General features: G+C 71.1%; 59 protein-coding genes and 1 pseudogene (1 of these 60 only partly in view). 27 read left to right on the top strand and 33 right to left on the bottom strand.

All coding sequences use genetic code 11. The features are described from left to right. Positions 1-1,054, top strand: the 3' portion of a protein-coding gene (locus Aut01nite_RS23260; protein ID WP_043533891.1) for a pectate lyase family protein. It extends 512 nt beyond the left edge of the window; the window shows 1,054 of its 1,566 coding nt (coding positions 513-1,566); its start codon lies beyond the left edge, outside the window; the stop codon is at positions 1,052-1,054. A 40-nt stretch (positions 1,055-1,094) separates the two neighbouring features. On the opposite strand, the gene Aut01nite_RS23255 is transcribed toward Aut01nite_RS23260, so the two are convergent. Then, the gene (locus tag Aut01nite_RS23255) at positions 1,095-1,316 is read right to left on the bottom strand and encodes a hypothetical protein (protein ID WP_043533892.1); all 222 of its coding nucleotides are present in this window, start codon (positions 1,314-1,316) and stop codon (positions 1,095-1,097) included. Between the two features lie 159 nt (positions 1,317-1,475). On the opposite strand from Aut01nite_RS23255, the gene Aut01nite_RS23250 reads away from it, so the two are divergent. Then, a complete protein-coding gene (locus Aut01nite_RS23250) occupies positions 1,476-1,877 on the top strand; it encodes an Imm10 family immunity protein (protein WP_043533893.1) in 402 nt (133 codons plus the stop codon). A gap of 573 nt (positions 1,878-2,450) precedes the next feature. Here Aut01nite_RS23250 and Aut01nite_RS23245 read toward each other — a convergent pair. Beyond that, positions 2,451-3,143, bottom strand: a complete 693-nt coding sequence (locus Aut01nite_RS23245; protein ID WP_152629168.1) for a hypothetical protein — start codon at positions 3,141-3,143, stop codon at positions 2,451-2,453. 1,151 nt (positions 3,144-4,294) lie between these two features. Beyond that, the gene (locus Aut01nite_RS23240) at positions 4,295-4,870 is read right to left on the bottom strand and encodes a TetR/AcrR family transcriptional regulator (RefSeq protein WP_043533894.1); all 576 of its coding nucleotides are present in this window, start codon (positions 4,868-4,870) and stop codon (positions 4,295-4,297) included. Between the two features lie 84 nt (positions 4,871-4,954). Here Aut01nite_RS23240 and Aut01nite_RS23235 point away from each other — a divergent pair, with 84 nt between their 5' ends. The 3 genes from Aut01nite_RS23235 (at position 4,955) to Aut01nite_RS23225 (ending at position 7,594) form a co-directional block, all read left to right on the top strand. Next, entirely contained in the window at positions 4,955-5,530 is a 576-nt protein-coding gene (locus Aut01nite_RS23235; RefSeq protein ID WP_043533895.1) for a dihydrofolate reductase family protein, read from the top strand. 24 nt (positions 5,531-5,554) lie between these two features. Further along, positions 5,555-6,121 carry a hypothetical protein gene (locus Aut01nite_RS23230; RefSeq protein ID WP_052164700.1) on the top strand — a complete coding sequence of 189 codons (567 nt, stop codon included), beginning with the start codon at positions 5,555-5,557 and terminating at the stop codon, positions 6,119-6,121. A 249-nt stretch (positions 6,122-6,370) separates the two neighbouring features. Continuing rightward, positions 6,371-7,594 carry a flavin monoamine oxidase family protein gene (locus Aut01nite_RS23225; RefSeq protein ID WP_043533896.1) on the top strand — a complete coding sequence of 408 codons (1,224 nt, stop codon included), beginning with the start codon at positions 6,371-6,373 and terminating at the stop codon, positions 7,592-7,594. 9 nt (positions 7,595-7,603) lie between these two features. Here the strand turns inward: Aut01nite_RS23225 and Aut01nite_RS23220 are convergent, their stop codons facing one another. Further along, complete coding sequence (locus Aut01nite_RS23220) at positions 7,604-8,563, bottom strand: ABC transporter substrate-binding protein (RefSeq protein WP_043533949.1); 960 nt, start codon at positions 8,561-8,563, stop codon at positions 7,604-7,606. A gap of 159 nt (positions 8,564-8,722) precedes the next feature. Here Aut01nite_RS23220 and Aut01nite_RS23215 point away from each other — a divergent pair, with 159 nt between their 5' ends. Both Aut01nite_RS23215 and Aut01nite_RS23210 read left to right on the top strand, forming a co-directional pair. Beyond that, positions 8,723-8,935, top strand: a complete 213-nt coding sequence (locus Aut01nite_RS23215) for a glyoxalase superfamily protein (RefSeq protein ID WP_052164701.1) — start codon at positions 8,723-8,725, stop codon at positions 8,933-8,935. A gap of 40 nt (positions 8,936-8,975) precedes the next feature. Continuing rightward, a complete protein-coding gene (locus Aut01nite_RS23210; RefSeq protein ID WP_052164702.1) occupies positions 8,976-9,602 on the top strand; it encodes a uridine kinase family protein in 627 nt (208 codons plus the stop codon). Here Aut01nite_RS23210 and Aut01nite_RS23205 read toward each other — a convergent pair. Next, positions 9,547-10,434: a LysR family transcriptional regulator gene (locus tag Aut01nite_RS23205; RefSeq protein ID WP_043533897.1), complete on the bottom strand. Its 888-nt coding sequence runs from the start codon at positions 10,432-10,434 to the stop codon at positions 9,547-9,549. The two genes, Aut01nite_RS23210 and Aut01nite_RS23205, sit on opposite strands and share 56 nt — an antisense overlap. 70 nt (positions 10,435-10,504) lie before the next feature. Between Aut01nite_RS23205 and Aut01nite_RS23200 the strand changes: the two genes are divergently transcribed. Further along, positions 10,505-11,368, top strand: coding sequence for an EamA family transporter (locus tag Aut01nite_RS23200; RefSeq protein WP_084000262.1), 864 nt, complete (start codon positions 10,505-10,507; stop codon positions 11,366-11,368). 251 nt (positions 11,369-11,619) lie between these two features. Here Aut01nite_RS23200 and Aut01nite_RS23195 read toward each other — a convergent pair whose 3' ends face one another. Then, the gene (locus tag Aut01nite_RS23195; RefSeq protein WP_052164704.1) at positions 11,620-12,207 is read right to left on the bottom strand and encodes a TIGR03086 family metal-binding protein; all 588 of its coding nucleotides are present in this window, start codon (positions 12,205-12,207) and stop codon (positions 11,620-11,622) included. Between the two features lie 63 nt (positions 12,208-12,270). On the opposite strand from Aut01nite_RS23195, the gene Aut01nite_RS23190 reads away from it, so the two are divergent. Then, positions 12,271-12,693, top strand: a complete 423-nt coding sequence (locus tag Aut01nite_RS23190) for a MarR family winged helix-turn-helix transcriptional regulator (RefSeq protein WP_201775663.1) — start codon at positions 12,271-12,273, stop codon at positions 12,691-12,693. 99 nt (positions 12,694-12,792) lie between these two features. Here Aut01nite_RS23190 and Aut01nite_RS23185 read toward each other — a convergent pair whose 3' ends face one another. Further along, the gene (locus Aut01nite_RS23185; RefSeq protein WP_052164705.1) at positions 12,793-13,383 is read right to left on the bottom strand and encodes a TetR/AcrR family transcriptional regulator; all 591 of its coding nucleotides are present in this window, start codon (positions 13,381-13,383) and stop codon (positions 12,793-12,795) included. An 87-nt stretch (positions 13,384-13,470) separates the two neighbouring features. On the opposite strand from Aut01nite_RS23185, the gene Aut01nite_RS23180 reads away from it, so the two are divergent. Further along, positions 13,471-14,916 (top strand): MFS transporter, encoded by a 1,446-nt coding sequence (locus tag Aut01nite_RS23180; protein ID WP_052164706.1) that lies wholly within the window; start codon positions 13,471-13,473, stop codon positions 14,914-14,916. 153 nt (positions 14,917-15,069) lie between these two features. Here Aut01nite_RS23180 and Aut01nite_RS23175 read toward each other — a convergent pair whose 3' ends face one another. After that, positions 15,070-15,666 carry a TetR/AcrR family transcriptional regulator gene (locus tag Aut01nite_RS23175; RefSeq protein ID WP_043533956.1) on the bottom strand — a complete coding sequence of 199 codons (597 nt, stop codon included), beginning with the start codon at positions 15,664-15,666 and terminating at the stop codon, positions 15,070-15,072. Between the two features lie 90 nt (positions 15,667-15,756). Between Aut01nite_RS23175 and Aut01nite_RS23170 the strand changes: the two genes are divergently transcribed. Further along, a complete protein-coding gene (locus tag Aut01nite_RS23170; protein ID WP_043533899.1) occupies positions 15,757-16,824 on the top strand; it encodes an alkene reductase in 1,068 nt (355 codons plus the stop codon). Between the two features lie 67 nt (positions 16,825-16,891). On the opposite strand, the gene Aut01nite_RS23165 is transcribed toward Aut01nite_RS23170, so the two are convergent. Further along, on the bottom strand, positions 16,892-17,725 hold the full coding sequence (locus Aut01nite_RS23165) for a patatin-like phospholipase family protein (RefSeq protein WP_043533900.1): 834 nt from the start codon (positions 17,723-17,725) through the stop codon (positions 16,892-16,894). Positions 17,726-17,816: 91 nt separating this feature from the next. After that, positions 17,817-18,524 carry a calcium-binding protein gene (locus Aut01nite_RS23160; RefSeq protein WP_052164707.1) on the bottom strand — a complete coding sequence of 236 codons (708 nt, stop codon included), beginning with the start codon at positions 18,522-18,524 and terminating at the stop codon, positions 17,817-17,819. A gap of 200 nt (positions 18,525-18,724) precedes the next feature. On the opposite strand from Aut01nite_RS23160, the gene Aut01nite_RS23155 reads away from it, so the two are divergent. Then, complete coding sequence (locus tag Aut01nite_RS23155) at positions 18,725-20,614, top strand: vWA domain-containing protein (RefSeq protein WP_204037653.1); 1,890 nt, start codon at positions 18,725-18,727, stop codon at positions 20,612-20,614. Continuing rightward, entirely contained in the window at positions 20,611-21,930 is a 1,320-nt protein-coding gene (locus Aut01nite_RS23150; protein WP_052164708.1) for an extracellular solute-binding protein, read from the top strand. The genes Aut01nite_RS23155 and Aut01nite_RS23150 overlap by 4 nt, the downstream gene beginning before the upstream one ends. A 22-nt stretch (positions 21,931-21,952) precedes the next feature. Here Aut01nite_RS23150 and Aut01nite_RS23145 read toward each other — a convergent pair whose 3' ends face one another. Both Aut01nite_RS23145 and Aut01nite_RS23140 read right to left on the bottom strand, forming a co-directional pair. Then, positions 21,953-22,768, bottom strand: coding sequence for an SAM-dependent methyltransferase (locus tag Aut01nite_RS23145; protein ID WP_043533902.1), 816 nt, complete (start codon positions 22,766-22,768; stop codon positions 21,953-21,955). 102 nt (positions 22,769-22,870) lie between these two features. After that, entirely contained in the window at positions 22,871-23,689 is an 819-nt protein-coding gene (locus tag Aut01nite_RS23140; RefSeq protein ID WP_507762682.1) for an ABC-2 membrane transporter-related protein, read from the bottom strand. A gap of 110 nt (positions 23,690-23,799) precedes the next feature. On the opposite strand from Aut01nite_RS23140, the gene Aut01nite_RS23135 reads away from it, so the two are divergent. Next, positions 23,800-24,330 carry a hypothetical protein gene (locus tag Aut01nite_RS23135; RefSeq protein ID WP_063958913.1) on the top strand — a complete coding sequence of 177 codons (531 nt, stop codon included), beginning with the start codon at positions 23,800-23,802 and terminating at the stop codon, positions 24,328-24,330. 7 nt (positions 24,331-24,337) lie between these two features. Here the strand turns inward: Aut01nite_RS23135 and Aut01nite_RS23130 are convergent, their stop codons facing one another. After that, a complete protein-coding gene (locus tag Aut01nite_RS23130; RefSeq protein ID WP_043533903.1) occupies positions 24,338-25,114 on the bottom strand; it encodes an RNA polymerase sigma factor SigF in 777 nt (258 codons plus the stop codon). A gap of 141 nt (positions 25,115-25,255) precedes the next feature. Between Aut01nite_RS23130 and Aut01nite_RS23125 the strand changes: the two genes are divergently transcribed. Beyond that, positions 25,256-25,993, top strand: coding sequence for a hypothetical protein (locus tag Aut01nite_RS23125; RefSeq protein WP_052164710.1), 738 nt, complete (start codon positions 25,256-25,258; stop codon positions 25,991-25,993). A 9-nt stretch (positions 25,994-26,002) separates the two neighbouring features. Here the strand turns inward: Aut01nite_RS23125 and nadE are convergent, their stop codons facing one another. The 4 genes and pseudogenes from nadE to Aut01nite_RS44880 all read right to left on the bottom strand — a co-directional run. Beyond that, a complete protein-coding gene (gene nadE / locus Aut01nite_RS23120; RefSeq protein ID WP_043533906.1) occupies positions 26,003-26,827 on the bottom strand; it encodes an NAD(+) synthase in 825 nt (274 codons plus the stop codon). A 39-nt stretch (positions 26,828-26,866) separates the two neighbouring features. Beyond that, positions 26,867-28,480, bottom strand: coding sequence for a methyl-accepting chemotaxis protein (locus Aut01nite_RS23115; RefSeq protein ID WP_043533907.1), 1,614 nt, complete (start codon positions 28,478-28,480; stop codon positions 26,867-26,869). A 166-nt stretch (positions 28,481-28,646) separates the two neighbouring features. Beyond that, positions 28,647-28,940 (bottom strand): hypothetical protein, encoded by a 294-nt coding sequence (locus Aut01nite_RS23110; RefSeq protein ID WP_043533908.1) that lies wholly within the window; start codon positions 28,938-28,940, stop codon positions 28,647-28,649. A 48-nt stretch (positions 28,941-28,988) separates the two neighbouring features. Next, positions 28,989-29,202, bottom strand: a pseudogene (locus Aut01nite_RS44880) (hypothetical protein); the annotation flags it as partial. Positions 29,203-29,701: 499 nt separating this feature from the next. On the opposite strand from Aut01nite_RS44880, the gene Aut01nite_RS23105 reads away from it, so the two are divergent. Next, on the top strand, positions 29,702-29,977 hold the full coding sequence (locus Aut01nite_RS23105) for a hypothetical protein (RefSeq protein WP_152629171.1): 276 nt from the start codon (positions 29,702-29,704) through the stop codon (positions 29,975-29,977). An 849-nt stretch (positions 29,978-30,826) separates the two neighbouring features. On the opposite strand, the gene Aut01nite_RS23100 is transcribed toward Aut01nite_RS23105, so the two are convergent. The 5 genes from Aut01nite_RS23100 to Aut01nite_RS23080 form a co-directional block, all read right to left on the bottom strand. Next, positions 30,827-31,192: a hypothetical protein gene (locus tag Aut01nite_RS23100; RefSeq protein WP_152629172.1), complete on the bottom strand. Its 366-nt coding sequence runs from the start codon at positions 31,190-31,192 to the stop codon at positions 30,827-30,829. An 893-nt stretch (positions 31,193-32,085) separates the two neighbouring features. Continuing rightward, on the bottom strand, positions 32,086-32,334 hold the full coding sequence (locus Aut01nite_RS23095) for a hypothetical protein (protein ID WP_043533909.1): 249 nt from the start codon (positions 32,332-32,334) through the stop codon (positions 32,086-32,088). A 49-nt stretch (positions 32,335-32,383) separates the two neighbouring features. Continuing rightward, entirely contained in the window at positions 32,384-34,012 is a 1,629-nt protein-coding gene (locus Aut01nite_RS23090; RefSeq protein WP_043533910.1) for a methyl-accepting chemotaxis protein, read from the bottom strand. A gap of 305 nt (positions 34,013-34,317) precedes the next feature. Beyond that, complete coding sequence (locus Aut01nite_RS23085; protein WP_152629173.1) at positions 34,318-34,695, bottom strand: hypothetical protein; 378 nt, start codon at positions 34,693-34,695, stop codon at positions 34,318-34,320. 101 nt (positions 34,696-34,796) lie between these two features. Then, positions 34,797-36,695, bottom strand: a complete 1,899-nt coding sequence (locus Aut01nite_RS23080; RefSeq protein WP_043533912.1) for a HEAT repeat domain-containing protein — start codon at positions 36,693-36,695, stop codon at positions 34,797-34,799. Between the two features lie 202 nt (positions 36,696-36,897). Between Aut01nite_RS23080 and Aut01nite_RS23075 the strand changes: the two genes are divergently transcribed. Both Aut01nite_RS23075 and Aut01nite_RS23070 read left to right on the top strand, forming a co-directional pair. After that, a complete protein-coding gene (locus tag Aut01nite_RS23075; protein ID WP_052164713.1) occupies positions 36,898-37,440 on the top strand; it encodes an aminoglycoside phosphotransferase family protein in 543 nt (180 codons plus the stop codon). Positions 37,441-37,492: 52 nt separating this feature from the next. Beyond that, complete coding sequence (locus Aut01nite_RS23070; protein ID WP_043533913.1) at positions 37,493-37,918, top strand: helix-turn-helix domain-containing protein; 426 nt, start codon at positions 37,493-37,495, stop codon at positions 37,916-37,918. 197 nt (positions 37,919-38,115) lie between these two features. Here Aut01nite_RS23070 and Aut01nite_RS23065 read toward each other — a convergent pair whose 3' ends face one another. From Aut01nite_RS23065 to Aut01nite_RS23045, 5 genes are all read right to left on the bottom strand, one after another. After that, positions 38,116-38,709: a hypothetical protein gene (locus tag Aut01nite_RS23065; RefSeq protein WP_152629174.1), complete on the bottom strand. Its 594-nt coding sequence runs from the start codon at positions 38,707-38,709 to the stop codon at positions 38,116-38,118. Between the two features lie 25 nt (positions 38,710-38,734). Further along, positions 38,735-39,310, bottom strand: a complete 576-nt coding sequence (locus Aut01nite_RS23060; RefSeq protein WP_063958914.1) for an AAA family ATPase — start codon at positions 39,308-39,310, stop codon at positions 38,735-38,737. Between the two features lie 35 nt (positions 39,311-39,345). Beyond that, on the bottom strand, positions 39,346-39,912 hold the full coding sequence (locus tag Aut01nite_RS23055; protein WP_043533914.1) for a carboxymuconolactone decarboxylase family protein: 567 nt from the start codon (positions 39,910-39,912) through the stop codon (positions 39,346-39,348). Positions 39,913-40,093: 181 nt separating this feature from the next. Then, positions 40,094-40,417 carry a winged helix-turn-helix transcriptional regulator gene (locus tag Aut01nite_RS23050; RefSeq protein WP_201775664.1) on the bottom strand — a complete coding sequence of 108 codons (324 nt, stop codon included), beginning with the start codon at positions 40,415-40,417 and terminating at the stop codon, positions 40,094-40,096. Continuing rightward, a complete protein-coding gene (locus Aut01nite_RS23045; protein WP_161790767.1) occupies positions 40,414-40,566 on the bottom strand; it encodes a hypothetical protein in 153 nt (50 codons plus the stop codon). Before Aut01nite_RS23045 ends, Aut01nite_RS23050 begins: the two co-directional genes overlap by 4 nt. Before the next feature lie 73 nt (positions 40,567-40,639). On the opposite strand from Aut01nite_RS23045, the gene Aut01nite_RS23040 reads away from it, so the two are divergent. The 5 genes from Aut01nite_RS23040 to Aut01nite_RS23020 all read left to right on the top strand — a co-directional run bounded on the left by Aut01nite_RS23040 (position 40,640) and on the right by Aut01nite_RS23020 (position 45,778). Further along, positions 40,640-41,659, top strand: coding sequence for an NADPH:quinone reductase (locus tag Aut01nite_RS23040; RefSeq protein WP_043533915.1), 1,020 nt, complete (start codon positions 40,640-40,642; stop codon positions 41,657-41,659). A 195-nt stretch (positions 41,660-41,854) separates the two neighbouring features. Further along, on the top strand, positions 41,855-43,456 hold the full coding sequence (locus Aut01nite_RS23035; RefSeq protein ID WP_043533916.1) for a xylulokinase: 1,602 nt from the start codon (positions 41,855-41,857) through the stop codon (positions 43,454-43,456). A 128-nt stretch (positions 43,457-43,584) separates the two neighbouring features. After that, on the top strand, positions 43,585-43,905 hold the full coding sequence (locus Aut01nite_RS23030; RefSeq protein ID WP_043533917.1) for a hypothetical protein: 321 nt from the start codon (positions 43,585-43,587) through the stop codon (positions 43,903-43,905). Next, positions 43,902-45,461, top strand: a complete 1,560-nt coding sequence (locus Aut01nite_RS23025; RefSeq protein ID WP_043533918.1) for a hypothetical protein — start codon at positions 43,902-43,904, stop codon at positions 45,459-45,461. The genes Aut01nite_RS23030 and Aut01nite_RS23025 overlap by 4 nt, the downstream gene beginning before the upstream one ends. After that, on the top strand, positions 45,461-45,778 hold the full coding sequence (locus Aut01nite_RS23020; protein ID WP_052164715.1) for a hypothetical protein: 318 nt from the start codon (positions 45,461-45,463) through the stop codon (positions 45,776-45,778). The genes Aut01nite_RS23025 and Aut01nite_RS23020 overlap by 1 nt, the downstream gene beginning before the upstream one ends. On the opposite strand, the gene Aut01nite_RS23015 is transcribed toward Aut01nite_RS23020, so the two are convergent. Further along, positions 45,765-46,190: a hypothetical protein gene (locus tag Aut01nite_RS23015; RefSeq protein WP_043533919.1), complete on the bottom strand. Its 426-nt coding sequence runs from the start codon at positions 46,188-46,190 to the stop codon at positions 45,765-45,767. The two genes, Aut01nite_RS23020 and Aut01nite_RS23015, sit on opposite strands and share 14 nt — an antisense overlap. 201 nt (positions 46,191-46,391) lie before the next feature. Here Aut01nite_RS23015 and Aut01nite_RS23010 point away from each other — a divergent pair, with 201 nt between their 5' ends. Both Aut01nite_RS23010 and Aut01nite_RS23005 read left to right on the top strand, forming a co-directional pair. Further along, a complete protein-coding gene (locus Aut01nite_RS23010; protein WP_043533920.1) occupies positions 46,392-47,327 on the top strand; it encodes an FAD-dependent oxidoreductase in 936 nt (311 codons plus the stop codon). Continuing rightward, the gene (locus tag Aut01nite_RS23005; protein WP_043533921.1) at positions 47,324-48,115 is read left to right on the top strand and encodes a DUF7674 family protein; all 792 of its coding nucleotides are present in this window, start codon (positions 47,324-47,326) and stop codon (positions 48,113-48,115) included. Before Aut01nite_RS23010 ends, Aut01nite_RS23005 begins: the two co-directional genes overlap by 4 nt. Before the next feature lie 7 nt (positions 48,116-48,122). On the opposite strand, the gene Aut01nite_RS23000 is transcribed toward Aut01nite_RS23005, so the two are convergent. From Aut01nite_RS23000 to Aut01nite_RS22990, 3 genes are read right to left on the bottom strand one after another with little or no spacing between them, the layout of a single operon-like run. Continuing rightward, on the bottom strand, positions 48,123-48,857 hold the full coding sequence (locus Aut01nite_RS23000; RefSeq protein WP_152629175.1) for a hypothetical protein: 735 nt from the start codon (positions 48,855-48,857) through the stop codon (positions 48,123-48,125). 23 nt (positions 48,858-48,880) lie between these two features. Beyond that, entirely contained in the window at positions 48,881-50,368 is a 1,488-nt protein-coding gene (locus tag Aut01nite_RS22995; protein ID WP_043533922.1) for a PH domain-containing protein, read from the bottom strand. Beyond that, positions 50,365-50,871 (bottom strand): PH domain-containing protein, encoded by a 507-nt coding sequence (locus Aut01nite_RS22990; protein WP_043533923.1) that lies wholly within the window; start codon positions 50,869-50,871, stop codon positions 50,365-50,367. The genes Aut01nite_RS22995 and Aut01nite_RS22990 overlap by 4 nt, the downstream gene beginning before the upstream one ends. 394 nt (positions 50,872-51,265) lie before the next feature. On the opposite strand from Aut01nite_RS22990, the gene Aut01nite_RS22985 reads away from it, so the two are divergent. Continuing rightward, on the top strand, positions 51,266-53,389 hold the full coding sequence (locus Aut01nite_RS22985) for a HelD family protein (RefSeq protein ID WP_043533924.1): 2,124 nt from the start codon (positions 51,266-51,268) through the stop codon (positions 53,387-53,389). A gap of 18 nt (positions 53,390-53,407) precedes the next feature. Here Aut01nite_RS22985 and Aut01nite_RS22980 read toward each other — a convergent pair whose 3' ends face one another. Then, on the bottom strand, positions 53,408-54,151 hold the full coding sequence (locus tag Aut01nite_RS22980) for a class I SAM-dependent methyltransferase (protein WP_043533925.1): 744 nt from the start codon (positions 54,149-54,151) through the stop codon (positions 53,408-53,410). 66 nt (positions 54,152-54,217) lie between these two features. Continuing rightward, positions 54,218-54,919, bottom strand: coding sequence for a hypothetical protein (locus tag Aut01nite_RS22975; protein ID WP_204037651.1), 702 nt, complete (start codon positions 54,917-54,919; stop codon positions 54,218-54,220). A gap of 112 nt (positions 54,920-55,031) precedes the next feature. On the opposite strand from Aut01nite_RS22975, the gene Aut01nite_RS22970 reads away from it, so the two are divergent. Then, on the top strand, positions 55,032-55,266 hold a 235-nt coding region (locus tag Aut01nite_RS22970), incomplete at its 3' end, for a hypothetical protein (RefSeq protein ID WP_204037649.1).

The following is a 55,266-nucleotide window of genomic DNA, read 5'->3' as shown; positions in this document are numbered from 1 at the left end:
CGTGTGGGTCGACCACACCACACTGATCGCCTCGGGCGGCGAGTCGGAGGGCTTCGACGGACTGTTCGACATGAAGAACGACACCCAGTACGTCACCCTCTCCTACAGCATTCTGCGCAACTCCGGCCGGGGTGGCCTGATCGGCTCCAGTGAGAGCGACACCGGGAACGGCTTCATCACGTTCCACCACAACAAGTACGAGAACATCGACTCCCGTACGCCGCTGCTGCGTGGCGGCATCGCGCACATTTACAACAACCACTACTTCGACCTCCACGAGTCCGGCATCAACTCGCGGGCCGGCGCGAAGGCGAAGGTGGACAACAACTACTTCGAGGACTCGAAGGACGTGCTGGGCACGTTCTACACCGACGCGGCCGGCTACTGGCAGGTCTCCGGCAACATCTTCGACAACGTGACCTGGTCCGCGCCCGGCACCGACAACAAACCGGCCGGCCCGAACGTCACGTCGAACACCAGCGTCTCGATCCCGTACGCGTTCACCCCGGACAACGCGTCCTGCGTGCCCTCGATCGTGGCCTCGACCGCGGGCGCCGGCACCGGCCTGAAGGTCTCCACCGGCAGCTGCTCGGTGACCACCTCACCGACCGCTAGCGTCTCGCCGACCGTGTCCCCGACGACCTCGCCGAGCACCACCGTCTCCCCGACCGTCTCCCCGACGCCGACCGCGCCCAGCGGCACCAACCTGAGCATCGGCGCCGGCGCGGACGGTTCGAGCAAGGCCGGCGGAACCAGTTACGGCAACGTCAAGGACGGCAACCTGTCCACCATCTGGTCCCCGAACGGCGCCACCGGCGACATCTCGATCAAGTGGAGCGCCGCCACCAAGGTCTCCCGCATCAACATCGTCGAGGCCTCCGGTTCCGCCATCGGCGCCTACCAGGTGCTGAACGGCGCCACCGGCGCGGTCCTCGCCTCCGGCACCGGCGGCGGCTCGATCAGCATCCCCGCCACCACGACGACCAAGCTCACCTTCAAGATCACCAGTTCGTCCGGCACCCCGAAGATCGCCGAATTCCAGACCTTCGCCTGATCCCCGCCCGCCCGGTCCAGTCCTCTGGACCGGGCGGTCCCTATTCCCCCCAGGCGATCCGCCACTCGGCATCCGCGGCGAATCTCTCCAGCTCCGCCCGATCCGCCACCCAGTAATCCGCCCCATCGGTAGGCGCCACGAGATCGTTCACGATCAGCACCAGATAGCCTCCGGTCTGCTCCGCGTCATCCCGAAAACGCACGAAAGACCCTTCATGGAGCCCCGCCAGAATCCGCCCGTCAACCCCGATCCTCAATGACATCGCCGCAGCTTACGGTTCAAGATCTTGATTTTGTACGGGCCGGCAAGGAACCGTGACAGTCCACGCGAGAGAGCCGAAACACCGGACCGAAACGCGGCCACCGGGCTGAGGCGGTGGTCACCGGACGGCCCGTCCCCGCCACCCACCAGAATGCATTCCATGCCGATCGAGTTCGTTGCGCACGTGACAGGCGTCGATGACGAGGACTGCCTCGTCGCGGGCATCGCCGAGCGAGCCGACGGCACCGGGCGCGCGCTCATCTTCCAGGCCGGCCAGGAACCTCCGGACGATCAGGACGTGCGGCTGGGCCTGGACACCTACTGCCTGGTCACCGAAAACCACGGCACCGCCTACGGATGCGTCCGTGAACTGACCATCGACGGTGACCGCCTGCATCTCGAGGTCAGCGCCGACGCCCTCGACGACCTCGGCCTGACCGACACCGCCATCCGGGTCCGTCTGGCCGTGCCGCCCGCTTCCATCGAAGTCCTGCGCGACCACCTGGGCCGCATCCTGATCTACGGCCGCGCCGACGCCCGGCCAGCCGTTCTCCGCCTCTGACCGCGGGCCACCGGACTGCCCGTACCAGTTCCTCGGACCGATTCGCCGGCTTACGTCACGATCATGGGCGAGTCCGTGGCGGCGGCCTCGGCTCCCCGCTCCCTCCAATGTGCCGGCTTCCTGCAGGCCCTGCCGACGCACTCGGCTCCCCGGCCCATCCGACGCTGCGGGCTCTCGCAGGCCCTACCGACGCACTCGGCTCCCCCGGCCCCTCCGATGCGCTGGCCTCCTGCAGACCGTGCCGACGCACTCGGCTTCCCCGGCCCATCCGACGCCGCGGGCTCCACTGCCGCCGCGCTCGACTCGGCGTCACGGACCAGCGCCTCACGCACCCACGACCGAAAGGATCGTGGATCCGAGCCGTGGCGCAGCCCTTCCCCCTTTTGACGTAGGGAGCATGGATGGCCCTTCGAGAGCAATGCCGAAAATAAGATTATCGCGGGTATGCCGAGGACTTGACATGACATCAGATAGAGCCCCAATCGTCTCGTCCCGAAATAATTGGAATGATCAACTTCTTACTCTTTCGGGTTGGGGTTTGGGACAATATTCGTATGGGGCAGCTGTCATTGTTCAGCCGGGCGGAAACTGCGGCTTTGCGGGATCGGACGAAGGCGCGGAATTACGATCCCGAGCGTGACGAGTTTCGGCGTCAGCACAAGATTCGCCGTGACTGGGGCCTGAAGCGGCGCCATGCCGAGAAACTTCGGCGGTTGCGCGAAAGCGGTGCCGTGTCGCCGCCCACCGCCACGAACCCGCCGGAATGCCGCACGGCAAGCACTTCACCGCCCGCAGCCCCGCCAACCCGAGCGACACCAAGCCCAGAACCGGCACGGCGGCTCGCGACATCAGCCACGCCGCCACCGGCGACCCGCAGCTGCAGCAGTACCGATGCAGCGAGCAGCACCGCCCCCTGCAGCAGTCCCAATGCAGCAAGTGACCCCACCACCGCCGGCAACACTGCAACGACGACTGCCGCACCGCGCCGACCGACACTCGGACCGAGACCGGCGGCAGCGCCCACACCAGTAGCAGCAGCGGCGGAAGCGGAAGGGACAACGGCAACCGAAACGGCAGCAGTACCAATGCAGCAAGTGACCCCACCACCGCCAGCAACACTGCAACGACCGACTGCCGCACCGCGCCCACCAACACCCGGGTCGAGACCGGCAGCAGCACCAAAACCAGCAACAGGAGCAGTAGCAGCGACACCGGCAGCGGCAGGCGCGGTGGTGGCGCTTGTCCCGTGGTGTCGGGCAGCGACATCGGTAGCAACCCCAGCAACGGCAGCCGGAGCAGCGAACCGATACCAGCGGCTGCAGGGGAAGCAGACTCGGTTTCGCCCGAGGACATGCACGCCGATGACGGCCCGCGGAACCCGGTCGCCTTCGCCGGCCCAGCGGCGGCAGCATCTCGCGGCGGGATACGGGCTTCAGGTAGCGCCGTGGCAGTCACCAAGTCGCGCTGGTGGTGGCTACCCCAAGCCCTCCGCCCGCACCACATCGGACGTCACATCAGGTCCTCGAACGGCACGAACGTCTCTGCAGTCGGCAGCCTTTGTGCCATCCGCGGCAAGCCCGGCGACGTCGCGACCGGCGAAAGCGGGGCGGGCCTTGATCTCAGCAGCCGAGTTGGCGGCCAATCGATCGACACGGTGTATGCCCTGGGCTGTGGCAGTTGCTGCAGAGTCCGGAACTACACCGACGGGCACGGTATCCGCCTTAGGCTACGGCCCTCTGCCTGCGAGGACACGACCGACGACGGCATGCGCCCCGGCCAGCGGCCCTCAACAGAAACGACACGAGCGAAGACGGTATGCGCTCCGGCCAACGGCCCCTACCAGGAAACAACACGACCGGAGACGGCATGCGCTGCTTCGGCTCGGGGCAGAAGCCCCAACCGGGATGACGCGATCGGTGCCGTGGCTGACGGCAGGCGGGGCACTGCCGGGGGCGAAGTGGTCGGCAGGGTGGCCACGTGCCCTGGATCGGTCGCGGAAGGACTGTGGTTGGCATCCTTCGGTGACATGGTCCGGCGTTTTGTCACGGCCGGTCGGGCCGGTTGCGGGCAGGGATCAATGAATGAATGTGGCGGCTGCGGGATTATGGTTTCGGTGAGTCTCGGTGTTTTTTCCGATCGGGTTCGCGAGGGTCACCGTGCGATGGTTGCGGTTATTTCGGTCATGGGATTTGGGTTTCACGAATCGCGAACCGGGTTTAGGTGGCGGGTAATCCGTGGGCATAACCGGGCTTGAACGGGATGGTCGTCAGAGATGACGAATATTCTCTGCGCGGGATCGAGGAGTTCAGTTCGGGTGCGCGGCTTTGTCGGGGATCGGCGGGCGGGGAGATCAGGCAGGTGACGGACCAGGCGGATGGCGGGATCAGGCAGGTGACGGGACCAGGCGGATGAGGGGATCAAGTGGATGGCGGGATCAGGCGGGTGGCGAAAGCGGTGACGGCCTCGTCGGGAGTGGTGTCGGCGGCGATGGAGGTGGTGAGCATGTCCAGGAGGAGGCCGTCGATGGCGTAGTGGAGCAGGGCGATCTCGAAGGCGCCGCCCGGCAGGCCGGTGGTGGCGTGGAAGGCGACGTCGTCGCGGTAACCGCGGCGCAGAGTGTTGCCGAGGATCTCCGAGAGGCCGGGGCGGCGGGCGGCTTCGAGGCGCAGTTCGATCAGGGCGCGGGTCAGGTCGGGTTCGCGGGTGGTGCGTTCGACGATGTAGCGCAGGTAGTCGACGAACAGGTCCGGCGTTGGTGGGCGGGCGGCGAGTTCGGCGACGATCTGCTCGTCGGGGGTGAGGCGTTCCATGATTCGTTCGCCGAGGGCGCCGAGGAGGGCGTCGCGGGTGCGGAAGTAGTTCGAGGCGGTGCCGGCGGGCACGTCGGCCTCGGTGTCGACGGCGCGGTGTGTCAGACCGCGGGCGCCCTGGGTGGCGAGCACCCGCAGGCCGGCGTCGGCGAGTGCACGGCGGCGGTCCGGGTTCTTGGCCATGACGAAAAGGCTAGCACCAACCACTACAGGTGCTGTAGTTTTCCACCACGACATCCATAGTGGTTGAGGATCGGGGAGTACACCTTGCGAAAGCTCGTCTATTTCGTTGCCAGCACCATCGACGGTTTCATCGCCGCGCCGGACGGGTCGTGGGACTTCTTGGTCCTCGAGGACGACATTCCGGCGTACATGCGTGAGCACTATCCGGAGACCCTTCCCACCCTCGGCCGGGCGGCGATGGGTGTCGACGAACCCAACAAGGTCTTCGACACCGTGCTGATGGGGCGCGGCACGTACGAGCCGGCGTTGCAGGCCGGCATCACCAGCCCGTACGCGCATCTGCACCAGATCGTCTTCTCCCGCTCGCTGCCCGCCTCCACCGATCCGGAGGTGCGGTTCGTCGCCGAGGAGCCGTTGCCGTTCGTGGAGAAGCTGAAGCAGCAGCCGGGCCGGGACATCTGGCTGGCCGGGGGCGGGGACCTGGCCGGGCAGCTGCTGCCGGCGGTCGACGAGCTGATCGTCAAGCTCAACCCGACGGTGGCCGGTTCCGGGATCCCGCTCGCCGCCACCGGCTTCCGGCCGCACCGGTTCGCCCTGACCGCCGCCACTCCCCTGCCCAGCGGGGTGGTCGTGCTGCACTACCGGACGCGTACGCCGTAGCCCCAGGTCTTCTCAAGATCGGGGGTGTCCTGCCGATCGCACGACCGTCCCGGCTTCCGGACCGGGTCGGCGGACGAGCTCGTCGCGAGGTTCGACGAGCGGCGGGTCGCTGACGGCATGCTCGGGGAACGGCTCACGGCGGTGATGATGGACCAGTTCTCGGCCCGGCTGCCGGGGGCGAAGACGTTCCCCGCGCTGCCGTGGCCGGGTGTCGTCAACGGGGACGTCGACCATGCGCTGCTGGTCGGCGACCGGGTGGCGTTCCTGGACGGCAAGCTGCGGAGAGCCGGGCACTACACGGCCGACGCGCACGGGCATCTGCTGCGCGACGGCCGGCCGTCCTCCGGCGGGACCCTGCACTTCCCGGCGGCAGTGCAGGCGTGGCGGAACCGCCTTCCGGCCGGGGTGGAGGCGGGCGGGTTCCTGGTGGTGCATCCGGCGACGCCGGGACGGGTCACCTTCGACATCCCGGCCGGCTACCCGATCGTGATCTGCGCGGCCGAGGAGTTCGCCCAGGTGGTGGGCGGGTGGCTGGCCGGTGAGGCCGGTCGCGTGAACCGGCCGGCGTTCGAGCGGCTGCTCGGCCGCTGACCGGACGCGGGTGATCCGGCTGGTTCTGCCCGGCCGCAGCCGGGCGCCGGGAGGATCCGGCTGCAGCCGGGGGCCGGGAGGATCCGGCCGCAGCCGAACGCCGGGAGGATCCGGCCGCAGCCGGGCGCCGGGAGGATCCGGCCGCGGCCGAACGCCGGGAGGATCCGGCCGCAGCCGGGCGCCGGGAGGATCCGGCCGCGGCCGTGAGAACCAGCCGGTGAAACCCGGACCACTGGTAACCTCGCACGGGTGTCGATCTTGGGATATGCCGTCTCGCATTGGGGGGACGATCCGTGGGCGCGCGGATCGTGGAGCCTGATCGGGCGGGACGGCACACCGGCCGACCGGGTCAATCTCGGGACACCGATCGGGAACCGGCTGCGGATCGCCGGGGAGGCGACACATCCGACGCGGGCGGGCATGACGCATGGCGCGTACGAGCAAGGGGTCGTGGCGGCGGCGTGGGCCGCGAACCGCAGGCATGATCGCATCGCGGTGATCGGTGCCGGCATGGCCGGTCTCGCCGCCGCCCGCACCCTCACCGACCGTGATGCCGACGTGGTCGTGTGGGAGGCGCGGGAGCGGCTCGGCGGGCGCACCGCCGGGGCCGAGGTGGGCGGCAGCGGTTTCGACCTGGGCGCCAACTGGCTGCAACAGTACGACGACAACGTCCTCGCCCGGCTCGCGGAGAGACTCGGGCTGCGGCTGGTGCCGACCGACTTCCACGATCCGGTCCTGCTCGGCGACGACACCGCCGGAAGCATCGACGGCATTGAGAAGGAGCTGCGCAAGCGGCTCGCGGCGGCACCGGTGGGGGCCGGGATCGGCGATGTCCTCGACGCCTGGCTGCGGGAGCCGGGACCGTGGACGGAACGGGACATCCGGCGGTTCGTCGACGCGGAGATCGTGATGGACTCCGGAGCTCCGTTGTCCTGGCTGAGCGCCCGGTACGGGTTCGAGCCCGGTGTCGGTCACGGCGACCGGTGGATCGTCGGCGGGTACCGGCTGCTGGTGGAGCATCTCGCGGCCGGGCTCGACGTGCGGCTGGGGCAGCCGGTGCGGCGGATCGCGGTCGACGACGACGGGGTGACGGTCAGTGGGGACGGGATGCACGAGCGGGTGGACGCGGTGATCGTGACCGTGCCGCTCGGGGTGCTCGCGGCGGGTGCCATCGCGTTCGAGCCGGGACTGCCGGACCCGCACCGGAAGGCGCTGTCACGGCTGGGTATGGGCCGGGTGGAGAAGGTGGTGCTCCGGTTCGCCGAGCGGTTCTGGCCGGAGCATCCGGGCGGGTACTACCGGGTGCACGGGCCGCGGGAGAACTGTGTCGCCGAATGGCTCGACGCGAGCGCGGCCGACGGGGCGCCGACCCTGGTCGGGTTGTTCGCCGGGCCGTGGCTCGACGAACTCTGGGCCGGTACGGACGCGGAGATCGCGGCCCGGGCGGCAGCGGTGATCAGGCCGCCGCGGTGACCGGGGCCGTCAGGGCAGCAGGACGTCCAGGTCCGGCAGTTCGGTCAGCAGCCCGTCGGTGACGGCCAGGTCGGCGAGAGTCTCGACGGAGGCGCGGTCGATCTCGGCCGGCCACTTCGGCAGGACCAGGGACTCCCGGACCTCCGGCGCGATCTTGGTGTAGGTGCCGAGGACCGCGCGGACCTCGTCGGGGTGCTCGTCGGCGTACGCCAGGGATCTCTTCATCGCCTCGGTGAAGCGCCGGACCAGGTCGGGGTTGTCGGCGATCAGCTGGTTGGAGGTGAAGTACATGGCGACGGTGAGGTTCGGGGCGGCGTCGACGTAACTCGAGGCGATCTTGCGGGCGCCGGCGGCGATCGCGGACTGCTGGAACGGCTCGACCACGAAGATCGCGTCGACCTGCCCCGCGGTCAGCGCCGGAACCTGCTCGGGGAACGCCAGCTCGGTGAACTTCACCGCGGTCGCGTCACCGCCGTCCTTGCGGACCGACGCCCGGACACTCGTCTCCACGATGTTCTTCAAGGTGTTCGCGGCGACCGTACGCCCGGCGAGGTCCTTCGGGCTCTTGATCGGACTATCCGCCTTGACGAACAGGCCGGCGAAGTCATTGCCGTCGACGCCCGTCGAGTTCGTGCCGTTGACGACGACCTCGACCGGCACCTTCTTGGCGGAGCCGAGCAGCAGCGAGACGGTGTTGCTGAATCCGAACTGGAACTGGCCGCTGGTCACCGCCGGGACGATCGCGGCGCCGCCCTGCGCGGCGGTCAGGGTCAGATCGATGTTCTGCTCGCGGAAGAAGCCCTTCTCCTTGCCCAGGTAGATGGGCGCCACGTCGACGATCGCGATCACCCCGGTGTTCACCTTGTCGAGGGCGCCGGCCGCCTGGCCGCCCTCGTCCGGGTCGTCGGCGCACGCGGTGACGAGCAGGAACGTCGCGGCCAGCGCCGCGAGCAGCCGAGATCGTCGCATGACGCCCACCTCATTCATCGATCAGCCTCAACGCAACCTAGAGCGATCATTTGCGTACGTCAATGGCCGTTCCCGCCCGTCCGAAGCCTTGCGAACGACCCTCGGGCGCGACATCCGATAACATCGGCGCGGCAGGTGCCTGATGGGCCGAGGACTGGAATGCGGCCGCTCCTGCACCTGTCCGAACATCACGGTGACGACAGCCCGCACGGTGTCGTCTGGATCCCGGTCACCGATGTGCACGCCCTGTACGAAGAGCTGCACGACCGCCCTGCGCCCCGATGCGGCGTCGACCCGGACGCCCCCGGCGGGCCGACTCTCGAGGTCATCGACCCGTACGGCGATGTTCTGCGTTTCGCCCAGACCGAGTGAGTTTCGCCCAGACCGAGTGACAGGAGCGGGAGGGTGTCCGATGAGGCTGCATCCGGGTGAGCCCGAGGCACACGACCATCAGGAGATCACGCTGCCGGACCTCGTGCGGCGGCTGGTCGGCACGTCGCCGGGACGGCTGACGGTGGTCGGCATCGACGGGCGGGGCGGCGCCGGGAAGACGACCCTGACGGAACGGCTGCGCGCGGCGGTGCCCGGGTCGGCGATCGTGCACACCGACGACGTCGCCTGGAATCACGCCTGCTTCGACTGGGGTGGGCTGCTCGCCGAGAACGTTCTGCGGCCGCTGCGCCGGGGCGCGGCGGTGGACTTCCGGCCGGATGCCTGGGTCGCGCACGGTCGGCCGGGGTCGATCACCGTGCCCGCCGGGACCGGGGTCGTCTGGGTGGAGGGCACCGGCGTCATCCGGGCGGAACTGGCGCCGTGGCTGGACTCCGCCGTGTGGATCCAGGGCGACCTCGACGAGCAGGAACGCCGGCTGACCGCCCGCGACGGCGACTCCCCCGAGCAGCGGGCGCACGTGGCGGCCTGGCTGCGGGAGGAGCTGCCGTTCCTGCTGCGGGAGCAGCCGTGGAACCGGGCGACCACGATCGTCAACCTGGGATCGGAGGGGCGGGTGTTCGCGGCGTACCCCCGAAAAGGTCTTTGAGGAGCGTGACGAGAGCGGGGACCGCGGGATGCGCGGCGGGCGGGCGCCAGGCCACGTGCAGAGAAATGGGGGCGGCGCCGGTCAGCGGGAGATAGGTGATCGCCGGGTGCGGGTACATCACGGCGGTCGCGGTGCTGGTTACCCCGGCCGTGTCGCCGGCGGCGATGGCGAGCAGCCAGTCGTCGGTGTTGGCGACCTCGACGGTGGCCGCCGGGGCGGCGCCGGGTGGCCAGAGGTCCAGGCTGGTGGTGCCGGTGACCGTGTTGATCGCGATGCGCCAGCCGGTCAGGTCGGCGAGCGACAACCGGGCCCGGGCGGCCAGCGTGCTCGCGGTGGGTACGGCGGCGACCCGTTCCTCGGTGGTCAGCAGCTCGGTGCGGACACCCGGGATGTCACCGGGTTCCCGCAGGACCGCCGCGTCGGTGCGGCCCTGCAGCAGCCCGGCGCTGCGATCGTCGATGCGCAGCAGCCGCAGCGGGATGTCCGGATGGGCCTGCTGCCAGGCGCGCAACAGGGTGGTGGTGTGTTCGCCCAGCGCCGACCAGGTGTGCCCGAGACGCAGCGGCCAGGAGCCGGCCCGCGCCGGGTCGAGCACGTCGTCGACGGCGGCGACCGCGGCGGCGGCCCGATCCCGGAACGCCCGGCCGGCCGGGGTGAGGTCGAGATGGTGGGTGGAGCGGTCGACCAGGCCGACGCCGAGGTGCGTCTCCAGTTGGCGCAGCGTGCGGGACAGCGCCGGCTGGGTGACGTGCAGCCGGGTCGCGGCGCGGGTGATGTTGCCCTCGGCGGCGATCGCGAGGAACGCTCTGAGGTGCCGTAACTCGGCGGTCATGACCGGGGAGCATAACCATGACGGGAACCGGCATTTCCGGGACGCGATCCGGCGGGCATAGCGTCGGAGCGTGAATGCGGTGGGACTCGTGCTCGGCGCCGCGCTGTCGGTGCAGTTCGGCTCGGCGGTGGCGGCTCTGTTGTTTCCGCAGGCGGGCGCGGCGGGCGTGGTGGCGTTGCGGCTCGGCATCGCGGCGGCGCTGCTGCTCGCCGTGTGCCGGCCCCGGATCCGCGGGTACGGTCGCGGCGACTGGCTGGTGGCGGCCGGTTTCGGGGTGGCGCTGGCCGGCATGAACGGACTGTTCTACCAGGCCATCGACCGGATCCCGCTCGGGCCGGCGGTCACCCTCGAAGTGCTCGGGCCGCTGCTGCTGTCGGTCGTGACGGCCCGGCGGGCGGCGAGCTGGCTGTGGGCGGCGCTCGCGGCCGGCGGGGTGGCGCTGCTCGGTTACCAGGGTTTCGAGCGGCTGAATCTCGCCGGGGCGGGGTTCGCGCTGGGCGCGGGGGCGATGTGGGCGGCGTACATCGTGTTCAGCGCCCGCGCCGGCCGGCGCTTCCCGAAAACGGACGGGCTCGCGCTCGCGCTGACGGCGGCCGCGGTGATCGCCCTGCCCATCGGCATCGCCGACGCGGGCACGGCACTGTTGAATCCGGTCACGCTCGGGCTCGGGGCGGTCGTGGCGCTGATGTCGTCGGTCCTGCCGTACTCGCTGGAGCTGCGGGCGCTGCGCAGCATGCCCACCACCACGTTCGCGGTGCTGATGAGCCTCGGGCCGGCGATCGCCACCCTCGCCGGGTTCCTGGTGCTGGACCAGCGCCTCACCACGATCGAACTCGCGGCGATCGCCCTGGTCATCGTGGCCAGCGCGGGTGCGGTCCGCACACCGCCGAAAACCAGGGATCACAACCACGAGGTGGTACGCACGTCGCAGTGACTTCTCGCCGGAAGAGGCGGCGCGGGCCGATCGTCCGGCCGATCCGAACCGCTCACGGCTCCTCCCTCAGTGACCTCGGCCCGGCCGTCGCCGTCCTCTTCCCACTCCTCAAGCCGGCCGGCGGGCGGTGCTGGACCGGAGGCGGCGATCGGCTGCTGTCGGGCATCGCCGACTTCTTCGCCGAAGGCGTGGTCGGAGAATGCGGAGGCGGAGGCGTTGCGGCGGAAACCGCGCCGCCGCTCCCCAGTCCTTCAGCCCGGACGCCGAGATGGGTCGCGGCCCAGCAGGAGCAGGATCTCGGTGAGCGGATCGGCGTCGACCGGAACCGGATGCGCCGGAGCGAACGGCGCGCCCGGGGCGAGCCGATCAGCACCGTCCGGCACCGACCGCGCGACCTCCAGCGCGGCCGTCACCGCCTCCGCCCCCGGACGGAATCCGGCCCCGAGCGTGTGCGCGACGTCCCACCCGTGCACCACGTAATCGACCAGGTGCATCCCGACCGCCATCCGCCCCGGCACGGTCGCGTCGAACTCGGCCAGGTGGAACGGCCGCTCGAAGACGTCCCCCACCGAGAACGCCGCCAGCACGTCCGCGACCGCCTCCCGATATCTGTCGGCGGCGTCCGCACCGGCGGGCGCCTGCGCCCAGACCGCGAGGTCGCCGCCGCTCCCCCGGGCGGCCGCCGCGAACCCGTGATGCTGAGCGGTCATGTGCCCGAGCAGCATCGCGAGATCCCAGCCCGCGCACGGCGTCGGCAACCGCAGATCGACGTCGGTCACCTTGTCGATCAACGTGACGGTGTCGTGCAGCACCGCTCTTGTCGGCTCAATGGTATGCATGAGCTTATGATGGGCGCCTGCTTACTAATAGTCAAGGGCCGCGCGGGTGGTAGGAACAGACCCGTGGAACGGGAAGATCTCGGCGCGATGATGTTCCGGCTGGGCAGACGGCTGCTCGCCATGGAACAGCCGATCCTCGCCCGCCATGAGGTGACCATGTGGGCCTACGCCGTCCTGACCGCCCTGCACGAAAGCCCGATGCGCACCCAGGCCGCCCTGGCCGACAGCATCGGCGCCGACAAGACGCGCCTCATCCGCGTCCTCGACGACCTGCAGGAACGCGATTTCATCACCCGCGAACCGGACCCCGCCGACCGCCGCGTCCGCCTCCTCGCCCTCACCACCCGGGGCCGGCGGACCCACCAGGCGATCGTCGCCGAGATCCGCGCCGCCGAAGCCGGCCTTCTGGCCACGGTCCCGGAACCCGATCAGGAAGCCTTTCTGCGTACGCTCGTCGCCCTCTCCGCCCGAACCCCCACCACCTGAACCACCGAAGCCCGCCGCATCCCGCGCGCCCGCGTTCCGGCCGGCGGTGAGTGCTGTCTCGGCGGCCTCGAGACAGACGTGAGAAACAGCGGCTGGCTGTCAGTGGTAGACGAGGCGCTGGATCGCGGTGACCAGGGTGTCGACGACGTTCCGCAGTTCGGTGTCGGTGGCCTGGTCGAGCCGGCCGTACTGGGTGTCGCGGATGGCGGAGATCATCTCGGCCAGGCGTTCGGCGGTGATGGCGGTGGTGGCGGTGCCGTTCGCCTGATCGCGGCGGATCTTGGCGGCGGCGCGTTCGTCGTACCGGGCCTTGGAGTGGGTGAGCAGGTCGCGCAGCGGCTCGGACGAGGCGGCGGCGGTCGCCGAGCAGCTGAGCAGGCCGGCGTTCGCCCGCCAGATCCGGGCGGACATCAGCAACTGCTCGCGCAGCAGGTCCGGGGCGGGGCCGGTGCTGTCGAACCAGACGTGGGAGGCCGCGAAGTCGTCGGAGACCCGGGCCATCAGGGCGGTCAGCACGGCCGGTTTGGTCGGGAAGTAGAAGTAGAAACCGGTCCGGGAGATGCCGGCCCCGGCGGCGAGATCGTCGATGGTGACCGCCTCGTAGGAGCGCTCGGCGAACATCCGCCGTGCCACGTCCAGGATCGCGGCCTCGCGGAGATCGCCCTTCGACGGCCCGGCCTTGCGCCTCATGTTCGACAGTGCCTTCCACGGTGACGTTCGACGCTGCGATCAAAAATTTCGACGCACTGTCGAATACTGCGGCTAGTGTAAGCGCCCGTGACCCCACCCGTACGCCCGAGGTTGCTGCTCGTCGCCGCCGCGGCCGCGAGTTTCCTGCTCAGCCTCATCCAGTCGATCCCGGTTCCGGTGCTGCCGCAGATCGGCCAGCAGCTCGGCGCCGACGCCACCACCGTCGGATGGGTGTCCACGGCGACGCTGCTGGCCGCGTCCGCCTGCACCCCGCTGCTCGGCCGGCTCGGCCACGTCGTCGGCATCAAACCGGTCTTCGTCGGCACCCTGATCGTCACGCTCGCCGGCAGCGTCCTCGCCGCCACCGTGCACGACGTGGGTTGGCTGATCGCCGCCCGGGTTCTGCAGGGCACCAGCTTCGGGCTGTTCCCGCTCGGCCTGAGCCTGCTCCGCCACGAACTGCCGCCGGCCAGGCTGACCAGCGCGATGGCCCTGGTCTCCTCGACTCTCGGGATCGGTGGCGGGGCCGCGCTGGTCGCCGCCGGGCTGCTCATGCAGGGCGACGCCGGCTACCGGCGGATCTTCTGGCTGTGTGCGCTGGTCAGCGCGATCGCTCTGGCGCTGGCGTGCACTCTGCCGCGGCGGGCCGGCGGCGGCGGGCGGGTCGACGTGCTCGGCGCGGTGGTGCTGTCCGCCGGGCTGATCAGCCTGCTCCTGCCGATCTCACAGGGGCACAGCTGGGGCTGGTCGTCGCCGCGGGTCCTGTCGCTGTTCACCGCCTCGGCCGTCATTCTCGCCGGGTTCTACCTGCTGGAACGCCGGATGGACGCGCCACTGGTCTCGATGGCGATGCTGCGGCGCCGGCCGATCCTGGTCGCCAACCTCGCCGCGATGACCGTCGGGTTCGCCATGTTCGCTCTGCAGCTGGCGATGAGCCACCTCGTGCAGAGCCCGCGCGACCTCACCGGGTTCGGGTTCACCGCGACGGCGCTGGAGACCAGCCTGATCTTCCTGCTGCCCGGGGCGGCGGTGAGCGTGGTGGTCGGGCCGCTCGCCGGGCCGCTGCTCGGGCGGATCGGGGCACGCAACGCGCTCGCGCTGGCCTGCTGGACGGCCGCGGCGGGGACGGCGTCGCTGGCGGTGCTGCACGACAGCCGGGCGCAGACGATCACCGCGTTCGTGGTGGCGAGCTGCGCGATCGCGCTGGCGTACGCGGCGATGCCCGTGCTGCTGGTCAGCCACATCCAGCCGGAGGAGACCGGGATCGCGAACTCGGTCAACTCCATCATGCGGACGGTGGGCGGCACGATCGGCGGCGCGCTGGTGATCACGATCCTGGCGGCACGGACCCGGTCGTACGGGTCGGTGCCGCTGCCCGCCGAGGACGCGTTCCGGCTCAGCTATCTGCTGGCGGCGGGCGTGTTCGCGGTCGGCGGGCTGCTGGTTCTGCTGTTCATCGACCGGCCGGCCCGGGTCCCGGCCGTGGAGCCGGCCGGCGTCGTGGACCAGCGGCATCCGCAGCCGTCGACGTGACAACCCGCCTGCGTGGTGATGTCGGGCGCGATGCGCGCCCGACATCACCACGCGCGTGGGGCACGCATGAGCGGCACCGGGGGACGGCCGTACGGGGACGCCTGCCGCAGCCGCCGCGGGTCACGGGACCGTGCGTGGCCCGTACCAGAAAAGTCAGGTGAAAGGGAACCGCATGGCGCGGTCGAGGAGCGTGTCGCGGGAGACGGTGGCGTCGCCGTCGGCCCAGGCCTGCATGGCGGCGTTCAGGCAGGCGACGGCGGAGGCGACGAGCGCGCGGGGCGCGGGATCGTGGCCGGCCGGGAGATCGCTGGGGAGGCGGGCGGCGACCAGCGGGACCAGCAGGGACTCCCAGCCCTCCTGCTTCTCGCGGTGGCGGGCGCGCATCGTCGGGTTCGCCCCGACCAGCCGGAGGAAGGCCAGGGAACGCTCGGGGTTGTCGGCGTTGATCGCGGTGAGGACGTCGAACGTGCGGCGCAGGGACGTCCACGGGTGCTCGTCGGCGGGGCGCTCGGTGAAGGCGGCGGCGAGCGCCGGGCCGAGGTCCTCCAGCCAGGTCAGGACCACGTCCTCCTTGGTGCCGAAGTAGCGGAAGAACGTGGTGCGGGACAGGCCGGCCTCGGCGGCGATCTGCTCGACCGTCGTGTTGTCGCAGCCCTGCTCGGCGAAGAGCCGGGTGGCGACGGCGCTGACCTCGGCGCGCATCGCCTGGCGGGTCCGTTCCCGCAGGGACGTTCGGGGTGTGTCCTTCACGACACGATCGTACTCGGTGCTCACTTGGTACTCAGTACCACTTCGAACTACCGTTCCACTTGATCCGTCACTTCGTCACGAGGACACGCCATGAGCCTGTTCACTCCGCTGCGTCTCGGCGCCCTGAACCTGCGCAACCGCCTGGTCATGGCACCGCTCACCCGGCTGCGCGCCGGTGAGCACGGGGTCCCCGGGGACCTGCTGGTCGAGCACTACCGCCAGCGTGCCTCCCTGGGCCTGATCATCACCGAGGGCACCTGGCCGGTGCGGGAGGGCCGCACCTGGATCGGCCAGCCCGGCATCGAGACCGCCGAGCAGATCGCCGGCTGGCGGCGGGTCGCCGACGCCGTCCACGAGGCGGGCGGCCTCATCGTCATGCAGGTCATGCACGGTGGCCGGATCTCGCACCCGGAGATCAGCGGCACCGGGCGCATCGTCGCGCCCAGCGCCATCGCCGCGCCCGGTGAGACGCGGATCCCCTCCGGCAAGGCCGCGTACCCGGAGCCGCAGGCACTGACCACCGACGAGATCCGCGGCATCGTCGCGGGCTTCGTCGCCGCCGCCCGCAACGCCGTCGAGGCCGGGCTGGACGGCGTCGAGATCCACAGCGCCAACGGTTACCTCATCCACCAGTTCCTGTCGCCGGCGTCGAACACCCGCACCGACGAGTACGGCGGTTCCCCCGCCAACCGGGCCCGCCTCGCCATCGAGGTGGTGACCGCGGTCGCCGAGGCCATCGGCGCGGACCGGACCAGCCTGCGGATCTCGCCGGAGCACAACATTCAGGGCGCGCTGGAGACGGATCCGGCCGACGTGATCGCCACCTACACCGTGCTCGCCGAGGCGCTCGCGCCGCTCGGGCTGGCGTTCGTCGACATCCTGCACGCGGATCCGGCGGGTGAGCTGGTGCAGAAGCTCCGGCACGCGGCCGCGGCGCCGGTGATCCTGAACAGCGGGTTCGGTACGCAGACGACCCGGGAGGCCGCCCTCGAACTCGTCGAGGACGGTCTCGCGGACGCGGTGGCGGTGGGACGTGCCGCCCTGGCGAACCCGGACCTGGTCGCCCGCTGGTCCGCCGGCGCGCCGGAGAACGCTCCGGACCCGGGCACGTTCTACTCCCCCGACGCTCGCGGGTACACCGATTACCCCACGCTCTGAGCCGTCGTTTCCGGACCGGCCTTACGGCCGGTCCGGCGGCGGTCACGCGGCGAGGCCGGGCGGGAGATCAGGACCAGAGGGTGCGAAGGCGGGCGGCTTCGGTGGCGGCCTGGGCACGGCCGGCCTCGGCGGCGGCGCGGCGGCGGGCCGGGTCCAGGGGGTTCCGGCCGATCGCGGCGCGGGCGGCGGCGTCCGGGGAGACGACCGTGCCATGCACGCCGGGACCGAGGGCGGCCAACTGGGCGGCGGGGCGGCCACTACGGCGTACCGACCGGGTGACCGGGGCCAGCACGACGACCTGGCGGCTGCCGTCGGCCAGGTCGGCGTTGGCGACGGTGCGGACACCGCCGTCGATGTAGCGGGCGCCGCCGATGGTCACCGGCGGCCACACCAGCGGGACCGCGCAACTGGCGGCGACGGCGTCGACGAGCGGGATGCCGCTGGACGCGTCGAAGACCCGTACCGCACCGGTCCCGGCCTCGACGGCGACGATCCGCAAGCGGGCCGTGGCGGGCCAGCCACCGTCGCCGATCCGGCGGGCGATGACCGCGCGCCGTTCCGCTTCCGGCATCGTGCGGGCACGCAGCGCCCGGCGGCCCAGCCAGGCGCGGCCCCGCGCCGGATCGCCCGGCCACAGGCCGGCGATCAGGAACGGCAGGATCACTCCCGGGCCGAGGCGGGCGGCGATCTCACCGGAGGCGTCGGCGATCTGGTGGGCGAAGAGATCCTCGAGGGGTACGCCGGAAAGCACCTGGGCGGCCACGCTGGAGCCGGCCGAGGTCCCGACGAACAGTTCGGCGTCGGTCAGGTCGACGCCGTGTTCGGTCAGGCCGTGCAGCATGCCGATCTCCCAGGCGACGCCGGTGACGCCGCCGCCGCCGAGCACCAGAGCCTTCGTCATGCCCCGATCCGAACTCTCGTCATGCCCTGATCCAAACAGAGAAACGGTCCTCCCGCGACGCCGGCGGCGAGGCGGGAGGACCGTGCACTGGTCAGGCCGTGATGCGGTTCTTGCCGGCGCCGCCGTTGATCCGGTCGTTGCCGGGACCGCCGTTGATCGTGTCGTTGCCGGATTCGCCGCGCAGGTCGTCGTTGCCGAAGTGGCCGTAGATGGTGTCGTTGCCGGCGCCCCCGTGGACGATGTCGTGGCCGTCGTCGCCGTCCAGCCAGTCGTCGCCGGCGCCGCCGAAGATCCGGTCGTGGCCGTCGCCGCCGTCGACGGCGTCGGTCGCCCCGTTGCCGTAGATGCGGTCGTCGCCGGCTTCGCCGAACAGCCGGTCCCGGTTCGAGCCGCCGCTGAGGATGTCGTTGCCCGCGCCGCCGGCCACGGTCAGGTGCGACGAGGTCCGATTGTGGACGGCGTCGTTCCTGTCGCCGAGGCTGATGCTGTACTCGGTCGGTTTGGCGGTGGTGGTGCACCGGACCTTGGTGCGGTCGCCGCTGACGGCCTTGCAGCCGCGGCCGGGCTTGATGGCGACCCGGTCGTCGAGCGTGGTGACGCGGCCGGAGATCGTGATGACCAGCGAGTTCTGCTGGCCGCCGGCGGCGGTGAACCGGACGATCGTGTCGCGGGCGCCGACGACTTCGGCCCTGCCGACGGTCGCGGCCTGGGCCGGAGCGCCGAACAGGGTGGTCGCGGCGGTGACGGCGACGGCCGCGGCGCCGATCGCGGTCAGGGTCCTGCGGTTGACGAGATACATGGAAGAGCCCCCGTGGATCACTTCGAAGCGGCTCGTTGCCGCCGCACAGGATGCTATGAGGACGTGACCGATAGCGATCTCCCGGTTTCGTGTCATCACGGATCAGGCGGTGCGGGCCGGCGGCCGCACGCATAGATCGACGTTGCGGGCCTGCCTACACTGGAGCCCGCGGTGAGGGGGCCAGTGGAGGCGCATGCCACGTGCTGCAACAACCGGACCAGTCAGGGCGACGGCGCGCTGTCCGCAAGGCCGTGGCCGTCACGATCGGACTCGCCAATCTGGGTCTCGCGTTCTACGCGCTGGACGCGGTGGAGAACCGCTGGGTGAAACTGACCGCCGCCATGATGGCGGCGGCGGTGGGCCTGTCGGCCGCCGGCTTCGTCGAGTTCCACACCCGCCTGATCGACGGGATCGTCCCGCCCGGGCCGATGCGTTCCCGGCCGGCAGTGGCCGCCGCGGCGGCGACCATCATGGTCGCCGCCGCGATCGTCACCGTCCTCGAGCTGACCCGTGCCGACGGCGCCTGCCCGCAGGCGCTCGAACTGCGCGTCCTCACCGCGCCGGAGGGCGTGCCCGCGGTCCGCGAGCTCACCCATGAGTACGCCCTGGTCACCGCCCGGGCCAACAACGGCTGCCCGGCGGTGTACCCGTACGTCTACGCCGCCGGCACCGCCACGGTCAGCGGCGCCCTCGCCCGCCGCTGGGCCGACGCCGCGACCGAACGCCCGCTCGAACAGATCGGCCCGCGCCCCGACCTCTGGCTGCCGGACTCGGTCCTGGACGTCCGCCGGGTCCAGGACATCGTCGTCAAGGGCGCGCTGCCGACCCCACTGGAACGGGTCACGTCGATCGCCACGTCCCCGATCGTCCTCGCCGGAACGGATGTGCCGGACGTGCCGGACTCCGACACCCACACCCTGCCCGAGCTGGTGTCGGCGCTGCTCAGCCGCACCGACCGGCAGCCGTCGCTGGCAGCGCCGGACCCGGCCGCCTCCCCCGCCGGCCTGCTCGCCGCCGACGTCTACCTGCGCGGCGCCGGCGGTGAGCTGGTCGGCCCGGACGTGGCGCACCGGCGGGCCCGTGTCGTCTTCGACTCCACCGACTCGGCGGCCGACGAGGCCGGTGTGCTCTGCGCCTTCCTGCGCGAGGGCAAGGCCCCGCCGGCCGTGCTCACCAGCCTGCGGACGTGGCAGCGGTTCGCCGCCGGCCGGGCGCTCGGTGGCGGCTGCCAGGTTCCGCTGCCCGCCCCGGCCGACCTGCCGGAGCCGGTGGTGCTCAAGTCGGCGCCCGCGCTCGACCACCCGTTCGTACAGTTCACCTGGACCGGCGAGCGGCAGCGCCGGGCCGTCGAGGGTTTCCGGGACTGGCTGCGCAGCGAGGACGCCGACGCGCACCTGTCCGCGGCGGGCCTCGGCGAACCGCATCCGGCCTGCTCCGACCTCGACCTCAACGCGTGCGTTCCGCACGATCCGGATCGAACCCTCGCGTTGTACGAGAAGGCCAAGCGCCCGGGCCGGGTCCTGCTCGCGGTCGACGCGTCCGGGTCGATGGCCGAGGCCGGGCGGTTCACGGTCGCGGTGCAGGGGGTGGGCCAGGCGCTCGGCCGGCTCGGCCCGAGCGACGAGGTCGGCTTGTGGTCGTTCCCGGCGGCGCGCGGCCGGGGGTCGTACGAGCTGGTCGCCGTCGCCCCCGGCTCGGACCGGCACCGCCGTGCCGTCACCGACACCCTGCGCACGGTCCGGCCGGCCGGCGTCACCCCGCTCTACGACACCGTCCTGGACGGTATGGGCAGTCTCGCCGCCCGGCCCGGCGGCGACCGGATCCGGGCGATGGTGGTGCTGACCGACGGCGAGGACAGCGGCGGCGGGCCCGGCCTGCGCGCGACCGTGGACCGGGTGCGCCGCCTGGCCGCCGCCGGCATCCGGCTGTACGTGATCGCCACCGGCGAGGCCCGGTGCGACAACCTCCAGGGTGCCGGGCCGCTGTACCAGCTGGCCCGCGCCGGCCGCGGCGAATGCCTCAGGGCCGCGCCGGAGGCGGTCCCGGAGACGATGGCGCGGCTCTTCGAGAACCTGTGGAGTGGACAGTGAGTTTTCTCCCGACGACGCTGGCCGGCCCCTTCCGCTGGGTGCGGACACCCTTCGGCGGCCTGATAGTCGGCGCCACCCTGACGGTGTCCCTGCTGCTCACCGCCTCGGCCGTGTTCGACTGGGGCGGCGGCGCGGCGCCGCCGCCGGCGCAGAGCGGCCGGGCCGAGCTGGTGATCTACTCCGGGGTCGACGAGAGCACCGGCGGGCAGCGCCAGAAACTGATCGAGGAGTGGAACGAACGGCACCGGGACACCCCGGCCCGGCTGGTCAGCCTGCCCACCAGCGCGGACGCCCAGCACAGCGAGATGCGGGCGACCGCCCAGTCGGACGCGCCGGACGCCGACGTCTACAACCTGGACACCACCTGGACCGCCTCGTTCGCGTCGGCCGGGTTCATCCTGCCGCTGACCGTGACCGACACCGCCGGGTTCCTCGACGCGCCGCTGGCGACCTGCCGGTTCGACGGCAAGTTGTGGGCGCTGCCGTTCAACACCGACGCCGGGCTGCTCTACTACCGCACCGGGGTGCCCGAGGACGCCCTGCCCACCGCGCTGCCACCGGGGCCGAACGACGTGCGCGTCCTGGCCGGGCTCCTGCCGCGGATCGAGGCCGGGTTCGTCACCCCGCTCAGCGGTTACGAGGGGCTGACCGTCAGCGCCCTGGAGGCGATCTGGGCCGAGGGCGGCGACGTGTACGACGCCGCCCAGGACCTCGTCGTGATCGACAGCGAACCGGCGCGGGCCGGGCTGCGCAAGCTCGCCCAGGCGATGAAGCGCAACGGTGACGTGCCGCCGGCGGTCCACCCGCAGTCGACGACGTTCCGGGAGGACACCAGCCGGGAGGCGTTCCGGGCGGGGAAGGTCGCGCTGATGCGCAACTGGCCGGTGGCGTACGGGCAGTTGCGGGCCGGGGACCAGCCGCTGAAGGACTTCGGGGTCCGTGCGCTGCCGGGCCCGAGCGTGCTCGGCGGGCAGAACCTGGCGATCGCCAGCAGCACCGACAACCCGCGGGCCGCGCAGGAGCTGATCGAGTTCCTCACCAGCGAGGAGAGCGAACGGCGGCTGTTCCGCGACGGCGGGCTGGCGGCCACCCGCACCGGCGTGTACTCCGATCCGCAGGTGCTGCGCAACCGGCCGTACGCGCCGACGCTGTTGCAGGCCCTCGGCTCCGCTCGGCCGCGGCCGGAGAGCACCCATTACGCCCTGTTCAGCAGCACCTTCCAGGAGATCGTCACGCAGACCCTGAACAGCGACGGCAACCTGCCCGCCGATGCGGTGTCACGACTCACCGACGCCCTGCACGGCCGGCTGAGCTGAGCCCTCCGCGGGTGTGCGGGTCTCAGGGCTTGCGGCCGACCGCGGCCCAGACGTTGATGTCGGAGCGGGCCGGGATGACCGCGCCCTGATCCGGGTGCCACTCGCTGGCCGGCACCACGCCCGGAGCGACCAGTTCGAGACCGTCGAACAGTCCGGCGAACTCGTCGCGGGTGCGGGTCCACACGTCCGACTTCCCCTGCTCGACCAGCCGCTGGTAAAGCGCCTGCTGTTCCGGCGTGCCGAAGTCGGACGTGGCGTGCGTGGCGACCAGGTGACTTCCGGACGGCATGGCGTCCAGCAGCCGGCTGACGATCGGCTCGGCCGCCCCGTGCCCGTGGATGAAGTGCAGGACGGCGATCAGCATCAGGCCGACCGGCTGCTTCAGGTCGAGGGTGTCGTGCAGCACCGGGTGGGCGAGGATCGCCTCCGGATCGTTGAGATCCGCCTCGATGTACGCGGTGCGCCCCTCGGCGCTGCTGTTGAGCAGCGCCTGCGCGTGCGCCATCACCATCGGATCGTTGTCGACGTAGACCACCCGGCTGTCCGGGGCGTGCCGCTGCGCCACCTCGTGGGTGTTGTCCGCGGTCGGCAGCCCGGTGCCGATGTCCAGGAACTGCCGGATCCCCACCTCCGCCGTCAGGTGACGGGTGGCGCGGCACAGCAGGTCCCGGTTCGCCAGGGCGCCGAGCCGCACCTTCGGGAACAGGCGCTCCAGCTCGTCCCCGGACGCCCGGTCGGCGGCGAAGTTGTCCTTGCCGCCGAGCCAGTAGTTGTACCGCCGCGCCGGATGCGCCTGGTTCGGGTCGATCCCGCGGGCGACCGCACTCGTGTGATCCACACGAGCACGATAGCGCCGATCTTGAACTTGTCCACTGTGGCGCGGATCGATGCGGGCACGGCAGCCGGCACGGTCCAGCCGGCACCGCGCCCGCCGGTGCGGTCAGGCCAGGCGGCGGCGGATCCACCAGAGGGAGAACCCGGCCAGCACCGCGGTCAGCCCGATCAGCAGGCCGAACTCACGCCACTGCAGGTTCCAGTAGCGGGAGCCGGGCACGAAGACGACCTGATGGCTGAGGTTCTGCTGATCCAGCCATTTCGGGCAGGTCTCGCGGTCGCGAGGCGCCTCCGGACCGCACTGGGTGGTATCCGCCGGGCCTCGGAACTCCGAGCCGGACGCGGTCACCACCGTGCTCGACACGATCCAGTCGCCTCGCTGTTCGGGTTCGATCTGGAGCCTCATCCCCCCGCCGTCGCGGCTCATCGAGATCCCGTACTCCTTCGGCATCTGGAGCGGGCTGACCGTGGTGACCGGCTGGGCCAGCCACTGACGCACCACGAGCGGAGAGGCGATCTGGACGCCGACGATCAGCAACAGGGTCACCGCCATCGCGGCGACGGTCCGCCGCAGCAGCAGCCCGACCGTGACTCCGAGCGTGAAGGCGAGTGCCGCGTACCCGACCGGCACGATCCCCCGCGCCGCGAAGACGAGGGGGTTCATCCGGTCCGCCGAGGCGGCGTCGATCGGCTGCGCCCACCGGGTCAGCGCCAGACTGAGCAGACCGGCGCCGAGCGCGGCGGCCCCGCCACCGGCCAGCAGCCTGACCACCAGCCGGCGGCCCCGGCTGACGGATTGACTGAAGACCATCCGGTACGTGCCGGTATCCAGCTCCCACCACCTCCTTGATGGTGGGCAGCTTGTCGCCCTCGCCGAGGAGCCCGAGCCGCAGCGCGTGCCGGTCGCTACCCCGTCGGAGTCCACGACGGACGCGAGATCACCGCCATGGCCGCCGCGCTGCCGGAATGATTCACACTCCCGCCGACGCGGCGGCTCCGCGTTCCCTGGCGACGTGAGGATCTACGCTCGGAGCCGTGTTCGATCAGAAGATGCCGGCTCTGCTGGCCACCGCGTTGACAGGGCCGTTCGCCACCGACCACGAGAGCCACGACTTCGAGCCGTTCGACCAGTTCGACTCGGCGGAGGAGCTCAGAGACTGGTGGACGGCCTGGACCGGCAACGAGAACGCCGGGGTGCCGCCGCTGCGGTGCTTCGGGCAGGACGGCACCGGTGGCCTGGCGGCGATCTGGGTGCGTGATCCGGCGGCGGCGATCGACACGCAACCGGTGGTGTTCCTCGGGTCCGAAGGTGAGCTGGCGGTGCTCGCCAGGGACCTCGGAGACTACGTCTGGTTACTGGCCGGCGGGGTCGGGCCGTTGGAGGCGGTCAGCGAGCTGGAGCGTACGCCCACTGCCGTCCCGGAGATCGTCGCGCTCGCGCCGGGCGCGCCGCGAACAATCGAGGCGATCCTCGCCGACGCCCGGCCGCTGCTGGAGGAACTGGAGGAATTCGTCAAGGAGACCGTGCACGGCCCCTTCGACGAATTCGGTGAACCGCTGCGCTGAGCGTGATTCAGAGGGCGCTGACCGCGTCGGCGTCCAGGTGGGTGCGCAGCTTGGCGAGGGCCTTGGTGAGCAGCCGGGACACGTGCATCTGGGAGATGCCGATCTGCTCGGCGATCTGCTGCTGCGTCTGGTTGCCGTAGAAGCGCAGGCTGACGATCTTCTGCTCGCGCTCGTCGAGGCTCGCCATCGCCGGGCCGAGCGCGACCCGCAGCTCGGCGTTCGCGAAACCGGCGTCCTCGCCGCCGAGGGTGTCACCGAGCTCCGCGCCGCCCTCGGCGACCGGAGTGGACAGGCTGGTCGACTGGTACGCCCGCGCGCCCTCCAGGCCCTCGATCACCTCGTCCTCGCTGATGCCCAGGTGGGTGGCGATGTCGGCGACCGTCGGCGAACGGCCGAGGGTGTTCGTCAGAGTGTTGTTGGCGGCGGTGATCGCCAGCCGCAGCTCCTGCAGCCGCCGGGGCACGCGCACCGACCAGGTACGGTCCCGGAAGTGCCGCTTCAACTCGCCCACGATCGTCGGGATGGCGAAGCCGGCGAAGTCGACGCCCCGGTCGGCCTCGAACCGGTCGACCGCCTTGATCAGGCCCAGCACGGCGACCTGGTGCAGGTCGTCACGGGGCTCACCGCGGTTCGCGTACCGGTTGGCCAGGTGGCGGGCCAGCGGCAGCCACGCCTCGATCGCCCGGTCCCGCAGGCCGGGCCGCGACGGGTGGCCGGCCGGCAGTGCGGCCATCGCCACGATCAGTTCGTCGGCCTGTACCGCGGTGTCAGCGATGACGGTCATCGAGATCCCTCCGTGGAAGTGCGTGCGCCCGTTACTCCCCACATCCGCCGGCGGGCAAACCGGTTGGAAGATTTTCGCGAACCGATCGGGTGCAACGTGCATCACACGATCGAGACCGTTCCCTGCCGGAAGGACCCACCCATGCGCGCGCTGCCTCTGGCGATCGCTGTTCTGAGCCTGTCCGCCACGACCGCCTGCACGCCGGGACCGGCGCAGGTCTCGGGTCAGGCGGGGCCGGCGGGCGCCGTCCCACCGCCGTCCGCGACCCCGATGGCCACCACCCCGTCGACGCCCGCCGCGACCTCGGCCCCAGCTTCGGTCCCACCCTCGGTCGCGCCCTCGGCCGTCAGCCCGGGCGGGTCCACCGGCACGCCGTCGCGGACGACTCAGGTCACCGCCCCGGCGTCGCGCACCAGGCACCCGAGCCGGATCCGGAACACCGACTGGTTCAACACGCGGCTGCTCGGTGTGTCCTTCATGAACCTCGGCGACCTGCAGTTCCGCGACGGCATGGCGTCCTCCGGCCCGACGACCTGCGCGATGCTGCCCGGCGGCGCGCGCCCGGTGTACGCCGAGTTCCTCGCCGAGGAACCGGCCGTCGCCCCGGTCACCGAGGACGCGGTCATCCTCATCGAATGCGGCAGGGACAGCGTGGACCAGGCGCTCGTCCCGGTCCAGCTGTCCTTCAGCCAGCGGCACCCCGGCGGGTACGGGTTCATCGCGGCCGACCCGCGGACCGAGGGGGACGCCGCCCGCATGACGTTCCTCTCCTACACCGTCCAGGACGAAGCGATCGTCACCACCGTCCGCAAAGCCGACGGCGCCACGGAGAGACGCCGTTACCTGCACGAGGGCGGCGACCGGTGGGGCCGGGGGTGAACCGCCGGCTCAGGAGCGCCACCAGCCGTCGTGCGGGCTGACCGGCAGGGCCCGCTTGTGACGGGTGGCGAGGAAGGCGGACTCCACCTTCGCCGCCACCTCCGGCGCGACGTCGCCACCCTCCAGGTAGACGTCGATGTCCTGGTAGGAGACGCCCAGCGCGACCTCGTCGGGGATCGCCGGCCGGTCGTCCTCCAGGTCGGCGGTCGGCACCTTCTGCCAGGTGCTGTCCGGCGCGCCCAGCTCCCGCAGCAGCGCGGCGCCCTGCCGTTTGGTCAGGCCGGTCAGCGGGATCACGTCGACACCGCCGTCGCCGTACTTGGTGAAGAAGCCGGTCACCGCCTCGGCCGCGTGGTCGGTGCCGACGACCAGGAGGTTCGACTGGCCGGCGATCGCGTACTGGATCACCATGCGTTCCCGGGCCTTGATGTTGCCGCGGACGAAGTCGCGCAGCGGCTCACCGGCGCCGGCCGCCACCTCGGCGGCGACCGCGTCGGCGCCCGGCTTCACGTTCACCGCGATCGACCGGTCCGGGCCGATGAAGTCCAGGGCGATCTGCGCGTCGTGCTCGTCGGCCTGCACCCCGTACGGCAGGCGGACCGCGACGAACGTCGCCTCCCGGCCCTCGGCCCGCAGTTCCTCGCAGGCGAGCTGGCACAGCCGGCCGGCGAGCGTGCTGTCCTGGCCGCCGCTGATCCCGAGCACGAACCCCTTCGCCGGGGTCGACCGGAGGTAGTCCTTCAGGAAGTCGAGCCGCCGGCGGATCTCCTCCTTGGGCTCGATGACCGGCTTGACGCCGAGTTCGACGCGGATCTGCTCCCGTAAGTTCGCCATGTTCGCACTCTACTGACCGATTCCGGCCTCCCCGATGATCTACAGCGTGAAGCCGGCGACCAGCTGCCGCAGCTCGGTGCTGGTCCGGGCCAGGCTCTCCGCGTTCTCCTGGGCCTCCCGGACCACCGTCGTGGTGGTGCCGACCGCGGCGGCCACGCCGGAGATGTTGGTGGCGATGTCCGCGCTGCTCTCGGCGACCTCGGCGACGTTGCGGCTCATCTCGCCGGTCGTCGCGGTCTGCTCCTCCACGGCCGCGGCGATGAGCGTCTGGAAGTCGCTGATCCGGTCCACCACGTCGCCGATCTCGTTGATCGCCTGCACGGCGCCCGCCGAGTCCAACTGGATCGCCTTGATCAGGCGGGAGATCTCCTCGGTGGCCTTGGCGGTCTCCTGAGCCAGGTCTTTCACCTCGCCGGCCACCACGGCGAAGCCCTTGCCCAGCTCACCGGCCCGGGCGGCCTCGATGGTGGCGTTGAGCGCCAGCAGGTTGGTCTGCTCGGCAATCGACGTGATCATGGCGACCACGTTGCCGATCTCGGTGGACGATTCGCCGAGCTTGCCCACGGTGTGGTTGGTCTGCCGGACCGCGGTCACCGCCTCGCCGGCCACCCGGGCCGCGTCACCGGCGTTGCGGGCGATCTCGTCGATCGCCTGGGTCATCTCCGAACTGCCGGCCTGCAACGTCTGCACGTTGCTGGAGACGTGCGCGGCCGACGACGCGACGGTGGCCGACTGCGCCTCCATCTCGGCGCTGGCGGCCGCGATCCGGGCCGACACCCCGGACAGGTCCTGGGAGGCCGCGTCCACGGTGCCGGCGTGCCCGGCGATCGCGGCGACGGTGTCGCGCAGCGAGGCGGCGGTCTGGTTCAGGGCCTCACCGAGCCGGCCCATCTCGTCGCGGCGGTTCAGGTCGACCCGGACGGTCAGGTCGCGGCCGGACAGCCGGTTCAGCGCCGTGACCACCGCGGCCAGCGGGCCGACGACCGAGCGGGTGGTCCAGGCGCCCATCAGCACGGCCAGGATCACGGCGAGCGCCAGGGCGGCGCCGAGCGCCCGTACCGCGGTGTCCCGAACGTCCTGGATCTCGGCCCGCAACCGCTGGGCTCGGGCCTCGACGGAGGTGTCCAGGGCGGCGGTGATGTCCAGCACCTTGCTGTACGCGGCCGACGCCTCACCGCCGTTCACACTGGTCATCACCTTGGCCCGAGCCGCCTGGGTGTCCGCGGCGAGCCACCGCATCAGCGTCTCGTCCCACTCGAAGAAGTCGTCCCAGGCCGGTTCGAGCTGGGCGAACTGCTCCCGCTCGGCGGCGGTCATGGCGGACACGTCGGTGGCGGCGAGGCCCGCGTAGATGGTGTCCTTGGACTTCAGCTCGCCCTGCCGGTTGTAGCCGTCGGGACCGGTGGCGAACCGGTATCCGAACGCTCCGGCGTCCGCGATGACCAGGCCCTGCCAGCCGGTCACGTCCGCCGCGTTGTACGAGGCGTTCTCGATCTGGTCGCGCAGCCGTTCCAGGGTCTCCAGCTCCCGGCCGGAGTCGGCCTGCTGGCGGATGCCCCACCAGCCGACGGCCGCCGCGGTCACGATGAGCGCCGTGAGCACCAGGTACGACGCGCCGAGCCGTGCGCCGACGCTCACGTCACGAACGTTCATCAAAGCCATCCCTCCGCCTACCTGATCGGCGGGCGGAGGGACGGCCTGAGCCGGACGGCGGGTGAGCCGAGGAGAGCGGGGGCGCTCGTGCCAATCCTCCGCGACCCGCGGAGGTATCGCATCGAACGATGAGAAGGAAGCGCCGCCCTGGCCTCGGCGGAGACCGTCATTCCGGGAGCAGCTCGGCGAGCCGGTCCAGCGTGTAGATCTCGGATCCGTCCGGGGCCTTGATGCCGACGAAGGTGACCGGCTCGTCCGGCGGCTCGCCGGTCCACATCGTGACCGCGGCCCGCGGGCGCCACCGGTCGAGCAGGTACGACATCGTCAGGTACCACCGCTCCGCCGTGCCGACCGCGTTGCCCTCGACCTGGTTGAACGCCGGGCGGCCGCGCAGGTACAGGTGCAGCCACACCGCCTGCCAGCCGTCGGCGTCCCGGGCGAACACCACCGGCAGCGCCACCCGCCCGTTGCCGCGTGGGTGGCGTCGGTGAGGTCACCGGAGCCGACCAACCTCGCGGACCGCGGCGACGACGGTGGCGGCCAGGTCCATCGCCGGCTCGGGGGGCCAGGGCACCGAGGTGCCCCAGCAGCGGCCGGGACGCGGTGAACCCGACGTCGAGCAGGGCCGCGTCCAGCTGCCGGGCCACCGCGGCGCCGTCACCGGAGGCGCCGGTGCTCGCGGGCACGCGCAGCGTCCTCTGAATGATCAGCTTCTCGAGCACGTGGTCCCTCCGATCCGCGGAGCATGGGAAACGGGCCGCCGGGGACTGGCACGCCACCGGACCCGACCTGGCCAGAGCGCGACAGCGGGCTGCGGAAATCGGGATCCCGGGCGAACGGGTGGCAGGCATCCCGCTAGGGTCAGCGATCATGTGGAAACGGGCTGTCGCTGCGATGTCGTGTGCCGTCCTGCTCACCGGCTGCGATGGACAGACCGCCGCCGGTACCGCCACACCCCCACCGTCCATATCGGCATCCCCGGCTCGGCCTTCGATCCAGGCGGCTTGGTGGGAGTGGGCCGCCGCTGAGCCCACAGCCACGAATCCCGTCGCCGACAGCACCGGCGTGCACTGCGCACGCAACCAGCCCGCCGGTATGTGGTTTCTAGCCGGCACGTTCGGTGACCGAGTTCGGCGCCGGTGCACCGTGTCGCCCGGTGCACCCCTGGTCGTACCCGCCGTCAACCTGACCAGCAGCGACGAGCGAGACTGCCGAGACTTCATGGCCGAGGCCACCGGCACGATCGAGTTCGACGGCGCGCCGGTGCCGGCGGAACGCATCGAGCACGAGACCATCACGTTCACCGCCGGGGCGGGAAACGCGGTGACCGGCGACGCCGGTGTGACCAAGCGCGTGGGCTGCGGACTGTGGGCCACGATCCCCGCACCTGCAGCCGGCGAACACACCGTTCGCATCCATGGCACGTCGGGCACGTTCGAGGTGACCGCCGAATACCTTCTGACGGTGCCAGCGGCGAGCCAAGTCGCGGTCTCATGACTCCTACGCGGTTCGCGGGCCCAGTCCGACGCCCTGTCTGCCCGCCGGCGTGCCGGGCACTGTCGACCTTGCCCGTCCCGGACCAGCGATCGGCCTGAACTGACCATGATCCCCGCGATAGCGAACGCGGTGGTGGCCGCGCTCCTACGACCACCACCATGACAGCGTGATAACCGTTGCGCGGGGAGCAGCAGGCGCGGAGGCGGGCCTTCCCTCGGGGCCGGCGGCGACCCGGCCGGCCCGCGCGAACCCCGTTCGTGGCACCGCTACGCGTCGCCTACTCGCCTCTGACCAGCGCCTCCTGCGACGTGTTGTCCGCGCCGGCTTCTGACAGCACCAGCGGCCAACAGGGTGAGGTGGGGAGGGTTCGGGCCGTTCGGCGCTGACGCTGGCCGCACTGGTGGTCCAGCACGGCTACGGCCTGCGCCCCGGCGTACATGGGGAAGGCGAACACCGCTGCGACGCCGGCCCGTAGGGCCTCGTCCGTGAACCGGGGGCATGCGCGGCGGGTTCGGCGTCGGCGAGGTACCTCACCAGCACCGGTCCCCTGCTCGTGTACGCCGTCATGCACGGGCCCTGGTCGAGACGGATCTGCAGATCCTCGACCTGATCGATGAGCCGTCCGGAGGTGCCCAGCACGAAGCGTCTGGTGGACGAGGCGAAGACTGTCAGGCCGACTCCGGAGACCGACGGAATCCGTTCGTGGCAGCGACCACTGAGCGCCGCGGTGCCACCGTCGGCACGCAGCCGGGTCACCGGGGAGGGGAGGTGATCTCACCGGCCCGGTCCGCTCCGTTCGGGGGAGTGGGAACTGTCGCGGCCTCCGGGTGCCGGGCCTGGGCGGCGCGTTCAGGTGATTCGTGCGTGTGCCACCGCGGTACGGGCTTCGGACATCGTGGCGTACATCGGCAGCCGTTGTGCGCCGATGTATTGCAGCCGCTGCTGCAGCACTGTCGCCGTGGGCAAGCACAGCAGGAGCTGAACCGGTGGCCTGATGACGGCTGCGGCGCGCCGGGCCGCCAACCACAACGGCAGGCTGGACGCCTCATCGTCGGACAGGCCGTGCAGGTCGACGATGATGGCGCCGGGCCGTCCGGCGAAAGCGTCACGCAGCGCTGCGGACACGTCCAGGCCGAGGGTGTGTGACCACGATCCGTGGACCGCGATCTCGACCGTTGCCGCGGCCGGGCCGCCGATATCGACCGAGGGGCACACCGCCACATGTGACCCCGTGACGCGCGAGCGGCGTGGCGGTACGGAAAGCCTCCGCACGGGTGTCATCGGCCACGCCGTGCCGACATGTGGACTCGAACGTCCTCAGGACGGCGACCGTGACGGGCCGGAGATGCGAGCGGGTCCTGCAAGTGCCGGATACCGGCAGTTGGCAACGATGTGACGGCCACAGCGGATACGACAGCGGAAGAAGAGGAACTCACAACTGCACCCCAAGACGGATCTGGCGCGGAATCGGAACATGCGCTACCGGGGTCCGGGGCAGCAGGAACAGCGGCTCAGCCACCGCATTCACAATCTACGGTAGTCCTTTCCGGTCAGGTGCCTCATCACCCTGAAGAGGGGTCAGGGTGCCTGTTCGCTTTCGCTGGGCGTGTCTGCCTGCCCTCGCCACGGGCGCCAGGGCGGATCAACAGCCATCGCGTCGACCGCAGGGGACCGACGGGTGTGCGCCGTCGTGGTAGGGATACCCGGTCGCCATGGCCACCGGCGAATTTTGTCTCCGCCCAGGTGGCGATGAGAGGAGTCGATCATCTTCTACGGGATGGTTTGAGAGATTTCGATCATGACAATTGGCGTACGGACCACAGCGGCTGCGCTGGCCTGGCGATGACTGTAACGTCGCCGGAACCGCGCAAGCCGTTCCAGCCTTCGGAGCTGCGGGACGCCGTACCCGACGCTTTGATGCACCGGCGACCCCGGCCCGCCTGACCTGCAGGCCGCCAGCACAAACCGGGAGAAGGCCTTGCCGTCCCGCTGTCAACCGGCATCCCTCCGGCGCCGGGCACAGATCATGTCGGAATACCGCTGAGCGATTTTCTCGACAGAAAGGTCACTGCTACCCGGACGGCCGTTTAGTTCTCCGTGTTGCGTTCTCAACCGGGGGGTTCGTGTCTGTTCGGACCGGTCGTCTCACCGGGGCCGGCTGCGCGGAGCAGGTTGTCGTGGATACGGGCGAGGAAGGCCGCCGCGTCGGTGAGGTCGGCTGCGGCTTGAGGCTGGGCAGCGCGGCTGACGGCCGCAGCGTGCAGCACGGTTGTGATGGTGGCGCGGGCGTGCAGGGTGGCAGCGAGCAGGTCGTTGACGAGGTCTTGACGGTCGTAGTCGCCGGGTTGTGAGGGCATGGCTGGCCGGATCGATCCTGGGGGACGGCAACCAGATCGGCTGCTGCGGTCAGTAACGGAATTGGGTGACCAGGGCGTTGAGCTCGGTGGACATGCGGGCGAGTTCGGTGGTGGCGTGTTGTGCCTGTGTGACGCCTGCGCTGGTCAGGCGGGCCGCTTCCGCGACGCCGGTGATGTTCTGGGCGATCTCGCCGGTGCCGCTCGCTGCTTCGCTGACGCTGCGGTTCATCTCGCCGGTGGTCGCGGTCTGCTCCTCGACAGCCGAGGCGATGGTGGTCTGGAAGTCGCTGATCCTGGCGATCACGTGGGTGATCTCCTCGATCGCGGCGACGGCGCCGGTGGTGTCGTTCTGGATGATCTCGACGCGTCGGGAGATGTCCTCGGTGGCCCGGGCGGTCTCCTGGGCGAGGTCTTTGACCTCGGAGGCGACGACGGCGAAGCCCTTGCCGAGTTCGCCGGCCCGGGCGGCTTCGATGGTGGCGTTGAGGGCGAGCAGGTTCGTCTGCTCGGCGATCGCGGTGATGGCTTTGACGACGTTGCCGATCTCCGCCGACGACTGGCCGAGCTTCGCCATCGTCTCCGAGGTGGCGGCGGTGACCGTGACGGCCTGACTGGCGACCTGGGCGGCCTCGCTGGCGTTGACGGAGATCTCCCGGATCGCGGCACCCATCTCCTCGCTGCCGGCCGAGACGCTGTCGACGCTGCGGGAGATCTCCTCGGTAGCAGTCGACACCGCCTGCGCCTGCACGGACGTCTCTTCCGCGGAGGCGGCGATCTGGCCGGTGGTGGCGGAGAGCTCCTCGGAGGCGGCAGCCAGGGAGGTAGCCGAGTCGTTGATCGTGGCGACGGTGCGCCGCAGCCGGCCGATGGCCTTGTCCAGGGCCTCGCCCATCTGGCCCGGCTCGTCGCGGGTGTGCAGTCCGGTGGTGCGGGTCAGATCGCCGTCAGCCAGGCTGACGCAGACGGTCTTGACGCTGGTCAGCGCCCGGACGATCATCTGCGCCACCCAGTAGCCCAGCGCCAGTGCGAGCAGGCTCCCCACGATCATCGCGATGATCGAGGTACGTTGCCCGGAGTCGTGGACGGACGCGGCTGAGGCGGCGTTCTTGGCCGCGTCCGCTACCTCGGTCTCGTCGAGGGTGTCGGTGGCTTCCTTGATCGCGGCCAGGATCGGTGCTGCTTCGGTGTCTCTGACCTTCTGCCACCCGGCCATGTCGTTGGCCGCACCCAGCTTGAAGAGCTTGTCGTGAACGAGCTTGACGTAGGCGTCCCAGTTCGCCTGCACCGCGTCGATCACCACCGGGTCACCGGCCGGCATGCTCCCGCGGTAAGCCGCCATCGCGGCATCGAACGCCTGCTCGTCCGCGTCAAAGGCGTCGGCGTACTTCGCGATGGTGGCCGCATCTTGCGAGATCGCCTGGTTGGCCGCGTCCAACCGAGCCTGCTGGATCACCGTCTCCAACTCGCCGACGGCCTTGATGCTGGCCACGTTGCTCTTGTAGATCAGTTGCGCGGAGTTACTGGTGCTGCTCAACGCGCTCAATCCGACCATCCCGACAACGATCGTTGCCGCTACCGCAAGTCCTACCGCGGCGACAATCTTGACCTTCACACTGAGATCGGCGAGACCCCGCCGTTGCGAGGCAGGCGCGGCAACAGGGAGAGCTGTGGTCGTCATCGAGCTTCCTTCGCTGCAGGCACCGGGGCTCTCCGAGCGGGCCCGAAGGTCCGGCGTCAGGGTCTTCCGTGGGTCTGTTCGGCATGAACCACCACGCGCTTAGCGCCGTCAGTACTCACCTTGGCATCCCTCTCCCTACCAGCGTCTCCGTCGGCTATGACTCCGTAACAGGTGGACCACGCGATCACGCTGCTCGTCCAGCCGAAGGCCAGCGTCAAGGTGATCGCCCCTCTACTCGGAGTGTCCCGTTTGTCGCCCGGTACAGCTCGGCCAGCAGGGCCAGGGCGTAGCAGACCCGTGCCCACTCATCGCCGCGATCGGCGAAGTCGGTCGGGCGCATCCGCCACTCGGCCCCGTCGTCGGGCAGCTTGCGCGGCCGGACCCCGGCGGCGAGTTCGCCGAACAGTTCCCCGCCCGCGGGGATACAGGTCACCCGGCCGGTAAAGGCCACCCAAGCGGACGGCGGCGTCGGTTTCGGTGTGGGCCTGTGCCTGCAGCGCGATCCGGTGGTTGCGTTCGGACAGGTCATGGACGGTTTCGGCGAGCAGTTGGCGGCGGACAGCCAGTAGCAGTGCGGCGGCCGCGCCAGCGGCGGCGAAGCACCCCAGCCCGTACTTCAAGGCCTCGATCTGCAGCTTTTCCTGTTCCGCCGGTTCCGCATTCCCAGCGATCAGCAGCATCACCACCAGGGCGGTAGTCCCGATCGCGGCAACGGCCACGGTGGCGGTGGGCGAACGTGCTACCTGCGGATGCTCTGCCGATTGAGCTGGCGACCCGGGGCAGGTCATTCCACGGGCGCGGCGGGGCGGGCCATCGAGTTTCCGAGCACCGTGGCGGCGGCGGCGCGGAGGCGTTCGTCGGAGCGGAAGACGTTCCAGCCGCCGAAGTAGGACAGTCGGCGCGGGCTGTCCAGGACCGCGCGGGCGATCGCGACGACGGGTGCGGTGAGGGCGCCGATCACGGCCAGACGCTCCAGCGCGGTGATCGTCTCGGGGCGGCAGTCGCCGTCGGCGAGCGGGCGGGCCACCTCGGTCAGCACGTCGAGCGCCACGGCCGGATCGGCGGTGACACGGTAGTGGGTGTACGCGGCGTCCGCCCGTACCAGACCATGGTCGAACGATCGGGCGAGCCGGCGAAGCCGGTCCGCGTGGCCGGCCGCCAGCGGACCGAGATCGCCGAGCCGTCGCAGGTCCTCCTCGCTCGCGGCCCGGGCCAGCGCGGGAAGCGCCAGCGACGGGTCACCGGTGACCCGCCAATGTGCCCACGCGGCGGCGGGCATCGGCGCATGCCGCCGCAACTCGTCCGCGGCGTCGGCGGCGGCCGGTCCGATGTCACCGATCGCGGTCGCCGCGGTCACCTCCAGATGGCGGTGACCCAGCAGGGCGACCAGCTGCGGCACGGCCGGCGCGGACGCGGCGCCCCACGCGCCGAGCAGACGGCACAGGGCGTGCGAGGCGCCGACCCGCACGGCGGGGACCAGCGCGGCGGCGTACTCGGTGAGCGGGGACAGCGCCTCGTCGACAGCAGGTAACCAGAAGCCATGCCAAGAGCCGGGCGTGGCCGAGAAGAACTCACCCGCCGACGCAAAGCCGAGATGCGGCCCGGCCAGGCGTTCCCGGACCGGCTGCACGCTACGGGCGTCACCGAGACGGGTCAGCGCCCACACCGCGGCGTCACTGACGGTGATGTGGCCGCCGGTGCCGGCGTTCGCGGTGTCGTCGATCAGCGCGGCGAGAGCGTCGGCCGCGTGCGGGGACGGGACGCAGGCCAGCAGGTACGCGGCCTGGAACCGGGTCTCGGCGTCCTCGTCGGCGAGCCGGTCGATCAGAAACCCGTGCAACGCCTCCGCGGCGGACCGCCACTGGGCGAGCAGGACCGCGGCCTGGCGCATGCCGGCGCCGTCGCCCAGCGCGACCGCGAACTCGGCCGCCGCGACCCGGTCGTGGTGCAGCAGCTGCCCGGTGCGGTCCACGATCGACGTCCCGAACCAGGCGGAGTCCTTCCAGGCGGCGATGCCGGGGCCGCGGCAGGCGGCGACCAGTTGCGGCACGCGGCTCGCGGGAAGATCCGGTTCGGTACGGGCGAGAGCGTGCACCGCCGCCAGCCCGGTCTGCGGGTCCGGGTCGTCGAGGAGTCCGTGCAGCAGAGCGGTGATGTCCGGGTCGGCGAACCGGCCGAACGCGCTGATCAGGTCCCAGCGGGTGACCCGGTCCTCCTCGGCCCGCCACCGTCGCCGGAGCGCCGCCGCCATCTCGGGGCGTCGCATCGCGTCCGTGCCGGCCACCCGGGCCGCTTCCCGGCGTACCGCCGGATCGGGATCGTCGAGCAGCGCGATCAGCCGTGGCGCCGCCCGTTCCAGGGCCTCGGGCCACGCCGTGTCGACCCACTCCGGTTCGACTCGTGCGGCCTCGTCGACGAACTCGCCGATCAGCACGACGACGGCGGCCCTGCGGTGGACGGCGCCGAACGCGAGATCGACGAGGAACGGCAACGCCGCCGCGGCCGCCGGGCAGATCCAGCCGCCCTGGTGATAGACCGCGACGTCGAACTGGGACAGCGCCGTCGCCGCCCGCTCCGGGTCGTCACTCGCGCAGTCCCGCAGCCAGCCGGGGACGTCCTCGGCCGTCCCGTAGTGGTGCTCCAGCCGCCGCCAATCGACACTTTCAAGATCATCACCCCACACCCGACCATTGTGTACGCCCACAGCAGTCCCCTCCTCCCCCGCCCGCACCTACCCCCTACCCCCATGTCCCCCGGAGCCGACACCGCGGGACCGTACGATCAGCGCCGATCCCTGGGCCCGGCACCGCGGGACCGTCCGGTCAGCCCGGTTCGTTGAGAGCCGCGCCGGGCCGGCCGTATCGTGCGGGCATGAGGGCCACGCTGTGATCACCGCGCCGGAGGCGTTCGCCGCGTGGCGTATCCGGGTCGACGGCGCGGCGGGACGGCAGTGGGTCACAGCGCTGCCCGCGCTGGTCTGGCGGCTCGCGGAACGGTGGAGGCTGAGCCTCGACGACGCCGAACCGTTGCACGGACCGCTCAGCCTGGTCGTCCTCGCCCATCGGGACGACCGGCCGCTGGTGCTGCGGGTGGCCTGGCCGGACCGGACGAACGCGCAGGAGGCCATGGCGTTGCGGGCCTCGCACGGACGGGGCGTGGCCGAACTCGAGGAAGCCGACCCGGACGTGGGCGCCCTGCTGCTCGAACGCCTCGACCACCACCGGACGCTGCACACGCTGCCACTGCGGGAGGCCGCGGAGATCGCCGGCACGCTGATCCGCACCCTGGCCGTCGAACCGCCACCCGGCCTGGCGAGACTGCACGACGTCGCCGGCAGGATCCAGGAGCGGCTCGGCCCCCGCCGGCAGGCGCTCGGCGAACCGGTGCCGAAGGGATGGTTCGCGGCGGCGCAACGGCACGGGTGCTGAACGCCCTGCTCCCGCCCGGGTGAGGCGAGCGCCGGAACGGTAACTTGGCGGAGTGACCACCGGGCGCTGGGAAGATCAGATCGTCGCCGATTACGGCAAGGGGTACGACGTGCGCGCGATCGCCGCGCGATACGGGATCACCGTCGACCAGGTGTACGCGGTGGTGCAGAGCGAGATCGGTCCCCCGGTGCAGCCCCCGCCGGACTACTACGCGGCGCCCCCTGTCTACTACGAGCCCCAGCCTCCGACGGCCCACCCCCCGCCGCAGCCACCACCCGGTTATCAGTACCCGCCGCCGCAGGCCTACCCCGCGCCGCCGCCAGGATGGCCCGGGCCGGCGCCCGGTCACCTCGACGTCGACGCGATCGTCGCGGAATACGGCGAAGGACATCCGGTCGAGGCGATCGCCCACCGTCACGGCCTCACCGTCCAACAGATCTACGAGGTCGTCCACCGCGACGTCACCCAGAACCCCTGACCTCTCGGACCGCGTCAGCGGAGGTCGACCGGTAATACGTCGACTCCCTGTCCCGTTCGTGACTCACGCCGCTACACCAGAATGACGGTCAGGTTCCTGCGCAGCCGAGCCGGGCGGCGAGTCGCGGGGCGGAGAACCGCGATAGACGGCGAAGGGCGGCACGGCGAAACGCACCGTCCTTTCGCTGTCCTGGATCGTCAGGGGCGGCTACGGTGAGCCGACGCAAGAAACGTCATGTACCCATCCTTGACTCGGTAAAGAGTCGCGATGGCGTCCATGAACGACCCTCGTTGCACCCATGACGGCGGGTTGACATCGAAGCTGCCCGAATACGCCTGACTGTTTGCCTTCACGCATTTCTCGTTGGAGAACGTAATAGGATTATTGGTACCTGTCACGCACAGCCAGGTTTCGTAGCCGTCGCCTCCGATGTCCTTGATCGAGTAGTCAACGCCAATGGATCGGCCGTACCAGGTAACGGTGAGGTTCGCGCCGCCGTAGGCGCTGCGGAGAGCCGGAAAGCCGCTGACCGGGTAAGCAGCGAGAGCGGGCGCCGCCGTGCCGGCGAGCAGGGCTGCTGTTGCGAGCGTCGCAGACACGACGATACGTCGTACAGACATAGCCATCCCCCGATGGTTGTAGCGGTGAGTCAACGGCACGTTACCGGACAGAGCCCTAATCGGATGCCCCGCTCGAATCCCGTCCCGTGCCGGGGCGCCGGGCTCGGCATCGACGTGGAGGCCGGAATTGTGCGCAATGCTCCCGCCACAGACGTGCGAGAACTCGCTCATCTACCGACGGCAATGCGGTCGCAGGTCAGAGTCGCTTCTCGGTGCAGCGGGGGCAGTGGGCCGGGCACGGGGTCAGCGCGGCGGCCCGCCCGAGGCCGCTGGTGTGCAGGATGGTGGTCACCGCGTCCTCGAAGGTCATGGTCTCCGGCAGGACCGTCTCCCCGGGTACGCCGAGCAGGTCCCGTTCGGAGTACCAGCCGCGCATCGTCTCCGCGGTCACCGGAATCGGCTCGGCACGGCTCCGATGCCGCCGCACCGTCTCGTCGAACGTCACGTCGAGGTAGAAGCAGGCGACCGGCCCGGTGTGCCCGGCGACGAGCGTGCGCAACGCCTCGCCGTACTCTCCGGTGTGCAGGATCCCTTCCAGCACGACGTGGTACCCGCCGTCGAGCGCGGTCCGCACCATCGTGCTGATGAACCCGGGTGCCACCGCGTCCGTCGCGCCGCCGTGCTCCCGCAGCACGGCCCGGCGCAGGTAGTCCTGTTCGACGAGGGCGCAACCCCGCCCGTACCGTCGCCGCACCTCACGGGCGGTCGTGGTCTTGCCGCTGCCGCTGTTTCCCCGGATCAGCACGAGCACGGGTTCCTGACCTCGCGACATGCCGAACCCTAACAGCCGCACCCGGCCCCGGGCCGTCAGCCGGTGACGACGTCCGCGAAGCGGGGTGCGCCCGGTTCGAGGTCGACGCGGGCGGCACGGGCGGCGAAGCTGATCGCGTGGTACCACCCGCAGAGCATCAGCAGATCGAGCAGCTCCGGCTCGTCGAGCACCTCGCGGGCAGACTGCCACAGCTCGTCGCCGATGTCGGCGGAGTCGTGCAGGGCGTCCACCACGTCGATCAGCGCCCGTTCACGGTCGGCGGCCCAGCACGGATCGCCGGGTGAACCGTGGGTGACCGAAGTGATCTGATCGCGGGTGAGCGCGGCCCGGTCGGCGAAGAACGAGACGTGGACACCCCACTCGTACTCGCAGCGGCACCGGGCACAGGTACGCAGGATGACGATCTCCCGCTCCCGCAGGCTGAGGGACAGATCGCGCCCCAGCTCGTATCTCCCCCACCCGCTCATCGCCGTGGTCATCGGCATGTTCCTAGCGAACGTCCGGAACAAGCCGATCGGCGCCACCCCGGGCGGCATCATCGCGGCGAGCCGGGCCTCAACGTCCGGCGCATAGGGCGCTTCGAGTGCGGCGATCCTGGCCATATCCACCTCCGGCGCTTCGATTTCAGAAGCAGGCTACCGCTTCGATTTCCGAAGCGATAGAGGGAACTGTTCGGGCGGGGGGCGGATCTTCCCGGCTGGCCTCAGCGCTGTCTCCGGCCGGTGGAGGCGTCACTGGCAGCCACGGTCGTCCGAGGGCCGGGGAGCGAGCCGGACGAGGGCTCTAGGGTTGCGACCATTTCTCGGACCAGTCGGCCAGCGGCCGGAGGGCCTGGTGGGCCTCATGACCAAGTTCGCTCAGCGTGTAGGTGGTGTCCGGCTGCTGGGTGACGATGCGGGCCTCGAGCAGTTCGGTCAGGCGCTGTCTCAGGACGCTGGAGGACATGTTGTCGCAGCGCTGTTGGAGGGCGCGGAAGCCGACCGGGCCGTCGCGCAGTTCCCAGACGATCCGCAGCACCCAGCGGCGGCCGAACAGATCCAGCGCGGCCATCAGCGGCCGGCCGGTGTCCGACCCGCGCACCGGGCGCCCCGGCATCGGCGTCGTCACGGCCGGTCCTCCGGGATGTCGATGGTCGAGGTCGAGGTCGTGCCGTCGGCGGCGGTGATGGTCACCGGCCCGAACGTGATGAACGTGAACGAGGCGCCCTGCGGCGGCCCCGGATCCTCGGCAGGCTTCCTCCGCGTGAACAGGCCCATGCGGCGCATGATCCCACAGCGCTCGCCGCGAGTCGGGGAAGGCCGTGGCGGGGAAGCCGTTACGGTGCGGAAGATGAAGACCATCATCTATCGCGACAACGGTGGCGCCGACGTTCTCGAGCTCGTCGACCGGGAGACGCCGAAGCCCGCGCCGGGCGAGGTCCGCGTCCGCCTCGCCGTTTCGGGTGTCAACCCGACCGACTGGAAGACCCGGTCCGGGGCCACCAACCCGAAACAGTTCGCCGAGGTCACGCCGCATCTGGACGGGGCGGGCACGATCGACGCGGTCGGGGACGGCGTGGCGGCGGGGCGGGTCGGGCAGCGGGTCTGGGTGTTCATGGCGTCGGCCGGGCGGGCGACCGGGACGGCGGCCGAGTGCACCGTCGTGCCGTCGGAGCTGGCGGTGCCGCTGCCCGATGAGGCGAGTTTCGACCTCGGCGCCTCGCTCGGCGTGCCGGCGATCACCGCGCACCGGGCGCTCACGGTCGCCGAGGACGGGCCGCGGCGGCTGCGGCCGGGCGCACTGGACGGCACGATGGTGCTGGTGGCGGGTGGCGCCGGGGCGGTCGGGCACGCGGCGATCCAGCTCGCCCGGTGGGCCGGCGCCACGGTGATCAGCACCGTCAGCGGCCCGGAGAAAGCACGCCTGGCCACGGCTGCCGGCGCCCATCACACGGTCAACTACCGGGAGGAGGGCGCCGCGGCGCGGATCCGCGAGATCGCCCCGGACGGGGTGGACATCGTCGTGGAGGTCGCGCTCGGGGCGAACCTCGCCCTCGATCTGGCGGTGCTGCGGGTGCGGGGGACGATCGCGACGTACGCCAACGACGGTGGCGAGCCGGTCGAGCTGGACGTGCGGCAGAACATGATGCTGAACACCCGGTTCCAGTTCCTGGTGCTCTACACCGTCGGGCCGGAGGCGCTTGCCGCCGGCGCCGAGGACGTGGCCGCCGCGGTGGCCGACGGCGCGCTGCCGGTCGGCGAGGAGCACGGGCTGCCGTTGATCCGTTTCCCGCTGGACCGTACCGCCGACGCCCATCAGGCGGTGGAGAACGGCGCGGTCGGCAAGGTGCTCGTCGACATCCCGGGCTGAGGAGGAGCGCCGTGGCCCGCAGCGCGGCGCAGATATGTCGGTATATTCCGGATTGAGGCTTGTTAGCGCTCACTATTGGCGCGCCGCGCGGACGGCGCATTGACACGTTATTTCACCAATGTTTCAATCGGTCCCGGCCCTGATGTGAGCGATAACAGAGCCGCGATGACGCTGCCCAGACCCTAAGGTACGAAGATGAGCATGACAGACACCGACCTGCGCGCGGCGATCGAGCAGGGCCGCACCACGCTCGGCATCGAGCTGGGCTCCACCCGGATCAAGGCCGTCCTGACCGGCCCTGACCACGCGGCGATCGCGGTGGGCAGCCACGACTGGGAGAACCAGTTCGTCGACCGGGTCTGGACGTATTCCCTGGAGGCCGTCTGGGCCGGCCTCCAGGGTTGCTTCGCCTCGCTCGCCGCGGACGTGCACGCCCGGTTCGGCGCCGAGCTGCGCACCACCGGCGCGATCGGCGTCTCCGCGATGATGCACGGTTACCTGGCGTTCGACGCCGACGGCGGGCTGCTCACCCCGTTCCGCACCTGGCGCAACACCAACACCGGCGCCGCGTCGGAGGAGCTGAGCGCACTGTTCGGCTACAACATCCCGCACCGCTGGAGCATCGCCCACCTGCACCAGGCCGTCCTGAACGACGAGGACCACATCGGCCGGCTGGCCCACCTCACCACCCTCGCCGGGTACGTGCACTGGCAGCTCACCGGCCGCCAGGTCCTCGGTGTCGGCGACGCCAGCGGCATGTTCCCGATCGACATCAGCACCGGCGGTTACGACGCCCGGATGCTGGCGCAGTACGACGAGCTCGTCGCCGGCCGTGGCCTGCCGAAGCTCGCCGACCTGCTGCCGGCCGTGCTGCCCGCCGGTGAGGCCGCCGGCACGCTGACCGAGGCCGGCGCGAGACTGCTCGACCCGAGCGGCACCCTCCAGCCGGGCATCGTGCTGTGCCCGCCGGAGGGCGACGCCGGCACCGGCATGGTCGCCACCAACTCGGTGGCCCGGCGCACCGGCAACATCAGCGCCGGCACCAGCATCTTCGCCATGATCGTGCTGGACGGCGACCTGAGCCGGATGCACCCGGAGATCGACCTGGTCACCACCCCGGCCGGCGACCTGGTCGCGATGGTGCACTGCAACAACGGCGCGAGTGAGCTGAACGCGTGGGCCGGGCTGTTCGCCGAGTTCGCGACGGCACTCGGGGCGTCGGCCGACAGCAACACGGTGTTCGAGACGCTGTTCCGGGCCGCGCTGGACGGCGCTCCCGACGGTGGTGGCCTGATGGCCTTCAACAACCTCTCCGGGGAGCCGATCACCAAGCTGCACGAGGGGCGGCCGCTGTTCTTCCGTACCCCGGGAAGCTCTCTCGATCTCGCCACCTTCATGCGGACCCAGCTGTACGCCGCCCTGGCCACGCTGCGGATCGGCATGGACGTGCTGCAGAAGGCCGAATCGGTGCAGCTGGACCGGATGTTCGCGCACGGCGGCCTGTTCAAGACCGCCGGTGTGGCGCAGCGGCTGCTGGCCGCCGCGATCAACACGCCGGTGTCGGTCGGTGACGTCGCCTCCGAGGGTGGCGCGTGGGGCATCGCGGTGCTCGCCGCGTTCGTCGCGAACAAGCAGGCCGGGCAGAGCCTCGACGCGTTCCTGACCGAGTCGGTCTTCGCCGGCGCGGAACTGGACACCGCCGAGCCGGACGCCGCGGACGTGGCCGGTTTCGACGCGTTCCTCCAGCGTTACGTGGCCGCGCTGCCGGTCCAGCAGGCCGCCGTCGACAACAGCTGACCGGCCGCGTGGTGATTTCTGGCGTGCACAGCGCCGGAAATCACCACGCTGCCCGGGTTGTGGGGCCGCGGGGGATCGACGGGCGGCGTTACGATCGCTGGCGCTATCGTCGACAGCGAGGGGCTTCGATGCAGGTCAGATCGGTCGAGTTACGGGTCGCCGCGGACAGGTTGCGGCAGGGCGCCGCGGAGAACCTGCGCAAGGCGGTCACTCAGCTTCAGGTGCCGGAACGGGGGTACGGCGTCGAGGCGGCCTTCGACCGGTACACCACCGCCGCCGCCTACCGGGCTTTCACCTCCGCCGTCGAGCAGGAGTTCCGCCTCCTCGAGCAGGCCGCAAGGGAGCTCGCGGACGCCCTCGACCGGACCGCCGACGACTACGACGCGGCGGATCGGCGGGCCGCGACCCGGACCGGCGCGTCGGCGACCCGGGCGGCGGGCGGCCGATGAGCGACGACATCGACCGGTTACGGCACGAGCAGGGCAACATCCGCGGCGCGTACGGGATGTGGGGCACCGATGAGCTCGCGGCCGCCGGCGCGGCGGGCGCGGCGGTCCCCGGTTTCGGCGGCGACCCGGCCACCATCTACGACATCAGCGCCAACCTCGCCAAGGTCCAGCAACTCGCCGAGCAGGCCCTCGACGCCGTCCAGCAGGTCAACGGCAAGCATCTGGCCGGCACCTGGGCCGGCGACACGCACCTCGCGGCGACCGAGGCGATCCAGGCCGTCTTCACCGATCTGCACGGCCTCTCCAGCGCCCTCAAAGACCTGCACACCCCTTTCCGGACGTACGCCGTAGCGCTGGAGAACGCCCTCCCCGCCGACGCCGACGCCACCGCGGATCTGCACGAGGTGGCCGGGCGGGCGGCGAAACTGACCGCCCTCGGGTTCCTCCCCGACCTGTCCGAATACGATCGGGCGCAGATGGCGGGCCTGCACCAGCAGGCGATGGGCGCCATCGACACCCGGGTGTCCACGCACGAGGGCGTCCGTGGCGCCGGCCGCACCTTCTCGGCGCTGCTGCGCGACCACGCCGCCGGGGACGCGCGCGGCCGCCGGCTCAGCGACTCGCCGATGACCGCGATCGACGAGATCGTCCTGGCGGGGGCGGGCAGCGACTGGCTCACCCAGAACACCAACATCCTCAGCGCGGCGCAGGGCGACCGGGCGGCGGCGGCGCTGAACGGGCTCGACGACACCGACCGGCGAGCCATGATGGACCTGCTGAGCGGGGCGGCGTCGCCGGAGCACCGGGCGTACCTGCTGAAGGCCCTGGCGGCCGGACATCCGGTCGGCGAGGTGTCGAAGTTCAACGGGCTGATCGCCGCGCACGGCGACGACCCGAAGTGGCTGGCCTCGCACCTGGGCCCGTTCACCATGGACATCCCCGGCGACGGTTCCGAGGATGTCCGCTTCGACGGAACAAAATGGACACAGGGGCGTGACCCGACCTGTGTCGCCGCATCGACGGTGGCGGCTCGGGGTGCCGTCGATCCGCTCTACGCCTTGTACCTGACCACCGGCGGCCACCCCGACGATCCGGCGCAGGACGACGGCGCGGCGTTCGCCACGCGGTGGAAGGACGAGACACATCGGATCTACGACGACGGCCGCGACTGGTGGCAGGATCTGCCCGTCGTCGGCGGCAAGGGCATGTCGTCGGAGCAGTCCGCCATGATCGCTGACGAACAGATCGGCGCGTACACCGGCGCGAGATACGAAAACGTCCAGATGGCCGGCGCCGACGCCCGTTTCGACATTCTGAGCCGGATCGAGGCCGCGGTCGACGAAGGTCATCCGGTCCCGTTGAGCACTCGAGATGCGGGCGAGGGCCATCAGCTCATGGTCATCGGCCACCAAGGTGACGAGCTGCAGATCTACAACCCATGGGGAAACACCTACTGGATCACCAAGGACGAGTTCGCCAGAGGTGACATCAGCCAGGGAGATCCCGACCTGCCCGGCACGCCGAGATCGGTGCGCCTTCCGCAGGGGGTGAACTGATGCGGGCCCGTCCCGACTCGGCGACCATGCACGACGACGTCGTCGCGCTGCTCGGTGCGGGCCGGACGACTGACGCGCTGGTGCCGGCGGCACTTCAGGCCGACCGGCTCGGCGTCCAGCCGCGCTCACTGACCTTCCTCGCCGAGATCGTGCGCCGAGGCGGCACCGCCTATGCGGCCGGACTGCCCGAGCCGCTGCCCACCCCGGCGCAGACGGCTCTCGTGCGGCCGTGGTTGATCATCGACGATGAGCGCCTCGCACGCTGGCTGAATGGTGTCGCCGCGCTGATCGAGGCGCGCCGTCTCAGCGGACGGTGATTTCCCAGGTCACGCTGCGGTTCTCCGGGTCGGACGGGTCATGACCGCCCTGGAAGCGGTTCGTCAGTGTGACCTGGGTCTTTCCGGCAGTCGCGGCGTCGAAGACGAAGAGCGTCGTTCCACTGCAGCAACCAGCCGGCGGTTCGCCGACATAGGCCGACAGGCTGTCGTAGCGGGTCCGATCGCCTTGCGCGGTCAACAAAGGGCCCGCCTCGGCACTCCACCCGTCTCCGACCGAACCGCCGCGGTCGAGGACGGCCAGGGAGAACCGGTCGCCCGCGTCGACCTCGACGGTCAGGTCGGCCTCGGTGAACTCGGTGCCGTAGGTCTCGTAGCGGTACAGGGCGAACCCGCCCCACCCCAGCCCTCCGACGAGCAGGAGGGCGGCGACCGGCCAGACAACGACACGCACGGATCTCTTCACGGCCTGGGACGATAGCCGCCGCACGCCAGTCTCACACCGCGGCCCGGTCGTCGGCGCCGATCGGATTCGGTTCCGGCTGCCTCGTCGTGGTGGGATCGTCGACCAGGTGACGGGAGTCATCCGTACCTCCGCGGTTGATCCGGGCCATCGACTGTTCCCGCTGCGGGCCGGCGTGGATAGGGTGATCTTGTGGGTAATGTGACGGTGATCGGTGCCGGTGTCATCGGGTTGAGCGTGGCGCAGGAGCTGGTGACGGCGGGACACCGCGTGCGGATCCTGGCGGCGCGGGAGGCGGCGGAGAGCACGTCGGGGGTGGCCGCCGCGATCTGGTTCCCGCACGACGTCGACCATTCCGACTCGGTGCTCGCGTCGGCGGCGGTCACCTACCGGCGTCTCGAGGAGCTCGCGGCGGACCCGCGGACCGGGGTGCACATGCGGCCGGGCACGGTGCTGTCCCGGCATCCCGAACCGGACACGGCGTGGACCGCGGCGGTGCCGCACACCGAACCGGCGGCGGCCCGGCCGGACGGGGCGAGCGGTATCCGGTGCACGGTGCCGATCGTGGAGACCGGTGACTATCTGGCGTGGCTGCGGGACACGGTGGTGGCCTCGGGCGTTCGGATCGAGGTCGCCGACGTGGACTCGGTGGCCGCGGTCATCGAGCGGGACGAGCCGGACGCGGTGGTGGTGGCGGCCGGGTTGCGGTCGGCGGCGCTGCTCGGCGACGACGAGAGCTTCCCGATCCGGGGACAGGTGGTGCGGCTGGCCAACCCGGGCCTCACCGAATGGATCACGGATGCGGAGAATCCGGAAGGGCTGACGTACGTCGTACCCCGCAGCCGTGATGTCGTCTGCGGGGGAACCGGCGAGACCGGCGACTGGAACGAGCGGATCGACCCGGACACCGAGGCCGCGATCCTGCGCCGGGTCCGTGCCCTGGTCCCCGAACTGGCGGAACAGCCCGTCCTCTCCCGGGCCGTGGGGCTGCGCCCGGGCCGCAGCAGCGTGCGAGTGGGGGCGGTGGACGGGTTCGCGCGGCCGGTCTTCGCCTGTTACGGCCACGGCGGCGCCGGGTTCACCCTGTCCTGGGGCGACGCCGCCCGCATCGCCGCGCTGATCTCGTGAACTACTTCGGATTCCGCGAATTCCTGTGGGACGTGCTGCCGGAGGCTCGCGAACACATCCTCACCGCTGAGCTGTACGAGTGCGGCGGCCGCGCCGAGGATGGGGAGGTGTCGGGCACGTACAGACTGATGTCGTTCGCCTTCCAGCAGGTCCTGAACGACGCGGCCGAACGCGGCGACATCCCCCTCGCCCGCCGGTGCATCGACCTGCTCGAACAGATGCTGGTGCACGGCGATCAGGATCTGAGCGACGCGGCGTACATCCGGATGATCGAAAGATATCGGTCGGACGCCGTGACCGATCTGTATGGGATCTACGCCGGTCCGGTGACCCGCGAGATGCTGGCCGACATCTCCAGGGATCCGATGTACCGGACGGCCGGCGAACCGCCGCTGCCCCCGGTTCCGGTGACCGACGGGCGGCCGGACGCCAACGCTTGGGAGATGCGCACCTGGCTGTGGGATCGGATGCCGGCCGCCCGGGGGTCGATCCTGATCGCGGAGCGGGCGGAGGTACAGGCGACGATGTCGCTGGCGGCGATGACCCCGGAGCGGTACGTCAGCGAGGGCATCGTGCACGGCATGCTGCCCGATCTGGAGTCGTATTCGTACGACCACACCGATCAGGAGATGGTCGAGCAGGCGACGGACGGTCTGGAGTCGATGCTCGCCGATCCGGTCGTGGCGGCGCTGCTGCGGGCGCACACCGCTGAGATCATCGCCGAGTTCGGCCGCAACGAGCACCTTCGCCGGTACGCCGGCCCGCGGCTCCGGGACCTCGTGGGGTAGGAATCGATCAGTCGTCGGGGACCATCAGCCAGTCGCCGGGCAGCCGGTCCCGCACCGCCTGCACCGCCTCGGGGGTCCGGCCGTGAACCCACAGCCACTCTCCGCCGTCGTCGCGCAGCAGCACATCGGGGCCGGAGAGCCACCGGACTCCCGGACCCTCCATCCCGGCCCAGAACGGGAGGACCGGCAACGGCAGCGGCTCGAACCCGGCCTCCAGCGCCGCCAGGGTCGCGCCGTCGAGTTCCCGGTTGTCGACGTGGTCCTCGTAGCCGGAGAACATCGCCTCGGACATCACCATCTCGACGAGCGCCACCGACAGCCGGTCCGTGTAGGGCACCCAGCCGTCGCCCGCGTCCAGCACGGCGGGTGGATCGTCCTGCCCCAGCGCGTTCTCCGGCACGCCCCACACCGCGCAGTTCTGGTTCTCCCGGCGGAACACCAGGACGCCGCCGGCGCCGACCTCGAGACTCTGCGGCGGTACCAGCCAGTCCTGGGTCGCGGTCAGGTCCCGCCGGTTGCCGAACAGCAGGTACGCCTCGCGCAGCGCCGCGGGCAGCGGAACGCCGAGCCGGTCCTCGGTGGACCTCAGCACCGCCTCGTCGACGCCGTCGCCGTCCGCCAGCGGGTAGCCGTACGCCTCGGTCATCGCCCGAACGAAAGCCCAGCCCCGGCGGTGATCGCCGTCGCGGCCGCACAGCGCCCGCAAGTCCTCCAGACCCGCCACCATGCCGCTGATCCTCATGCCGGTCCTCCGATCGCCGGTCTTCACTGTCGCCGTTCGAGGAAGGGCCGGAGCAGGCCGGGAACGGCGTCCTCGGCGAGGGCGAGGCCGTCCGGGACGGTGACGTCACGGACCTTGTAGACGCTGTCGCCCGCGGCCGTGGTGGCGCCGAGGGTGAGCAGGCCGTGGCGGCGCTGCAGGAACGATCGCGAGATGTTCCAGCCGATGATCCCGGACTCCTGGAGGGCGACGGTACGGCGGGTGAACGTCCCGGCGCTGATCACCAGATGCCGGTCGCGGATGCCGTGTCCCAGTGTGCGATAGGCGTCGATCGCCAGCAGGATCGCGATCGGAACGAGGAGCGCGGCCGTGATCAGACCGGCCCGGACCAGCGTGGGGCTGAGCCACAGGCCGAGACCGACCGGCACGGCCGCGATCAGCGCGACAGTGGTCAGGCCGCGGTTGATCCGGCGCCGGAGGGCCGCCCGGGGATGCGGGGTCAGACCGGCCCGGGCGATCAGCGACGCGTCCTGCCCCAGCACCTCGACGGCGATCCGCAACGTCTCCGCACGGGGCGCGGGCGGGGTGAGCGCACGCCGTCTGCGGTTGTCCTCGACGTTCCCGAGTCCGCTGGCGACCGCGTTGAGCCTGGCGCCGCCGGCCCAGCGCAGCGGGATCGGCTCGGCCAGTTCGACGCCGCGGACCCGGTTCCGCTGGATGCCGACCGACCGGGTGGCGAGCAGCCCGCGCCGGATCTGGAACCTGTCGTCCTCGCGGCGAAGGCGATATCCGGACCAGCCCTCGATGTACGCGGCCGTGGAACTGAGCACCCCCAGGCCGACGACGATCAGCGTGGTGACCAGGATCCCGAACCACAGCGGCACCGACCCGAACCGGTCGACGGCGTCCCGGACGACGCCGAGTTCGAGGGGGTTCACCTTCATCTCGGCCAGGATCCGGTAGACGGTGCCGAACGCCACGAAGACGCTGCCCACACCCCAGACGGTCAGCGGCGCGTAGCGGAGCCAGCTCCAGTCCAGCTCGCCGATCAGGCCGTCGTCGTCCGTGGTCCCGGTGGCGGTCGCGCGCCGCGCCAGGATCTGCCGGCGCAGTTCGGCCGCGTCCGCCGCCCGGAGCCCGTCAAGACGGAGCCGGTGCCCGGCGGCCGGGCCCTGCTCGCCGGTGTCGATGCGCAGCGTGGTGAGGCCGAACATCCGGTGCATCGGGTCGGCGGTCAGGTCGATGCTGCGTACGCGATGGATCGGCACCGCCCGCCGGCTGCGGAACAGCAGCCCGGACCGCAGTTCGATCCGGTCGCCGACGATCCGGTAGCGGGTGGTGAGGTACCGCATCAGGCTGATGCCGCAGATCACCAGCAGGGTGACGAACAAGGACGCGAGACTGATCGCCACCTGCAGACCGAGGCGGCCGCCGGTGACGACCCGATTGAGCAGCAGCAGTGCCACCGGCGCGGCCAGCACGGTCAGGTTGACCAGGATCAGCCGCCGGTCGAGGCGGCTCCACGAGGTCACGTCGCGTCCACCGGGATCGCCTCGGTGGACCGGGTCAGTCGTTCCACCAGGCCGGCGGCGACCCGCTGATCGAGGCCGTTGATCTTCACGGCGCCGGCGGCGGAGGCGGTGGTCACGGTGACGCCGGAGAGCCCGAACATCTGCTGAAGCGGGCCGCGGACGGTGTCGACGGTCTGCACACGGGAGAGCGGGACGATCCGCCAGCGCTGCCACAGCCAGCCGGACGCCGCGTAGACGGCCGTGTCCGTGGTCTCCCACCGGTGCACCCGGTACCGCCAGGCCGGCATGACGACGTTGTAGACGACCGCCGGGACCAGCGCGATCACGGTGGCCCAGCCGAAGAACCCCCTGGTCGGTGGGATGGTCAGCCACAGGATCGCGAAGGTCAGCGGCAGCGGCAGCCCGATCAGCGCGGCCTGCGACGCCCACCAGCCGATCGCCCGCGGATGAACCCGCTCGCGGGGCGGCCGGAGCCGCCACTCCCCCACCGGGTGATCAGACATCGCTCGCCACCATCGACACGAAGGCCCCACCGAAACCGGCCAGAGCACCCGCGAACCGTCCATTCACGCCGCACATGATGACTGAACTCAGCCCTCCTCCGCTGTCCCACCGGCGCGCCCCGTACCGAGGTGTAGATCACCTTCGCCCGGCAGCCGCCGTGCCCGGGACCGTCCGCGCGGGCAGAGGGCGGCGGTGGCGCCACAACGGGCGGAGAACACATTTCCGGGAGAGCGTCAAGAATGAAATGAGAATTGTCAGATGGGAACGGGATGGATATCGCAAGCCATTGAGAGACCTGTCTCTTCCGGGGATTTTCGGCGGCGTCACGGGCTCATGGGGAATTAGCGTTGCGGCCGGATTCAGGGGTTCCCGGAGAAAAGCGAGGAATGGCGGATGCGGCGGGATTCTGCGTATGCCGAGGAGCAGGAGTTCCTGGAGCGGGCGGTGACACGGCGGGCGGCGCTGATCGAGGAGCTGAGCGCCGAGCCGGCCGGCGAGGCGGAGGACGCCCTCGACGTGGCGCGGCGGCGGATGGTGCGGCGGCAGCTCGAGGAGCTGCGGCGAGCCGAGGACGGGCTGGTCTTCGGGCGGCTGGACGGGGCCGACGGCACGATTAGGCGGGTGGGGCGAGTCGGGCTGCGGTCCGAGGACCAGGGCACCGGCGCCGATGTGGAACCGCTCGTGCTGGATTGGCGGGCGCCGGTGGCACGGGCGTTCTACACGGCGACGGCGGTCGACCCGCAAGGACTGGTCCGGCGGCGGCACATCCGGACCAGAGACGGGGTGGTCACCGGGGTCGACGACGAGCCGCTGGACGGGTCCGTAGGGACGGAACTCGTCGGCGAGGGCGCGTTGCTGGCCGCTCTGGATCAGCGGCGGACGGGGCGGATGGGGACGGCGATCGCCACGTTGCAGCGGGAGCAGGACGACATCATCCGGGCCGGGGTGACCGGGCCGTTGATCGTGCAGGGCGGGCCGGGCACCGGGAAGACCGTGGTGGCGCTGCACCGGGTCGCCTATCTGCTGTTCACCCACCAGCGGATGGCGGAACGGGCGGTGCTGGTGCTGGGGCCGTCGCCGCGGTTCCTGGAGTACATCGGCCAGGTTCTGCCCGCCCTCGGGGAGACGGCGGTGGTGTCGGCCACGTGCGACACCCTCCTCCCGGGGGTGCGGGCGAGCCGGGCGGAGAGCCGGGACGTCGCGGAGATCAAGGGACGGGCGCTGTGGCAGGGAGTCCTCGAACGGTACGTGACGTCGCTGCTGCCGCCGGCGCGCGAGCTGAAACTGCGATGGGCGGGCGAGTTCCACCTGATCGGAGCGGAGGCGGTGCGGCAGGCGATGGGGTCGGCGGTGCGCGGTCGCCCGTACCATCGTGCCCGCAAGGTCTTCGCCGAGCTTCTGCATCACCTGCTCGCCGAGGCGGTGGCCGAGCAGCGGGAGACGATGCTGGCCGAGATGGAGCAGGGGTACGAGGACATTCTCGCCCGGATCGACCGGAGCGCCCGGGACGACGGCCCCGGGGACGGGCGCAGCGGCAGCGACGTGGACGGGGTGCTGTCCGAAGAGGAGATCGAGGACCTGCGGGAACGCATCGCCGACGACCCGGCGATCGCCCGGTTCGTCGAGGCGTGGTGGCCCACCCGCGACCCGGAACCGCTGCTGCGGACGCTGCTGACGGACCGCACGCTGCTCGCCGGGTTCGCGCCGGACCTGACAGCCGCGGAGATCGACGCGGTGGTGACGGGCGCCGGTGGGCCGGCCGCGGGCTGGGCCTCCGGTGACATTCCGCTGCTGGACGCGCTTGCGGCACTGATCGGCGACCGTGCGGACGGCGACGACGGGATACCCGGGCCGGGCGGGGAGTTCGTCGCGGAACGGGCCCGGCGGGAACGCGGCTGGGTCTACGGGCACGTCGTCGTCGACGAGGCGCAGGAACTGTCGGAGATGCAGTGGCTCATGGTGCTGCGGCGCTGCCCCGGCCGGTCGGTCACGGCGGTCGGTGACATCGACCAGACCGAGGCGCCGCACCGGCACACCAGCTGGGCCCAGGCGGTCGGGGCGGTGTTCGGGGACCGCTGGACGGCGGCCGAACTGACCGTCTGCTACCGGACGCCACGGGAGGTCATGGAGCTCACCGGGCCGATCCTGGTCGCGGCGGGCAGCACCGGCACCCCACCCCGGGCGGTACGGTCGTCCGGCGTCGCCCACTGGCAGCGGACCGTCAGCCCCGACCGGATCGCCGGGGAGGCGGCGTCGGCCGTACAGCGGATGAGGGAACGCTGGACCGGGGGAACCGTGGGCGTCGTCGCCCCCGCAACCCGCGTCGAAGAGCTGCGGGCCGCGGTGGAGGCCGGCGTGCCCGTGGTGACCGCGACCCAGGCCAAAGGCTTGGAATGGGACGCCACGCTGGTCGTCGACCCGGACGGGATCGCCGCCGAGCCACGCGGCTGGAACGGCCTGTACGTCGCCGTCACCCGCTGCACACAGGAACTCGGGCGACTGTCGCCGGGTGCGTGACGCGCCCCGGGCGGTGGATCATCCCGCGAGACGGGCGGCGCCCAGGTACGTGACGACCGGGATGCCGCCCGGTTTCTCCAGGACGAAATCGGTCAGGCCGGCGACCTCGTCGTCGGTGATGCGGCCGGCGCGGCGCTGCCGGACCGCGGAGACCAGACCCGAGATGGTGCGGGGCTTGAAACCGCGGACGTCCAGGGTGCGCAACCCGTGCGTCCCGAGGATCTCGACCAGCTCCCGGGGAGGCCGCAGGCGGGCCGCCGCGTACCGCCCCGGCGGCATGATCCGGGTCATCGGCAGACGCTGGAAGGCGACCAGGTAGATCAGCATGCTCGGCACGGTCCGGTTCACCGTGTCGAACAGCAACAACCCGTCCGGCCGCAGCACACCGGCCACCGACTTGACGACCGCGCCCACGTCGTCGACGACCTCGAACGTGTCGGCGCAGTAGACGACGTCGAACGGGCCGCCGTCCAGGGCGTCCGGTGCGTGCGTACGGTAACGGACCCGGCCGGACGGGTCCCGCTCCTGCGCCAGTTTCGTGGCGGCCGGGGACGGGTCGACGGCGGTGACGGCCAGCCCCAGGTCGGCCAGGCCGCGGGCCAGGTCACCGCGGACACTGCCGACGACCAGGGCACGGCTGCCGGGACCGACACCGGCCTGTTCCAGGTGGAAACCGGCGTACAGCAGGCGGACCTGGTTGAAGGCGACAGCCCGCAGGTGCCGGCCGTCGACCGCTGAAGCACTGTCGAGTTCGATGTGCACTCGGCTCTCCGTTCCGCGTGGCTCCGGACGTGCCCCTCCACTCTCGCAGGCGAACGCACCTCCGTGTCAGAACCCGGACCCGTTCTCGACATCGATCTCGGTGGCGGTGACCGGCGTGCCGTCCACATCGGCGGTACCGCCCGTGGTGTCCAGAGGCGGCGCCGGTCGCGGTTCGCCGGCGACGGTCAGGACACCGACCTGACGGCCGTCGGAAAGGACGATCCAGCCGCCCTTCACCTCCGCATCGCGGACCCGTGCGGAAGCCCGATAAAGACCGGACGGCTTTCGTACGGCGGGAAGCGCGAAACCCAGCGCACGGCCCTCGACGATCGCCTCCCCCGTGGCGTGCGCACTGGTGAACGTGCCGTCGACAGTGCCCTGCCGGCCGGACAGGTGGAACGCGCCGCGGGCGGCCGTCCCGCGGAACCAGGCTTCCACCCGGTCGCCGTCGCACAGGTAGGCGATGCCGATGCCGTCACGCAGAGCCAGATAGAGGGTCCCCTCGGGAAGGTGGGCGGCGTAGGTCGCCCGGGTCCGGTCGACGGCCACCGGATCGGCCTTGATCGTGACGGTCGGCGCGGCGGACGACGGGGTGACCGTCACCGGGACGGGCGGTGGGAGCGCCCGATCGGCGGCGTCACTGCCGCCGACGTGGATGGTGATGCCGACGACGATCGAGACCATCACGGTGAGGGCGGCGGAGATGGCGACGGTCAGGCCGCCCCAGCGCAGAGCCGGTGTCATCAGCTCCGGAACGATCTCGGTCACCCAGGAGCCGCGTTCCTCGCCGTTCTCGGCGGACCGGCTGCGACCGGGCCGGAAGCGGCTGCCGCCGGGCGGGTTCGACCGGCTCCCACCGGGCGGGTCGAACCTCGTCGGATTGAGCCTCGTCGGGTTCGGACCTGTCACGGTCGGCCTCGACGCGTTCGGCACCGTCGCGTTCGGCCTTGTCGGGTTCAGTCTTGTCGCGTTCGGCCTCGTCGCGTTCAGCCTCGCCCAGGCGGGCAGGCCGAGCCGCGCGGTGTCGGGCTCGGTGTCGGGCTCGAGGTGTCGGGTGAGGTTCAGGCGGGCGGTGTCGGGTTCGTTCGTTTCCGCCGCCGCGGGCAGGTCTTTCC

It is taken from the genome of Actinoplanes utahensis (genome assembly GCF_016862455.1).
Classification (GTDB): domain Bacteria; phylum Actinomycetota; class Actinomycetes; order Mycobacteriales; family Micromonosporaceae; genus Actinoplanes; species Actinoplanes utahensis.
The sequence above is the reverse complement of the archived record's forward strand: the minus strand, read 5'-3'. Positions and strand labels throughout refer to the sequence as shown.

What these genes read in the sequence shown, in the direction of transcription:
- Aut01nite_RS23255 (WP_043533892.1), bottom strand. Translation starts at nt 1,316, where the DNA reads ATGTCATTGAGGATCGGGGTTGACGGGCGGATTCTGGCGGGGCTCCAT.
- Aut01nite_RS23250 (WP_043533893.1), top strand. Translation starts at nt 1,476, where the DNA reads ATGCCGATCGAGTTCGTTGCGCACGTGACAGGCGTCGATGACGAGGAC.
- Aut01nite_RS23245 (WP_152629168.1), bottom strand. Translation starts at nt 3,143, where the DNA reads ATGTCGCTGCCCGACACCACGGGACAAGCGCCACCACCGCGCCTGCCG.
- Aut01nite_RS23240 (WP_043533894.1), bottom strand. Translation starts at nt 4,870, where the DNA reads ATGGCCAAGAACCCGGACCGCCGCCGTGCACTCGCCGACGCCGGCCTG.
- Aut01nite_RS23220 (WP_043533949.1), bottom strand. Translation starts at nt 8,563, where the DNA reads ATGCGACGATCTCGGCTGCTCGCGGCGCTGGCCGCGACGTTCCTGCTC.
- Aut01nite_RS23215 (WP_052164701.1), top strand. Translation starts at nt 8,723, where the DNA reads ATGCGGCCGCTCCTGCACCTGTCCGAACATCACGGTGACGACAGCCCG.
- Aut01nite_RS23210 (WP_052164702.1), top strand. Translation starts at nt 8,976, where the DNA reads ATGAGGCTGCATCCGGGTGAGCCCGAGGCACACGACCATCAGGAGATC.
- Aut01nite_RS23205 (WP_043533897.1), bottom strand. Translation starts at nt 10,434, where the DNA reads ATGACCGCCGAGTTACGGCACCTCAGAGCGTTCCTCGCGATCGCCGCC.
- Aut01nite_RS23195 (WP_052164704.1), bottom strand. Translation starts at nt 12,207, where the DNA reads ATGCATACCATTGAGCCGACAAGAGCGGTGCTGCACGACACCGTCACG.
- Aut01nite_RS23185 (WP_052164705.1), bottom strand. Translation starts at nt 13,383, where the DNA reads ATGAGGCGCAAGGCCGGGCCGTCGAAGGGCGATCTCCGCGAGGCCGCG.
- Aut01nite_RS23170 (WP_043533899.1), top strand. Translation starts at nt 15,757, where the DNA reads ATGAGCCTGTTCACTCCGCTGCGTCTCGGCGCCCTGAACCTGCGCAAC.
- Aut01nite_RS23165 (WP_043533900.1), bottom strand. Translation starts at nt 17,725, where the DNA reads ATGACGAAGGCTCTGGTGCTCGGCGGCGGCGGCGTCACCGGCGTCGCC.
- Aut01nite_RS23160 (WP_052164707.1), bottom strand. Translation starts at nt 18,524, where the DNA reads ATGTATCTCGTCAACCGCAGGACCCTGACCGCGATCGGCGCCGCGGCC.
- Aut01nite_RS23130 (WP_043533903.1), bottom strand. Translation starts at nt 25,114, where the DNA reads ATGACCGTCATCGCTGACACCGCGGTACAGGCCGACGAACTGATCGTG.
- Aut01nite_RS23125 (WP_052164710.1), top strand. Translation starts at nt 25,256, where the DNA reads ATGCGCGCGCTGCCTCTGGCGATCGCTGTTCTGAGCCTGTCCGCCACG.
- nadE (WP_043533906.1), bottom strand. Translation starts at nt 26,827, where the DNA reads ATGGCGAACTTACGGGAGCAGATCCGCGTCGAACTCGGCGTCAAGCCG.
- Aut01nite_RS23115 (WP_043533907.1), bottom strand. Translation starts at nt 28,480, where the DNA reads ATGAACGTTCGTGACGTGAGCGTCGGCGCACGGCTCGGCGCGTCGTAC.
- Aut01nite_RS23105 (WP_152629171.1), top strand. Translation starts at nt 29,702, where the DNA reads ATGGCCGAGGCCACCGGCACGATCGAGTTCGACGGCGCGCCGGTGCCG.
- Aut01nite_RS23095 (WP_043533909.1), bottom strand. Translation starts at nt 32,334, where the DNA reads ATGCCCTCACAACCCGGCGACTACGACCGTCAAGACCTCGTCAACGAC.
- Aut01nite_RS23090 (WP_043533910.1), bottom strand. Translation starts at nt 34,012, where the DNA reads ATGACGACCACAGCTCTCCCTGTTGCCGCGCCTGCCTCGCAACGGCGG.
- Aut01nite_RS23065 (WP_152629174.1), bottom strand. Translation starts at nt 38,709, where the DNA reads ATGAGCGAGTTCTCGCACGTCTGTGGCGGGAGCATTGCGCACAATTCC.
- Aut01nite_RS23060 (WP_063958914.1), bottom strand. Translation starts at nt 39,310, where the DNA reads ATGTCGCGAGGTCAGGAACCCGTGCTCGTGCTGATCCGGGGAAACAGC.
- Aut01nite_RS23055 (WP_043533914.1), bottom strand. Translation starts at nt 39,912, where the DNA reads ATGGCCAGGATCGCCGCACTCGAAGCGCCCTATGCGCCGGACGTTGAG.
- Aut01nite_RS23045 (WP_161790767.1), bottom strand. Translation starts at nt 40,566, where the DNA reads ATGGGCCTGTTCACGCGGAGGAAGCCTGCCGAGGATCCGGGGCCGCCG.
- Aut01nite_RS23040 (WP_043533915.1), top strand. Translation starts at nt 40,640, where the DNA reads ATGAAGACCATCATCTATCGCGACAACGGTGGCGCCGACGTTCTCGAG.
- Aut01nite_RS23035 (WP_043533916.1), top strand. Translation starts at nt 41,855, where the DNA reads ATGAGCATGACAGACACCGACCTGCGCGCGGCGATCGAGCAGGGCCGC.
- Aut01nite_RS23030 (WP_043533917.1), top strand. Translation starts at nt 43,585, where the DNA reads ATGCAGGTCAGATCGGTCGAGTTACGGGTCGCCGCGGACAGGTTGCGG.
- Aut01nite_RS23025 (WP_043533918.1), top strand. Translation starts at nt 43,902, where the DNA reads ATGAGCGACGACATCGACCGGTTACGGCACGAGCAGGGCAACATCCGC.
- Aut01nite_RS23020 (WP_052164715.1), top strand. Translation starts at nt 45,461, where the DNA reads ATGCGGGCCCGTCCCGACTCGGCGACCATGCACGACGACGTCGTCGCG.
- Aut01nite_RS23000 (WP_152629175.1), bottom strand. Translation starts at nt 48,857, where the DNA reads ATGAGGATCAGCGGCATGGTGGCGGGTCTGGAGGACTTGCGGGCGCTG.
- Aut01nite_RS22990 (WP_043533923.1), bottom strand. Translation starts at nt 50,871, where the DNA reads ATGTCTGATCACCCGGTGGGGGAGTGGCGGCTCCGGCCGCCCCGCGAG.
- Aut01nite_RS22985 (WP_043533924.1), top strand. Translation starts at nt 51,266, where the DNA reads ATGCGGCGGGATTCTGCGTATGCCGAGGAGCAGGAGTTCCTGGAGCGG.